At 60.3% G+C, this 57,464-nt stretch carries 54 protein-coding genes (2 of these 54 cut by a window edge); 15 read left to right on the top strand and 39 right to left on the bottom strand.

From position 1 onward, the window contains the following. The 3 genes in view from BMY91_RS08280 to BMY91_RS08290 are tightly spaced (each overlapping or abutting the next) and all read left to right on the top strand, a layout consistent with a single transcriptional unit that may run on beyond the window. Positions 1–168 carry the 3' portion of an MFS transporter gene (locus BMY91_RS08280; RefSeq protein WP_090820808.1) on the top strand. It extends 1,188 nt beyond the left edge of the window, so the window shows 168 of its 1,356 coding nt (coding positions 1,189–1,356); its start codon lies off the left edge, out of view; it ends in the stop codon at positions 166–168. Continuing rightward, on the top strand, positions 161–1,159 hold the full coding sequence (locus tag BMY91_RS08285; RefSeq protein ID WP_090820810.1) for a zinc-binding alcohol dehydrogenase family protein: 999 nt from the start codon (positions 161–163) through the stop codon (positions 1,157–1,159). Before BMY91_RS08280 ends, BMY91_RS08285 begins: the two co-directional genes overlap by 8 nt. Continuing rightward, positions 1,152–1,805 (top strand): 3-keto-alpha-glucoside-1,2-lyase-like domain-containing protein, encoded by a 654-nt coding sequence (locus BMY91_RS08290; RefSeq protein ID WP_090820812.1) that lies wholly within the window; start codon positions 1,152–1,154, stop codon positions 1,803–1,805. The genes BMY91_RS08285 and BMY91_RS08290 overlap by 8 nt, the downstream gene beginning before the upstream one ends. On the opposite strand, the gene BMY91_RS08295 is transcribed toward BMY91_RS08290, so the two are convergent. The 12 genes from BMY91_RS08295 to BMY91_RS08350 form a co-directional block, all read right to left on the bottom strand. Beyond that, positions 1,802–2,788: an Lrp/AsnC family transcriptional regulator gene (locus BMY91_RS08295; protein ID WP_177179874.1), complete on the bottom strand. Its 987-nt coding sequence runs from the start codon at positions 2,786–2,788 to the stop codon at positions 1,802–1,804. The two genes, BMY91_RS08290 and BMY91_RS08295, sit on opposite strands and share 4 nt — an antisense overlap. A gap of 90 nt (positions 2,789–2,878) precedes the next feature. After that, entirely contained in the window at positions 2,879–4,069 is a 1,191-nt protein-coding gene (locus BMY91_RS08300; protein WP_256212692.1) for an amidohydrolase, read from the bottom strand. A gap of 87 nt (positions 4,070–4,156) precedes the next feature. Beyond that, complete coding sequence (locus BMY91_RS08305) at positions 4,157–4,906, bottom strand: hypothetical protein (RefSeq protein ID WP_090820818.1); 750 nt, start codon at positions 4,904–4,906, stop codon at positions 4,157–4,159. A 22-nt stretch (positions 4,907–4,928) separates the two neighbouring features. After that, on the bottom strand, positions 4,929–5,663 hold the full coding sequence (locus BMY91_RS08310; RefSeq protein ID WP_024820697.1) for a DUF5058 family protein: 735 nt from the start codon (positions 5,661–5,663) through the stop codon (positions 4,929–4,931). 253 nt (positions 5,664–5,916) lie between these two features. Continuing rightward, positions 5,917–6,498 (bottom strand): adenylate kinase, encoded by a 582-nt coding sequence (locus BMY91_RS08315; RefSeq protein WP_090820820.1) that lies wholly within the window; start codon positions 6,496–6,498, stop codon positions 5,917–5,919. Positions 6,499–6,520: 22 nt separating this feature from the next. Next, complete coding sequence (locus tag BMY91_RS08320; protein WP_090820822.1) at positions 6,521–7,297, bottom strand: maleylpyruvate isomerase family mycothiol-dependent enzyme; 777 nt, start codon at positions 7,295–7,297, stop codon at positions 6,521–6,523. Continuing rightward, a complete protein-coding gene (locus tag BMY91_RS08325) occupies positions 7,297–8,121 on the bottom strand; it encodes a fumarylacetoacetate hydrolase family protein (RefSeq protein WP_090820824.1) in 825 nt (274 codons plus the stop codon). Before BMY91_RS08325 ends, BMY91_RS08320 begins: the two co-directional genes overlap by 1 nt. Then, positions 8,118–9,260, bottom strand: coding sequence for a cupin domain-containing protein (locus tag BMY91_RS08330; protein WP_090820826.1), 1,143 nt, complete (start codon positions 9,258–9,260; stop codon positions 8,118–8,120). Before BMY91_RS08330 ends, BMY91_RS08325 begins: the two co-directional genes overlap by 4 nt. Positions 9,261–9,271: 11 nt before the next feature. Continuing rightward, complete coding sequence (locus tag BMY91_RS08335; RefSeq protein WP_090820829.1) at positions 9,272–10,945, bottom strand: (2,3-dihydroxybenzoyl)adenylate synthase; 1,674 nt, start codon at positions 10,943–10,945, stop codon at positions 9,272–9,274. Next, positions 10,946–12,979 (bottom strand): acetate--CoA ligase family protein, encoded by a 2,034-nt coding sequence (locus tag BMY91_RS08340; RefSeq protein WP_090820831.1) that lies wholly within the window; start codon positions 12,977–12,979, stop codon positions 10,946–10,948. Further along, a complete protein-coding gene (locus BMY91_RS08345) occupies positions 12,972–14,546 on the bottom strand; it encodes an FAD-dependent monooxygenase (RefSeq protein WP_090820833.1) in 1,575 nt (524 codons plus the stop codon). Before BMY91_RS08345 ends, BMY91_RS08340 begins: the two co-directional genes overlap by 8 nt. Before the next feature lie 94 nt (positions 14,547–14,640). Beyond that, on the bottom strand, positions 14,641–15,489 hold the full coding sequence (locus BMY91_RS08350; protein ID WP_090820835.1) for a PaaX family transcriptional regulator: 849 nt from the start codon (positions 15,487–15,489) through the stop codon (positions 14,641–14,643). Between the two features lie 254 nt (positions 15,490–15,743). Between BMY91_RS08350 and BMY91_RS08355 the strand changes: the two genes are divergently transcribed. The 4 genes from BMY91_RS08355 (at position 15,744) to BMY91_RS08370 (ending at position 21,005) form a co-directional block, all read left to right on the top strand. After that, complete coding sequence (locus BMY91_RS08355; protein WP_090820837.1) at positions 15,744–17,099, top strand: MFS transporter; 1,356 nt, start codon at positions 15,744–15,746, stop codon at positions 17,097–17,099. 64 nt (positions 17,100–17,163) lie between these two features. Then, positions 17,164–18,342, top strand: a complete 1,179-nt coding sequence (locus BMY91_RS08360) for an MBL fold metallo-hydrolase (protein ID WP_090820839.1) — start codon at positions 17,164–17,166, stop codon at positions 18,340–18,342. An 80-nt stretch (positions 18,343–18,422) separates the two neighbouring features. Continuing rightward, a complete protein-coding gene (locus tag BMY91_RS08365) occupies positions 18,423–19,874 on the top strand; it encodes an aldehyde dehydrogenase (protein ID WP_090820841.1) in 1,452 nt (483 codons plus the stop codon). A 30-nt stretch (positions 19,875–19,904) separates the two neighbouring features. Continuing rightward, positions 19,905–21,005, top strand: a complete 1,101-nt coding sequence (locus BMY91_RS08370; RefSeq protein ID WP_090820843.1) for an NAD(P)-dependent alcohol dehydrogenase — start codon at positions 19,905–19,907, stop codon at positions 21,003–21,005. Between the two features lie 152 nt (positions 21,006–21,157). On the opposite strand, the gene BMY91_RS08375 is transcribed toward BMY91_RS08370, so the two are convergent. From BMY91_RS08375 to BMY91_RS08415, 9 genes are all read right to left on the bottom strand, one after another. After that, the gene (locus tag BMY91_RS08375) at positions 21,158–21,604 is read right to left on the bottom strand and encodes an NUDIX domain-containing protein (protein ID WP_090820845.1); all 447 of its coding nucleotides are present in this window, start codon (positions 21,602–21,604) and stop codon (positions 21,158–21,160) included. Beyond that, entirely contained in the window at positions 21,601–23,037 is a 1,437-nt protein-coding gene (locus BMY91_RS08380) for an MFS transporter (protein WP_090820847.1), read from the bottom strand. Before BMY91_RS08380 ends, BMY91_RS08375 begins: the two co-directional genes overlap by 4 nt. Before the next feature lie 107 nt (positions 23,038–23,144). Then, the gene (locus tag BMY91_RS08385) at positions 23,145–23,666 is read right to left on the bottom strand and encodes a flavin reductase family protein (RefSeq protein ID WP_090820849.1); all 522 of its coding nucleotides are present in this window, start codon (positions 23,664–23,666) and stop codon (positions 23,145–23,147) included. 9 nt (positions 23,667–23,675) lie between these two features. Further along, positions 23,676–25,319 carry an ABC transporter substrate-binding protein gene (locus tag BMY91_RS08390; protein ID WP_090820850.1) on the bottom strand — a complete coding sequence of 548 codons (1,644 nt, stop codon included), beginning with the start codon at positions 25,317–25,319 and terminating at the stop codon, positions 23,676–23,678. 51 nt (positions 25,320–25,370) lie between these two features. Further along, entirely contained in the window at positions 25,371–26,327 is a 957-nt protein-coding gene (locus BMY91_RS08395; RefSeq protein ID WP_090820852.1) for an oligopeptide/dipeptide ABC transporter ATP-binding protein, read from the bottom strand. Further along, entirely contained in the window at positions 26,324–27,142 is an 819-nt protein-coding gene (locus BMY91_RS08400; RefSeq protein ID WP_177179875.1) for an ABC transporter ATP-binding protein, read from the bottom strand. The genes BMY91_RS08395 and BMY91_RS08400 overlap by 4 nt, the downstream gene beginning before the upstream one ends. Beyond that, positions 27,139–28,002 (bottom strand): ABC transporter permease, encoded by an 864-nt coding sequence (locus tag BMY91_RS08405; protein WP_090820855.1) that lies wholly within the window; start codon positions 28,000–28,002, stop codon positions 27,139–27,141. The genes BMY91_RS08400 and BMY91_RS08405 overlap by 4 nt, the downstream gene beginning before the upstream one ends. Continuing rightward, the gene (locus tag BMY91_RS08410) at positions 27,999–29,093 is read right to left on the bottom strand and encodes an ABC transporter permease (RefSeq protein WP_090820857.1); all 1,095 of its coding nucleotides are present in this window, start codon (positions 29,091–29,093) and stop codon (positions 27,999–28,001) included. The genes BMY91_RS08405 and BMY91_RS08410 overlap by 4 nt, the downstream gene beginning before the upstream one ends. Then, positions 29,090–30,481: an NtaA/DmoA family FMN-dependent monooxygenase gene (locus tag BMY91_RS08415; protein WP_090820859.1), complete on the bottom strand. Its 1,392-nt coding sequence runs from the start codon at positions 30,479–30,481 to the stop codon at positions 29,090–29,092. Before BMY91_RS08415 ends, BMY91_RS08410 begins: the two co-directional genes overlap by 4 nt. A gap of 292 nt (positions 30,482–30,773) precedes the next feature. Here BMY91_RS08415 and BMY91_RS08420 point away from each other — a divergent pair, with 292 nt between their 5' ends. After that, positions 30,774–31,547 carry an IclR family transcriptional regulator gene (locus tag BMY91_RS08420; RefSeq protein WP_143054051.1) on the top strand — a complete coding sequence of 258 codons (774 nt, stop codon included), beginning with the start codon at positions 30,774–30,776 and terminating at the stop codon, positions 31,545–31,547. A 95-nt stretch (positions 31,548–31,642) separates the two neighbouring features. Here BMY91_RS08420 and BMY91_RS08425 read toward each other — a convergent pair whose 3' ends face one another. Further along, positions 31,643–32,284, bottom strand: a complete 642-nt coding sequence (locus BMY91_RS08425; RefSeq protein WP_090820862.1) for an NADPH-dependent F420 reductase — start codon at positions 32,282–32,284, stop codon at positions 31,643–31,645. Between the two features lie 159 nt (positions 32,285–32,443). Further along, positions 32,444–33,013: a TetR/AcrR family transcriptional regulator gene (locus tag BMY91_RS08430; RefSeq protein WP_090820863.1), complete on the bottom strand. Its 570-nt coding sequence runs from the start codon at positions 33,011–33,013 to the stop codon at positions 32,444–32,446. Between the two features lie 84 nt (positions 33,014–33,097). Between BMY91_RS08430 and BMY91_RS08435 the strand changes: the two genes are divergently transcribed. Together BMY91_RS08435 and BMY91_RS08440 are read left to right on the top strand one after the other, a co-directional pair. Further along, a complete protein-coding gene (locus BMY91_RS08435; protein ID WP_218143840.1) occupies positions 33,098–33,397 on the top strand; it encodes a putative antibiotic biosynthesis monooxygenase in 300 nt (99 codons plus the stop codon). Positions 33,398–33,440: 43 nt separating this feature from the next. Beyond that, a complete protein-coding gene (locus BMY91_RS08440; RefSeq protein ID WP_090820866.1) occupies positions 33,441–34,541 on the top strand; it encodes an NAD(P)-dependent alcohol dehydrogenase in 1,101 nt (366 codons plus the stop codon). 75 nt (positions 34,542–34,616) lie between these two features. On the opposite strand, the gene BMY91_RS08445 is transcribed toward BMY91_RS08440, so the two are convergent. The 4 genes from BMY91_RS08445 to BMY91_RS08460 all read right to left on the bottom strand — a co-directional run bounded on the left by BMY91_RS08445 (position 34,617) and on the right by BMY91_RS08460 (position 39,531). After that, complete coding sequence (locus tag BMY91_RS08445; RefSeq protein ID WP_256212650.1) at positions 34,617–35,291, bottom strand: alpha/beta hydrolase; 675 nt, start codon at positions 35,289–35,291, stop codon at positions 34,617–34,619. A gap of 88 nt (positions 35,292–35,379) precedes the next feature. Further along, positions 35,380–36,429: a 2,3-butanediol dehydrogenase gene (locus BMY91_RS08450; protein WP_090820869.1), complete on the bottom strand. Its 1,050-nt coding sequence runs from the start codon at positions 36,427–36,429 to the stop codon at positions 35,380–35,382. 25 nt (positions 36,430–36,454) lie between these two features. Continuing rightward, the gene (locus BMY91_RS08455; protein ID WP_090820871.1) at positions 36,455–37,825 is read right to left on the bottom strand and encodes an NAD-dependent succinate-semialdehyde dehydrogenase; all 1,371 of its coding nucleotides are present in this window, start codon (positions 37,823–37,825) and stop codon (positions 36,455–36,457) included. A gap of 71 nt (positions 37,826–37,896) precedes the next feature. Next, positions 37,897–39,531, bottom strand: a complete 1,635-nt coding sequence (locus BMY91_RS08460; protein WP_090820873.1) for a flavin-containing monooxygenase — start codon at positions 39,529–39,531, stop codon at positions 37,897–37,899. 194 nt (positions 39,532–39,725) lie between these two features. Between BMY91_RS08460 and BMY91_RS08465 the strand changes: the two genes are divergently transcribed. Further along, entirely contained in the window at positions 39,726–41,453 is a 1,728-nt protein-coding gene (locus BMY91_RS08465; RefSeq protein ID WP_090820875.1) for a helix-turn-helix domain-containing protein, read from the top strand. Between the two features lie 16 nt (positions 41,454–41,469). On the opposite strand, the gene BMY91_RS08470 is transcribed toward BMY91_RS08465, so the two are convergent. The 12 genes from BMY91_RS08470 to BMY91_RS08525 form a co-directional block, all read right to left on the bottom strand. Beyond that, positions 41,470–42,369, bottom strand: a complete 900-nt coding sequence (locus BMY91_RS08470; RefSeq protein ID WP_090820877.1) for a LysR family transcriptional regulator — start codon at positions 42,367–42,369, stop codon at positions 41,470–41,472. A gap of 77 nt (positions 42,370–42,446) precedes the next feature. After that, a complete protein-coding gene (locus BMY91_RS08475; protein ID WP_090820879.1) occupies positions 42,447–43,313 on the bottom strand; it encodes a 3-hydroxyacyl-CoA dehydrogenase family protein in 867 nt (288 codons plus the stop codon). Then, the gene (locus BMY91_RS08480; RefSeq protein ID WP_090820881.1) at positions 43,310–44,113 is read right to left on the bottom strand and encodes an enoyl-CoA hydratase/isomerase family protein; all 804 of its coding nucleotides are present in this window, start codon (positions 44,111–44,113) and stop codon (positions 43,310–43,312) included. Before BMY91_RS08480 ends, BMY91_RS08475 begins: the two co-directional genes overlap by 4 nt. Next, positions 44,113–45,339 carry an acetyl-CoA C-acyltransferase gene (locus BMY91_RS08485; RefSeq protein WP_090820883.1) on the bottom strand — a complete coding sequence of 409 codons (1,227 nt, stop codon included), beginning with the start codon at positions 45,337–45,339 and terminating at the stop codon, positions 44,113–44,115. Before BMY91_RS08485 ends, BMY91_RS08480 begins: the two co-directional genes overlap by 1 nt. A 46-nt stretch (positions 45,340–45,385) precedes the next feature. Then, the gene (locus tag BMY91_RS08490) at positions 45,386–46,603 is read right to left on the bottom strand and encodes an acyl-CoA dehydrogenase family protein (RefSeq protein ID WP_090820885.1); all 1,218 of its coding nucleotides are present in this window, start codon (positions 46,601–46,603) and stop codon (positions 45,386–45,388) included. A gap of 33 nt (positions 46,604–46,636) precedes the next feature. After that, positions 46,637–47,911, bottom strand: coding sequence for a CaiB/BaiF CoA transferase family protein (locus BMY91_RS08495; RefSeq protein WP_256212651.1), 1,275 nt, complete (start codon positions 47,909–47,911; stop codon positions 46,637–46,639). A gap of 177 nt (positions 47,912–48,088) precedes the next feature. Then, entirely contained in the window at positions 48,089–48,877 is a 789-nt protein-coding gene (locus tag BMY91_RS08500; RefSeq protein ID WP_090820887.1) for an SDR family oxidoreductase, read from the bottom strand. Between the two features lie 174 nt (positions 48,878–49,051). Then, entirely contained in the window at positions 49,052–49,657 is a 606-nt protein-coding gene (locus BMY91_RS08505; protein ID WP_175538676.1) for a cysteine hydrolase family protein, read from the bottom strand. A 52-nt stretch (positions 49,658–49,709) separates the two neighbouring features. After that, positions 49,710–50,522: an alpha/beta fold hydrolase gene (locus BMY91_RS08510; RefSeq protein ID WP_175538677.1), complete on the bottom strand. Its 813-nt coding sequence runs from the start codon at positions 50,520–50,522 to the stop codon at positions 49,710–49,712. Continuing rightward, positions 50,509–51,390, bottom strand: coding sequence for an NAD(P)-dependent oxidoreductase (locus tag BMY91_RS08515; RefSeq protein ID WP_090820893.1), 882 nt, complete (start codon positions 51,388–51,390; stop codon positions 50,509–50,511). The genes BMY91_RS08510 and BMY91_RS08515 overlap by 14 nt, the downstream gene beginning before the upstream one ends. A 45-nt stretch (positions 51,391–51,435) precedes the next feature. Then, positions 51,436–53,019, bottom strand: a complete 1,584-nt coding sequence (locus BMY91_RS08520) for an Nramp family divalent metal transporter (protein WP_143054052.1) — start codon at positions 53,017–53,019, stop codon at positions 51,436–51,438. A gap of 116 nt (positions 53,020–53,135) precedes the next feature. Continuing rightward, a complete protein-coding gene (locus tag BMY91_RS08525) occupies positions 53,136–54,047 on the bottom strand; it encodes a LysR family transcriptional regulator (protein ID WP_090820897.1) in 912 nt (303 codons plus the stop codon). A 169-nt stretch (positions 54,048–54,216) separates the two neighbouring features. Between BMY91_RS08525 and BMY91_RS08530 the strand changes: the two genes are divergently transcribed. The 4 genes in view from BMY91_RS08530 to BMY91_RS08545 are tightly spaced (at most 23 nt apart) and all read left to right on the top strand, a layout consistent with a single transcriptional unit that may run on beyond the window. Next, positions 54,217–55,236 carry a CoA transferase subunit A gene (locus BMY91_RS08530; RefSeq protein WP_256212653.1) on the top strand — a complete coding sequence of 340 codons (1,020 nt, stop codon included), beginning with the start codon at positions 54,217–54,219 and terminating at the stop codon, positions 55,234–55,236. Beyond that, complete coding sequence (locus BMY91_RS08535) at positions 55,233–56,012, top strand: CoA-transferase subunit beta (RefSeq protein WP_090820899.1); 780 nt, start codon at positions 55,233–55,235, stop codon at positions 56,010–56,012. The genes BMY91_RS08530 and BMY91_RS08535 overlap by 4 nt, the downstream gene beginning before the upstream one ends. A 23-nt stretch (positions 56,013–56,035) precedes the next feature. Next, positions 56,036–57,142 carry a mandelate racemase/muconate lactonizing enzyme family protein gene (locus BMY91_RS08540; protein WP_090820901.1) on the top strand — a complete coding sequence of 369 codons (1,107 nt, stop codon included), beginning with the start codon at positions 56,036–56,038 and terminating at the stop codon, positions 57,140–57,142. Next, positions 57,139–57,464, top strand: the 5' portion of a protein-coding gene (locus BMY91_RS08545; RefSeq protein WP_256212654.1) for a zinc-dependent alcohol dehydrogenase. The gene runs 745 nt beyond the window's last position; the window shows 326 of its 1,071 coding nt (coding positions 1–326); the start codon lies at positions 57,139–57,141; the stop codon falls past the right edge of the window. The genes BMY91_RS08540 and BMY91_RS08545 overlap by 4 nt, the downstream gene beginning before the upstream one ends.

Consider the following 57,464-nt stretch of genomic DNA (forward strand, 5'->3'; position numbering starts at 1 on the left):
CCGCTGATCCCCGGCGTCTTGATTGCCGTCGTCGCCCTTGCAGCGATCCCGGCGATCCGCCGCGGACCGGAAACCGCAGGGCGGCACCAAACGCCGTCGACGGCGGGTATGTCGCCCGTCGTGACCGACCACGAAACCGAACCAGAAGGAGCAAGCAACCATGCCTGAGTTGATGCGTGCAATCGTCCTCGACGGTCCCGGAGCACCCGATGCCCTCAAGATCCGGGACGTTCCGCGACCAGTCGCTACGCCGGGTTGGGTCCTGCTCAAGGTCCATGCCTTCGGCCTCAACCGCTCGGAGTTCCATTTCCGCAGAGGACTGGGCTCGTTCGGATCCTTCCCGCGCATTCCCGGGATCGAGGCCACCGGAGTGGTGGTTGAAGCCCCCGGTGGCGAGTTCGACGCCGGTACTCAGGCCGCCGCCCTGATGGGCGGCATGGGTAGGACGTTCGACGGCGGTTACGCCGAGTACGTTCTGGTGCCCGCTGCCAACGTGATTCCGTTTAAGAGCAGCCTCGACTGGGCAACGCTCGGCGCGGTGCCGGAAATGCTGCAAACCGCCAACGGATCCCTGGCGATTGGAGTGAACGCGCCCCCGGGAAGCAGCCTGCTTATCCGCGGTGGTACCTCATCCGTCGGTTTGGCGTTGGCAGTGCTGGCCAAGCGGCAGGGTATGACCGTGGTCTCGTCCACCAGGAGTCCCGCCAAGACCCATGCCCTGCTCGATGCGGGCGTTGACCACGTGGTGGTTGATTCAGGGGCGATTGCCGAGGACGTGCGGGCGATTTTCCCGGAAGGAGTCGGCGGTGCAGTCGAGTTGGTAGGAACACCCACATTGCAGGACACGTTGACGGCTACTGCCGTCCACGGAACCGTATGCTTCACTGGAATGCTCTCCGATGAATGGACTGTCAAGGACTTCTATCCCATCGACTTCATTCCCAACGGTGTCCGCCTTACGGCATATTCCGGCGAAGCGAGTGACCTGCCGGCACCTGTCCTGCAGGACTTCCTCGAGGCTGTCGAGGCCGGACAACTTACGGTCCCCATCGGCAAAACCTATGCCTTTGATCAGATTGTCCAAGCGCACCAGGATATGGAAGACGGCTCGGTAGCAGGAAAACTCGTGGTCACCGTGGAAGGAAACCTCAATGACTGACTCAGGCGTAGTAACGCTGCCTCTGGACGAGCTGCCCGAAGGTTCTTTGTTGAAGTCCGTCACCGCGCAGCCCATCGAGGTTGCGGGTCGGGCGGCACTTCGAGTCGAGCTAACAGAGGAAGCCGCCGGGGGCATTCCGGGAGTGGACTACATTGACCAACCCACGTTCGTTCTGCTTCCCGTGGAATTCGAGAACGGCGTGGTCGAAGTGGATGTGTTCGCCCGTTTAGCTGCCGGGGCTCCCGACTATGCTCGGGCTTTTGCCGGTATTGCTTACCGCATTTCAGAGGATGACCGCCGATTTGAGGCCGTTTATGCTCGGCCGCTCAACGGCGCGAAGCTCAACCCACCAGGTCCCCGAGCGAACCGCGGCCTGCAGTACTTCGCTTACCCCGAGTGGGACTTTGAGCGACTCCGCGAGGAGTATCCGGACGGTCGTTATGAAGCCAAGGCAGACATTGGCCCGGACGAATGGATCCGCTTGAGGCTCGAAGTGGAGGGCCGGAGTGTCCGGGTCAGCGTCAACGGCGTGCCGGTGCTTTCCGTGAAGGAGACCAAGGCAACGCCGGTTCGGGGGAGGGTGGGACTGTGGGTCGATATTGGAACCGAAGCGTTCTTCTCCAACGTGAGCGTCTCTGCGCTCTAGGCCACGGCTACGTCGGGCAATCCGTTGCGGTAACGGACTGTGCTTCGCTTAAAGACTTCCGCGAACATCGATGACCGGGCGGAAACGACGTCTTCGCGTCCGTGGAGTTCGTTCACCAGGATTCGCAGATCATCCATGGTGGCCGCTGCCACCTGGGCGTGAAGTTGGTCGCCGGATGCAGCGGCCCATCTGGTTACGGAAAGACCGGCCAGATACTCGCCCAGTTCCTGCGTCTTTCCTCCAGCGCAGCTGATCGTCAGAAGCGATTCGAGGGGGAATCCGAACAGGTTCAGGTCAAGGACAGCCCTGATGAACAGCGCACCGGAACCGGTCATGGTGTCCAGGCGTCTGCTGACGGTGGCTTTGGAAACACCCAGTTCCGAAGCAATCTCGTCCACAGTGGCCCGCCCGTTGTTCTGGAGATGTCGCGCAATCATGTGGTTGGTCTCATCGAGGGGACCATGATGGCCCAGGGGCCGCGCCAACCGGCCATCTTCATCGGTGTGCAGGGCGTTGTATTGGTCCCTGTCCAAGACGTCGGGCCTCCAGCCGGATGGTGTCCTGAAGTAGTCAAACAGCGGCGTCATGGTGAACGACTGGACACCATCGACGTCGGCGAGACGGTCATAAAGCAGCTCGGCCAAACCGTCGGTGGGAAGAAACACTTCGGCCACGCCTTCGTTCGACCCGGCCAAGCCGCTGACCCAGGCGGATTCTTCAAGGTCGGCAAGCCAGGAACAGGCACTGCTCAGATATCTGGGAGTGACGTTTAAGCGGAGCAGGAAGGCGGATTTGGTGCTGACGGCCATGGGATTGACGAAGGCATTGATGCGAACAACACCGGACTCCAGCAACTTGTTACCCCGGCGGGCAACCGTCCGTTCCTGCTGGCCCAAGACCTCGGCGATCAGCCTCCATGGTGCCCGACCGTTGCGGACGAGCGCGGCTAATATTTGCCGGTCCAGTGTGTCCAGCTGTTCCAATTCGGTTCCTTTCGCCGGCGCCCACCCGTGGTAAGTCAAACAGATGCCGCCTGGGAGAGGGGTGGCGCGCTCGTGGGCCACCCCTCTTCATCAGTCCCGGCCCAGATAGGCTAGCACTCCGGAGAGTGCAGCCCCGGTTCCGCCGATGACGGCAGTGTGGGCATCGGGTGCGAAAAACGGCGAGTGGTTCCCGGCCGGTGAGGTTCCATCGGCGAAGAGTTCGGGCTCGTAGGCGCCGAATGCCCAATACACCCCTGGAACGCCTATGGCGTCACTGAGCCATCCTGCGTCCTCGGATCCCATGCCCAAGGGAGCTTCCGTTATGGCGTCGGGGCCAAAGTCCGCGGCGAACGCGTCCATAACTCGCAGTGCAGCTTGAGGATCGTTGTAACAGCGTGGAAAGCTGTTCAGTTCCGTTACGGTGGGTGCGGGCATGGCCGAAGCGGCAGCCTCCGCAGCGATGATCCGGCGAATGGCCGTGAGCACAGTGTCCCTGGTCGCCTCATCCGGGGTTCGCACATTGATAGTAAATTCCGCAGATTCGGGAATGATGTTTTCTTTGAGACCGGCATGGAACGTTCCGACAGTCACCACTGCGGGGGTCGAGGGCGCCAGCTCCCGGGAAACGATGGTTTGGAGACGGAGGACCATGGCGGCGGCTGCCACTATGGGGTCGAGCGATTCCTGCGGCTGCGAACCGTGGGCTTGCTTGCCGTGGACTGTGACTTTCCACGAGTCTGCCAGGCTTGCCATGTGGCCGCCGCGGATCAGGATCTTCCCCCGTTCAAGGGCCAGTACGTGCTGCGCGAGGACGGCTTCGGGCTTTGGTGCCCGTTCCCACAAACCATCGTCAACCATGGCCTTTGCTCCGTAGGCTGTTTCTTCCCCTGGCTGGAATATGAGAACCAACGAGCCGGACCAGAGGTCCCTCCGTTCAGTGAGGAGTGCTGCCAGCGCCAACGCGGCCGTGATGTGAGTGTCGTGGCCGCAACCGTGCATCACGGGAACAGTGGCGCCATCGGGCAGCCTCCCGGTGTCGATGCTCGCGTAGTCCAATTGAGTCTGTTCGGCTATGGGCAAGCCATCTGTGTCGGCCCGAAAACCGACGACAGGTCCGTCGCCATTTTCAAGGATGCCGACGACTCCCGTGACGCCGCAACGAAAGTTTTCTATCCCGAGTCCCGTGAGATGCGATTCAATGTACGACGCTGTCTCGAATTCCTGCCCTGAAAGTTCGGGATGGGCGTGCAGGTGCTTGTAGACCTCGACGTACTCGTTGATAAACGATTCGGGAACCTCTGTTGTGGCGGTTAGTTGGACCTTGGTGGTAGTGGACAATTCCGTGTTTCCTTTCAGCGGGTGTGTGGCTCAGCGGGTGGGTGTGGCAGGATCGCCTGACACCACAGGATCAGCGACACGTTGCGGCGTTTTAGCGCGAGCAAACCAGGCGATGGCTATGGTGCTGACCACCGCGAGTGCCGTGGCGTAGTGTGTCAGGGCTGGGGCCAGCGGCACCACGACGAAGACAATGACTGCAGCAACAATGACCGCCACGATGGTGGTGCGGCGGCTTTTCATGGCTAGGACGCTCTGCAGCACCACCGCTCCGAAGACTGCGGGAAGAATGTAGACGCGGGCGGTGGCAATAAGTGGGGCGGGCAGGGTGCCCAGCAACCACGTACCCAGGACGCCGACAAAGAGAACCAACGTGGTGATGTGGACCAGCACCGCTCCGATGATGGCACTGCCCGCAATGAGCTCGGCCCGGCGCGTCCCGGGCCTTTCGGCCAGATTGGCTTGAGCCACAACGGCTGCCGGGAGGAGCTTGTTGGCGATGTTGCCGATGAGGAACGCCTGGTACATGGCTGACCGGCCGAGAATCGGGAAGTACGAGATCGGCTCAATGATCGCGATCACTCCGAACGTCGCGAGGACGGCAGCCACTGCGGTCAGCAGTTCAGTAGTGGAGATTCCCATGCCGGAACCAAAGGCAGCGTAGAGTGCTGCGCCGAGGGAGATGAGTAGCCCGAGTCCCAAGGTGATTGGTCCCCAGATAGAGGTAGTGCGGTCGAACGTGGCAAATCCTGCGGACTTGTCAGTAGATGTTGTCGTAGACATCAGGTTGCTCCTTACAAGGGTTTCAGGATGCGGTCATAAAGAAGGCAGCCGCGAGGGCCACGATGATGGCAAGCCCGAGCCCCCACTCGCGCAGCCACGGAAGCCGCAGCTTGCGTGCCAGCAGCAGGAAGACACCCATTGCTGCAGCTGAAACCGCGATGGTGACCATATGGACTGGCGATTTAACCACCTCTGTGAATGCCAGTGTGAAGAAGGCGCCCAAAAGAGCCGCTGTTGGCACCACGGTCATGACGGCTGGGTTGACCTTCCGCAGCGAGGCGTCGCCCTTACTCAGGATGGGAGTGAGGACCAAGGCTGAGAGCATCCATGCCAACCCGCCGATCGTCATGGCTGCGAAGGCCAGAGCGAAGATTTTCTGTGTGTACGTGGGGCCGCCCAGCTGTGCGCCCTGTGTGCCGGCGGATATTCCGGCTGCGGCGACGTCAAAGGCCGCCGACCCCACCAGACCTACGCGGGTGAGCACGGCAGGCGTCCCGAACAGCGGGAGCAACGAAATGGCAATGAGCGCTACAGCAAGCGAGGGTCCTATGGCTGCTACGGCACCGGTTCGGACTGAAACCGTGACTTGCTCAGGAGTGAGATCCGCAGCTGGGGCTGCCTTGCGGATCGCCTTGTAATAGATGATCGATTGAAGGACTACGACGGCGAAAACTCCGGCGGCGCACACCCAGAACACCGGGTGCTGAATGAGGGGGGTGATGTCTGTGGAACTGGGATCGATAGCTGCAACAACCATGTTTTCTCCCTTGAAGGAATGACAGCGTCCGCCATTGGACGTCTGAAAGGCTAGATTGGTTTGACTATAGTGACTGCTTGTTTCATTTTTACAGCACCAAGTGTCGTTAAGTACATACTTCTCACGTTTCTGTTGTGTATCCGCTGTGGGGCCGCAGTGTTAATTGACCGGAGGCACGGTTAAATGCGAAGAGCCCCCTCTGTTGCTTGAGGGGGCTCATCGGTGGCGCGGACAGTCACGCGGTTCAGGAAAGCTAGGTAGCTGGTGTTGGTCTTAAGCTCAGGGCAATTGCCGTCAGGACACGGTCGCTCACTTCATCGATACCGCCGATGCCATCAACCTGCGTGAGGATGCCACGCTCGGCGTACTTGGCCACAACCGCCTCGGTCTGCTCGTGGTAAAGGTCAAGACGGTGACGGATCACAGTCTCGTCGTCGTCGGAGCGGCCGGTTACCTTGGCACGTCCCAGAAGACGGGTTACCAGTTCTTCGTCGTCAGCAGTCAGCTGGAGCACGACGTCGAGCTCCTGCTCGCCCTCAGCGAGGATCTGGTCAAGGTAATCCACCTGCGCGGTGGTGCGCGGGTAGCCATCCAGGAGGAAGCCATTCTCTGCGTCGCTCTGGCTCAAGCGATCGCGAACCATATTGTTCGTAACGCTGTCCGGAACGAAGTCGCCAGCGTCCATGTATTTCTTGGCTTCGATGCCCAAGGGGGTTTCGCCCTTGACGTTGGCACGGAAGATGTCGCCGGTGGAGATGGCGACTACGCCGAGGCGCTCGGAAATCCTCTCAGCCTGGGTACCCTTGCCCGACCCGGGAGGTCCAATGATCAGCATTTTCGTCTTATGTGCTCGTCTCTTAGATCCATTTGGGTGGGGGCGGGACTTCGTTTCGTGAGGCACCGTCAAGTCCTTGGCCGGTTGCTGTGACGCTGTTGGTGCCGCGGCCGGTGGCCCACTCGACGACGGCGGGAAGGGGGCCGGTGATGATCGTCGGGTCCGGGGCGCTGGCGTCGCCGAACGTCAGGTCGGTGCTGTTCCCGGCAGTGTCGGTGACGTTGATGAGGAGCCCTGCGTCGGTGCCGCGGGTTTTCCACGCGCCGGTGATGTCTTTGAGTAGCCGTTCGAGGACCGGGGCAGGGACGTCGGAAAAGATAGCGCCGTTGTTCAGGTCCACGGCGTGGACCCAGACTTCGCGGGTGCGCATCCAGACGGTTTCCGAGGCTGGGACGGTGCGGCCTTGGGCGGTGCGGACTTCGTTGGACCAGTTCGCATCGGGTAGATCGCGCCATTCGACGGAAAGGTGCACGGCGGAGTGGTCGAACAGGTTGCGCAGCGCAATCGGCGACAGGGTCGCGCCGAAGTTGATTTCGTGGTTTCGCGCTTCGGGGGACGGATACATGGGCGTCTCTACTCCCGTGGCCGCCCATTCCACCAAACGTGCAATCGCGCGGGCGTTGTAGCCCACATGTGCCACAACGTGGCGGCGGGTCCAGTCCGGAAGGAGGGTGCCGCCGTCGAGCTCTGCGTCGGTGAGCTCGTTGAGTTTCCGGGCGAAGAACGCGGTGCCCCGCCGGGCCTGCAGGAGGTCTTCCTGCAGGCCCGGATCGGTGGCGAGGTCATGACGGGCTGCCATCAGGCTTCCTTGACCACGCGGTTGTTCAACTGGCCCAGGCCCTCGATGGTGGTGACCAGGAGCTGGCCTTCCTGCAGGTACCTTCTGGGGTCCTGGGCGTGGCCCACACCGCCGGGAGTGCCGGTGGCGATCACATCCCCGGGGTTGAGCGTGATGATGGTGGAGATGTAGGAGACCAGGAACTCGGGGGTGAACACGAGGTCGCCGGTCGGGGTGGACTGCTGGACCTCTCCGTCCACGGCCGAGGTCATGAGCGGGCCGGCAGTGAATTCGTCCTTGGTGACCAGGGCAGGACCGAACGGGGTGGAGTTCTCCCAGGTCTTGCCTTGGAGCCATTGGATGGTGCGGAACTGGTAGTCGCGCATGGAGACGTCGTTCAGGACCGCGTACCCGGCGATGTGCTCCGCGGCGTCGGCCTCGGTGATCCGGCGGCCTTTCTTGCCGATGATCACGGCGAGTTCGGCTTCCCAGTCCACGGTGTCCGATTCCTGCGGCAAGGCGAGGTCATCGTTCGGGCCGATCAGGGATTCCTGGTACTTGGCGAACAAGGTGGGGTACTCCGGGATCTCCCGGCCCATCTCCTTGATGTGGTTGCGGTAGTTGTGGCCGACGCAGATGATCTTCCCGGGTGCGGGCACGACGGCGGCGAGGTCGGCGTCGTCGGCCGCGTGCGTTGCGCCGTTGGCCGCCTTGGCCTTTTGTTCCCAGGCAGGGTCGGCCAGCAGCGCGCCGACATCGGCGAACCCGGGGATTTCGGTGAGGGTGTCGCCGTCCTGGCGTACAGCTTTGGTTCCTTCAGCGGTGCGGAGGGTGAGGAGTCTCATGCGTTCTTGCGTCCTTCGGTGTAGCTGCGGTTGAAGTTCAGTCGTTCAAAAATGGGGGCATCGCTGAAGCGGAAAAGATCAAACTCTGTTGGTGTAACAGCGTTCGCGTCCGCGGTCAGGGACCATTCCTGCCAGGACGGGACCACGAACAGGTCGCCCTTGGCCAGGGCCTTGGTCTCGCCATTCAACACCACGGTGCCGGTGCCTTCGAAGACCTGCCAGACACTGGAACCAACCTCGCGGAGCGGTTCGGTGGCGGCTCCGGCCCGGAGGCGGTGGAACTCGGCCCGGATGGTGGGCATGACGTCCCCGCCCGTGGTGGGGTTCGAGTACCGGATGGCGGCGTGGCCCTGGGACACGGTGGCCGGGTGGCCCTCGTCTTCCAAGAGGAGTTGCTCCCGGAGGGCGGCGTCGGTGTGTTCCCAGCGGTACGCGGCGATGGGGGAGTTGGTGGTGTCATCGAGACCGGAGAGGGGCCTCAGGCCCGGGTGGGCCCAGAGCCGTTCGGAACGGGAAATGTCCGGGGTGGCTTCGTCGGTGACACGTTCGGTGCCGAATTCGAAGAACCCGGCATCTGCGTAGTGCACAAAGGGGATGTCGAGTCCGTCGATCCACGCCATGGGCTGGTCGGTGTCGTTGTGGTGGCCGTGGAAGTTCCAGCCCGGGGTGAGCAGGAAATCACCGCGGCGCATCGCCACAGGGTCCCCGTTCACCACCGTCCAGACGCCCTCACCCTCCACGACGAAACGGAAGGCGTTCTGGGAATGGCGGTGTTCCGGGGCGACCTCGTGCGGGCCGAGGTACTGGATCGCGGCCCACAACGTCGGGGTTGCGTAGGGCGTGCCGGCCAGGCCAGGATTCGCCAGGGCAATGGCCCGGCGCTCTCCACCACGGCCTACCGGAACCAGATCCCCGGCACGGGCAGCCAGCGGATACAAGTCGTTCCAGCGCCACACATGCGCCACAGCCTTCGGTGTGGGCACCATCGGCATCAGATCGCCGATCTCGGTCCACAACGGCACCATGTTCCCGGCAGCGAAGTCCTTATACAACTGCTCCAACTGGGCAGCTTCCTCCGCAGTGGGCTCCGGCACAACATGCGCGGCGGCCACAGATTCATGAGTTGGGTTCTCGATCATTGCTTTCCTCTCTACTTTGAGTGGGCGCTGGCAGAAGCCAGCCGTTCGGCGATATCGGCGCGCAGTTCCTTCTTGTTGATCTTGCCCACCTTGGTTGCCGGCAGCTCATCAACTACCACCAGGTGTTCCGGAATCTTGAAGGCTGCAACACCGGTATCGCGTAGAAGCGTCTGGATCTGCCCCAGTGTCACTTCCGCTCCCGGCTTCACGGTGATGTAGAGGCACAGCTTTTCACCGAGTACTTCATCAGGCATCGCGATAGCGGCGGCCATAGTGACGTCCTCAATGCGGTACACCAGGCTTTCGATCTCCTCGGCGGAAATCTTTTCGCCGCCACGGTTGATCATGTCCTTATCACGGCCTTGGACAATCAAGTTCCCGTCCGGTCGCCGTTCCACGATGTCGCCACTGGCGTACCAGCCGTCGGGAGTAAATGCCCGGGCATTGGCTTCGGGTGCACGGTAGTAACCTCGGGGAGTGTAGGGGCCTCGGGTAAGGATGGAACCGGGAACCCCGTCGGGAAGGTCGTTGCCGGCCTCGTCCACGATCCTGACCTCGTCGGCTTCAGAGACAGGGCGTCCCTGCGTCGTGCAGATTGCGTCCTCGGGGTCGTCCAAGCGGGTGACATTGATGAGCCCCTCAGCCATGCCAAAGACTTGCTGCAGCGTGGCACCCAACACTGGCTTCACCTTCCGGGCGATTTCATCCGGCAACCGCGAGCCCCCTACTTGGATGACCTCCAGGCTCGCCAATTGGTTGCCACCGGTTTCCTCCTGATGCTCAATCCAGCGCTGGGCTACAGCCGGAACTGCCGCGGAGAGCGTGACGCCCTCCCGTTCGATCGCTGCGAAGGCCTTCCGCGGCTCAGGGCTGGGGAGCATCACCACGCGGCCTCCGGCGAACAGGATTCCCAGGATGCCCGGGCAGGCGAGCGGGAAATTGTGGCTGGCCGGAAGCGTGCCCAAGTAGACAGTGTCTTCGGAGACATTGGTTGGAACGGAGGTGGCCTTGATGTTGTAGGCGTAGTCGTTGTGGGTGCGGGTGATGAGCTTGGGGAGCCCAGTGGTGCCGCCGGAGAGAAGGAACAGGGCCGGCGCGTCCGGGGACGGCGCTGAAGCATCCAGTCGTGTACGGGCGCCGGCCGGGTCCGCGCCCGGTGCGAGAATCTCTTCCAGCCGCGCATTCAGAGGGTTTGCCGCGCCTGAAACAAGCACGATGTCCAGCGACGGAACGGAAGATGCGAGTCCCTCCGCTAGGGCCTGGTGATCAAAGTCCTTGATGACGTCGGGCACAGCGATGGCCCGGGACTCCGAAAGCTCCGTGAGGAAGGACAGCTCGTACTTCCTGTGCGCGGGGAGGGCCATGACTGGAACAATTCCAGCCCTGAAGCAAGCAAGCGTCAGGACGGTGAACTGCCAGCCGTTGGGCAGCTGGACCATCATGCGGTCGTCTGCCTTGAGTCCCAGGTGGAGGAGTCGCTCAGCGGCAGCATCCATGCGGTCGGCAAGTTCCGAATACGTGATCCGGACATCACCGTCCACCAAGGCGATCTTTTCCGGAAGGCGATCTGCGGTCTCATGGATGTAGCTGCCCAAACTCCGGTCTTCCCAGTAACCCTTACGACGGAACTCCGCAGCAAGGTCTGCAGGCCAGGCGACGGTGCCTTCGCTGGTGTGGCTGGTCATTTAAATGTCCTCCTCGACATTGATAACTACTGCGTCCAGCGCTATGAGACCGCTATGGGTCAGGCGCAGGGGATTGATTTCGATTTCGGCGATCGCCTGGTTGGAAACCAGCGCGTCGCCTAGCCTGACCAACAGTTCTGCCAGCGCCGATGTGTCCAGCATCGGCCCCGAACGGAAGCCGTACAAGAGTTCGCGGGCCAAGAGTTCAGCGGGCATGCCCTCCGCAGCCCGCTTGGCCAGCGGGGCGGAGCGTATGGCGATGTCCGCGAACACCTCAGCCGCGGTTCCGCCGAGTCCCAGAACAACGATCGGTCCGAAAACCGGATCGCGTCGAACGCCCACAACGAGGTCCACACCCGAGGGGGCCATGGCCTCCACAAGGTACTCGCGGGCTCCAGCGGCCTCAAGCTTTTCCAAGGCATGGTCCATGTCATCCGCGGACTTGATCCCCAGATGCACACCGCCGATTTCGGTCTTGTGAAGCACTGCGGCATCCAGCAACTTGACGGCCACAGGTCCTCCAAGGACCTTCAGCGCTTGCTGAGCGGCCGCACGCGTGGTGCACACCCGCCGATCCGGCGTGGCAATACCAAAGGCATCCAGAAGTTCCTTGGAGCGGTTTTCGTCCCATGGGCCCTGGACGTCAGGCCATTGAAGCGAGCTTGCGGGAGCCTCTGCGCGCTGGAATTGTCCACGGGAGTCGTTCACCAAGGCGGATATGCCGTGGGCAAGCGACGTAGGCCCGGTGATCAGGGGAAGCTCATGCTGCTGGGCGGACTTGCGGGTACGTTCCAGGTCCCCGTCCGGTCCGTCGACGCCGATCACGAACGGCATGGTCCGTGCAGCCCCGGAGTTGGCCACAGCCAGGGGGAGATCGGCTACTGGTTCAGTCAGGCCGTAAACGGCAACGACGTCGATTGCCGGGTCTTGAGCCACGGCGGCAACGATTTTCTCGTACCCGGGTCCGGGACGTCCGGTGTCCACCGGATTGGCCTGGAAGGTAAGCGGTGGAAGCAGCCCGCCGATAGTGTCCTGGCTGCTTTGCGACAGACGGGGCAGCGTTACGCCGGCAGTGTGCAGGGCATCAGCTATCAGCAGACCGGGGCCTGCTTGTCCCGTAATGAGCCCTACGCCGGGGTCCGGCATAGGCGAAAGCCGCTGGCCCGCCAAGGCTGTAACGGCAGCAACCAACTGGTTCTCATCCTCGACAATGACTGCACCGGCCTGCTTAAGGACTGAACGTGTGGTGCGCCAGGAGGTGGCCAAAGCACCTGTATGGGACTGGGCGAACTCCGAAACGTCGTTCCGGCCCACCACCAGTGCGACAACCGGCTTGACCGCGCTCAGGCGAGACACGGCATCTATCAGGGCAGGACCGTCCGAGACTGTTTCCAAGTGCAGGGCAACTGCCTTGGTCTGATCGTCGGTCAAGAGGTAGTCCAGAACGTCGGGCGCCGTGATATCCGTGCCGGCACCTATCCCGGCAGCCAGGCTGACGCCCGCCCCGGAACGCTGGAGATGGAATGCCAGCACGTGGTTGACCCCACCGCTGGCCGCAACCACGGCAACTGAACCCGGCTCCAGTTCAGCGACGCCGGGGACGAAGCTGGCCCGAAGGTTGCGGTGTGGGACAAAGAAACCTGATGTATTAGGCCCAAGCAGCCGGATGCCGGTTTCCCGGACAGCGGCCTCAACTTGCAGGGCGAATTCGACGCCGGGACCGCCGGCTTCTGCGAATCCACCGGCGCAGACCAAGGCGGCAGTGGCGCCGCTGGCGGCGCTGTCACGCAGGGCCTGTGCCGTGGCGGAGGCCGGAACGCAGAGAACTGCGAGATCCGGACCGCCCGGGATCGCTGCCGCGGCGTCGGCGATGGTGGTGTGCATGCCATTCTCACCCCGGCTGTTCACGAGTTCCACAGGAGCCGGGTAGGTGGACAGCGACTGCGCCATGACGGCGCCGAGCTTTTCCGGGCTGGACGAGGCGCCGACGACGATGATGCCCCGCGGTGCGAAAAGAGAGGAGAGACTATGCATTGGAAGCTCCCTCCGCGACAGCAGCTACAGCGTCAGCACGTCCGGAGAGGACCAGAGTCAGATTGGATGCCGGACCCCGGTCGTCCACGATCACGGTGGTCAGGCCGCGGCCAAGCCGGGCTTCTTCCGAGAGCAGGATGCGGGTGAACGGGTTGCCGCCGTGGATCACCACGGCAGCAGCATCGGCCGGCAGTTTCTCGAAAATTGCGGCCAGTCCTTCTTCATGGTCGGGCGCGGTGAGCAGGAGGCCGGTGTTGGCATTCGTTTTTGCCGGGTCCGTGACCAAGGTGAGGTTGTCGTCGTCGTGCTTCAGGGCGAACTCGCCGTTCTGTTCGGTGAGCGCCAAAAGACGGCCATTGAAGCGCATGGAACCTGCCGTGAGAGGCGTTTCCAAGGGCGTATTCCCGTGACGATCAAGCCAGTCCTGTTCCGCTGATTCCACCAATCCCGGGTCGCGTTGACGGATCTTGTCGATGTCGATGCTGCGGGAGAAGAAGTGGAACGTGAACTGCGTGGGTTCAAAGGAGTTGTAGTAGCGCGAAAAGTGTTCCCACCAGCTCAGGCCGCCGCGGGCCTGGTTCTGGATCTTGGCCACCTGCGGCTGGCGTTCGGCTTCATAGTTGGTGAAGGCCAGCTCAAGGTCATCCTGGTGTGCCGCCACTTCACGAACCAGCGTGATGGCATCTTCCATGGCCATCTTGGTGCCGGAACCAACAGAGAAGTGCGCGGTGTGGACTGCATCGCCCAACAACACGACGTTGTCTTTGTGCCAGGTGCGCGTGCGGCGGGTGCGGAAATTGGCCCAGCGGGAGTTGTTCGCTACCAGCGGCTCACCTGCAATGTCCTCGGCGAAGAGCTTTTCCAGGAAACGCTGGGTCTTCAGGTCTGAAGGGCCCGGAGGCTGGCTGGCATCGAACTCATCCAAACCTGCCTTGCGCCAGGTTTCTTCATCCGTTTCCACGATGAACGTGCTCAGATCGTCGCTGATCGGGTAGGCATGGACGGCGAAATTGCCGAACTCACTTTGGCGATGAACGAAGGTCAGGCCGCTGAATTTGTACGTGGTTCCGAACCAAATGAACTTGGCTGTGGCTGTTTCAGCTGAGTGGCCGAGGCTTTCGCCGAGCTGTTCGCGGGTGGAAGAGTTCGCGCCGTCGGCGCCGACAATCAGATCAAAGTCGGACAACTGCTGGAGATCCGGGACGTACTGCCCAAAACGTGTATCGACGCCGACTTCGGCTGCCCGCTCCTGCATGAGCTTGAGGAGGGTTTTTCGGTAGATGGCGGCCATGCCATTGCCGGCGAAGGACTTCTGCTCGCCCTTGAGCCAGACTTCGATGTCTTCCCAATGGGTGCCATAGTCTCGCAGGCCATCGCGGACTACGGGGTCAGCGTCGTTGATGCGGTTCAGGGTGGCGTCGGAAAACACCACGCCGAACCCGAAAGCGTCAGTTGCCTGGTTGCGTTCGAACAGTACTACCTCAGCGTCGGGGACGGTCTGCTTGAACAAGGTTGAAAAGAACAGTCCGCCAGGACCGCCGCCAATGCAGGCTACGCGAAGTGCCATCGATGCCACCTTCTAAAAATTGGAATTCAGTGAGAGAGGTCTCACCACCAATTATGTAACCAATCTAAGCGGAGCGTCAAGCTTTTGTTACATATCAGCGAATGCCGACTTCTGCCGCAACCTCGCGGCCGGGGCCGATCTCGTGGCCGAGAGTGCTGGAGACGAAGTCCGTGGCGGCTGGACCCAACTGTCGGTGCACGGCCCCGAACAGGCGGTACGCCTCGCCGCTGGGCCAATTCTCGGGCTGGAGGTCGCGTGGGAGGTAGGGATCCCGGAAGAGGAAGCGTCGGTAGTCGCCGATGATGCGCATTCGCTCCAAGAGGGCCGTTTTGCCGTCCTTTGCGGCGTTGACCGCTTGATTGTCCAACGTGCAGTAGGACTGAATGAAGTGTTCGTAGTCTTTGCCGAGTTGGTCCAGGTCCCAGCAGCGGGTAGCCAGGTCCCTGTCCTCTTGGATGTTCCCTGTGCCGCACCAGAGGGCGTCGACTTTGGCCAAAGGATTTTCGATCCCGATTTGGCGGACTTCGGCCATGAGGTCATGGGGGCTCATCCAGGTTGATGGTGAGAGCTGGCCGAACCCGTGCCATGCGAGTTGCTTCCGGAGCTGCTCGCGAACTGCTCGTTCGGATTCCGGAACCTGGTAGATGGCCATGGTCCATCTGCCCTCCCACGCCTCGTCCCTGCGTCGGAAGATCCGCTCCCGGCCGTCGTCGAGTATCTCCAGCATGTGGGGCGTGAGTGAGTAGACCGTCTCGCGGCCGACGCGCCGGGTGGTGAACCACCCCTCCTTCCGGAGCCGGGACAGGTTGACGCGCACCGTGGCTGCTTCAATATCGAATACTGCCAGTAATGCAGTGATGTCTGCGAGCTTCACTTCACTGCCGGCATAACGTAGGTAATCCCCGAAAAGATCCAGGATCACCGCTCTGGGTTTCCACTGCACGGGACTCTCCAAATCTGTGGGCCGCGCCAATGGTGGCCGGCCTAAGTGATGTGCAACAAGTATAGGTACGAGCAACACTTGGGCGTTACGCGTCCGGTCAAGATGAGATCCGGGTCGATGCTTGAAGAAACATGCAACAGTTCTCTTGACGCGCAACGAGTTAATGTTACATTTGTTTGTGGGTCAGGTCACAGTAGACCGCCATCCCATCCCTGGAACCACCACAATGTCGTGTACTTCACCTGGAGCTCCAAATGGCTTTTCAATCGCCAGCCTCAACAACGGTTACCCCCCGCAAATCCGCGGGCGTCGTCATTTTTCTCTGCTTCCTCGCCATCGTTTTTGATGGTTATGATCTGGTCGTTTACGGTGCGATCGTTCCGAAACTCCTGGCCTACGAGCCGTGGGGTCTTACTGCAGTGCAAACAGGTGCCATCGGCAGCTATGCGCTGGCAGGTATGTTTATCGGCGCCATCCTGATCGGCTATCTCACGGATATTGTCGGTCGCCGGAAGGTCATGATGGTCTCCATCGCTTCCTTCTCCCTCTTGATGCTCCTGACCGCGTGGGCTCCAACTCCCGAACTGTTTGGCCTCTTCCGCTTCCTGGCCGGCCTCGGCCTCGGTGGTGTGATTCCGACGGCTATCGCCTTGACAGTGGAGTTTTCAAAGTCGAACAGGCGCAACTTCAACAACGCACTGATGTTCTCTGGATACGCCGTGGGTGGCATCCTAGCTGCCCTGCTTTCCCTCGCCTTCCTGTCCACTTTGGGATTCCAGGGCATGCTTGCACTGGGCGGAATCCCGCTGGTTGCCGTAGTTCCATTGCTCTTCAAGCTCCTGCCGGAATCACCCGCCTTCCTCGCCGCGAAGGGGCGCCGGAGTGAGGCCGAAATGATCATCGCCGACTATGGCCTGGAACAACTGCCGCCGGAGCGTGCAGATGGCGACACACCGGCTAAGGGCAGGTTCCGTACGCTGCTGACGGGCCGGCTGCTCGGAGCCATGATCCTCTTCTGCGTTGCCGGCATCTGCGGACAGACGTTGGTCTACGGCCTGAATACGTGGCTTCCCCAACTGATGGTCATCGCCAACTACTCGCTGGCCTCATCGTTGTCCTTCCTCCTGACCGTTAACATCGGGGCCGTGGTGGGCGTTCTCGTGTCTTCCCGCCTGGCTGACAAATTCGGGCCGCGGAACGTCACTGCGATTTCGTTTGCTTGTTCCGGCGTTGCGCTTGTCCTTATGGGCACCGGCATCATGCCGCTCGTCGTCATGTATTTCCTGGTGGGAGTGGTGGGCTTCGGCTCTGTTGGTGCGCAGATCCTCGTCAACGGATTTGTGGCTACCTATTTCTCCGGCGCCACCCGGGCCACCGCTTTGGGCATCACCTTGGGAATCGGGCGCATTGGCGCTGTCCTCGCCATCTCCGGTGGCGGCGTCCTGGTGGCAGCCTCACTGGGGAACTTCATCAACTTCTCCATTTGGGCCATCGCCGCTGCCATAGGTGTGGTGGCCGTGCTGGCCGTGCCAAGGAGTTCTCCGCATGGGTCCGACGCGAAAGCAGGCGGAACTGCTGCGACAGTATCCGACAACCCTGTTGCGCATTGAGACGACAGTGCCCGGCCGTCAAGAGCATCCGTGCCCGAGACCTCATACTAAGGACTGACGTGTTATGTGCGACGTGATCTCGCAATTTTCCGGAGTTTCAAGAAGATCGCTGCTTGGACTAGCTGGAGTCGCTGGGGGAGCGGCCCTGGTCTCAAGCATGACGGCACCGGCTGTTGCGGCCGGGGATTATATGAAGGATCTGGGCAACGCCCGTGACTATCACACCAGACTTGCACTTCTAGGTACTGCTGCTGGAAGGACCTTTTGGGGTGGGACGGAGCGACAAGGAATTTCTTCCGCGCTGGCAGTGGGTGATGCCGTATATCTGATTGATTGCGGAGACGGTTGGGCCCGACGTTACCTTCAAGCAGGCTTGGGTACCCAGAAGGAATTTTCCGGCCTGGAGGGACTAGAGGGCGTGTTCATTACCCACATGCACTCAGACCATCTGATTGACTACCCGTCACTCCTAATCTTCGGCTCGACTGATGGTCTTGCCGTGCGCAAGAAGCCTGTCCAAGTGTTTGGCCCCGGAAGCAGGGGGAAGCTCGTGCCACTATCACCGAGCGCTACGGACACTCCGCCGGTAATAAATCCCGAGAACCCGACCCCCGGGATCTCCGATATGACTGAGTATGTCTACCAGGCATACGCGGCTGACTTAAATGACAACATGAGGGACAGCCTCAAGCCGGACCCGCATACATTGATCAACGTGTCTGAGGTCGTGGTTCCGCCTGGGCTGGTCGTAAACCCCGACGTCGATCCGGCGCCGCCAATGGAGCCTTTGCATGTATACGAAGACGAGAATGTCCGCGTGACGGCGACACTTGTCAAGCACCCCCCGGTTTACCCCGCGCTTGCCTACCGCTTTGACACGGCCGAAGGATCCGTCGTCTTCTCTGGCGACACTGCCTACTCGGACAATCTCATACGCCTGGCCCAAGGCGCGGACATATTGGTGCACGAAGTCATTGACCCCCGATGGGTGGAGAGTCTGTTCCCTTCACCGCCTACACCTGCCCAGGAGGCGAAGATCCATCACCTGATCAACTCTCACACAAGCATTGAGGAAGTTGGCGTCGTTGCCGAGAACGCTGGAGTAAAAACTCTAGTGCTCTCGCACCTAGCGCCGGCGGACAACCCCAAAAACCGCTGGTTGGAGGCAGGACGTTCTTTCTCAGGGAGGCTCGTTGTCGGTGACGACCTGATGCAAATCGGCATCGGGAAGCGACGCAGGTAACACCAACGCCGGCGCCCGGCAGATCGCTTCGGCAGCGCTACGACACAGCAATTCAACCAACGGATAAATAAGGAGATACCTTGCAAACGCAACTCATCATTGACAACGAGCCCCGCAACGGACGCGAAGGAAAGACGTTTGAACGGCGGCACCCGGTGACTGGGGCGTTGGTGACGGAAAGCGCTGCTGCGGGCGTAGACGATGCGCTGGATGCCGTGGAATCGGCGTCGAAAGCATTCACTTCCTGGTCCACCACTGGACCCAGCGAACGGCGTGCGGTCATGTTGAAAGCCGCCGAAATCATGGAGCGTCGCGGGCCCGAGTTTATCGAGACCATGATGTCCGAAGTTGGCGCCGCTGGTCTTTGGGCTGGTTTCAACGTCTTCCTGACAGCCCAGCTTTTCCGTGAGGCAGCAGGCCTTGCCAGCCAGATCCAGGGCGAAACCCTCCCCACCGATAAGCCCGGAACCCTCTCCATGACCGTCCGTCAGCCCGCAGGCGTGGTACTCAGCATGGCACCGTGGAATGGAGCAGGTGTCCTCGCCGCGCGCGCCATCGCCTACCCGATCGTCTGTGGAAACTCGGTAGTATTCCGGGCCTCGGAGACCAGCCCGAAGACCCACGCCATCATTGCCGAGGTCCTGCATGAAGCGGGGCTTCCGGCCGGTGTCCTGAACTTCCTGACCAGCACCGCGGAAGACTCGGATCGTGTGGTGGAAGCAATCATCGCGCATCCGGCAGTCCGGCGAATCAACTTCACCGGATCCACCACGGTGGGGCGCATCATCGCTGAGAAGGCTGCCCGCTACCTGAAGCCGGTTCTGCTGGAACTCGGCGGCAAGGCTCCGTTCGTGGTCCTTGATGACGCCGATATTGATGGCGCAGTCAATGCTGCCGTTTTTGGGTCTTTCCTGTACCAAGGCCAGATCTGTATGTCCACCGAGCGTTTCGTGGTGGATGAGAAGATTGCCGATGAGTTCGTCGGAAAGTTCGCTGCTCGGGCAGCTCAGTTGGGCGCCGGAGATCCGCTCACCGACGAGACCTGCATCGTTGGCCCCATGATTCGGGAAGAATCCGGTACCCGCATCAACGGACTCATTGACGACGCACTGGCAAAGGGTGCTGAACTCGTAGTGGGGGAGCGCGCCAACGGCGCCTCCATGCCCGCCACTATTGTGGACAAGGTCAGCCCGGAGATGTCCATCTACGACCAGGAAACCTTCGGTCCCATCACTACGGTAGTCCGCGTCTCCGGCGTCGAAGAAGCTGTCCAGGTTGCCAACGACACCGAGTACGGGCTGGCAGCGGCAGTCTTCGGCAAGGACAGCACCCGGGCCCTGCAGGTTGCCATGCAAATTCAGGCAGGTCACGTGCATGTCAACGGTGCAACAGTGCAGAACGAGGCCCAAGCTCCTTACGGCGGCATGAAGAACAGTGGCTACGGCCGATTCGATGGACGGGCAGTCATCAACGAATTCACAGAACTCAAATGGATCACGGTGGAGCAGTCCGACCAGCAGTACCCCTTCTAAAGCCAGCCCCGACGTAGAGAAAGACAGACCATGCAGGTAACCGCAGCAGTGGCCAGAGAGCCGCACCAGCCGCTCAGTATTGAGGACCTCGAACTCGACGAACTCCGACCTAACGAAGTCCTGGTCAAAATGGTGGCATCAGGTGTGTGTCACACGGATGCGATTGTCCGCGACCAGGTGTACCCCACTCCGTTACCCGCTGTCCTCGGGCATGAGGGTGCCGGAGTTGTTGAGCGGATCGGCAGTTCAGTAACCACCGTTCAGCCCGGCGACCACGTACTGCTCGCAGCTGCCTATTGCGGCAAATGCGATCGCTGCCGGTCTGGAGAGATGGCATACTGCGAAAACCTTTTCGCGGCGGATTTCGGTGGACGTCGACCTGACGGCACCACAGCGCTCAGCAAGGATGGAGAAGTAATCTCCTCACACTTCTTCGGCCAGTCCTCCTTCGCCACGTACGCCAACGTCGTGGAGGAGAGCGTGGTCAGGGTTGGGGCTGATGTCCCGCTGGAGATTGTTGCTCCGCTGGGCTGCGGCATCCAGACGGGCGCCGGCGCAGTTCTGAATGAACTTAAGCCCCGGCTGAACAGTACGCTGGTGGTCATCGGGACCGGCGCCGTCGGTTCCGGTGCCATCATGGCCGGATCCGTTGCAGGCTGTGCTCGGATCATTGCTGTGGACATCCACACGTCCCGCCTCGATCTCGCCAAGGAACTTGGCGCGACGGATGTCATCAACACCACTGAGCAGGACCTGACTGAGGAGATCCTTCGCCTCACTGACGGGCGTGGGGCTGACTACGTCGTGGACACAACGGCGCGTCCGGAATTGCTTCGCCAAGCGGCGGATGCCATCGCGCTGCGCGGAACCCTCGCACTGGTAGGTGCTGCCAAGCCCGGAACGGAAGTCACGTTCGAGATCGGCCTTTCGTTGGTCAAGGGGTGGACTTTCAAGACCATCATTCAGGGAAGCTCCGTGCCGCAGGTCTTCATCCCAAAGCTCATTGAGTTGTGGAAGGAAGGCAGGTTCCCCATGGACAAGCTGATGCAGAACTACACCTTGGACCAGATCAACCAGGGGTTCGAGGACTCCGCCAAGGGGCACGTGATCAAGCCGGTCATTGTGTTCTAGGGGAACCTGAACCATCCGGGGCGGTGAACCACAAGTTCGCCGCCCCGGTGACAGGATTTTCATTGCCAGGGGTAATACAGATAGAAGCGGACGACGGCGGGTGGACACCCGCCGTCGTCCGCTCTGCTCGCAAGGCCCTGCCCGTCATGGGTTCAGATGACGTATCCGTTGGCTTGGAGGATGGCGTCCAACCAGGGGACCCGGTTGGTGAAGCGTTTGGTTTTGCTTGGCGAAGTCCATCGGTAGGTGTCGTGTTCCCAGTCGATCCTTAGGCGGCGATTTTTTGTATGGGCTACGTAGGTGTGGATTCTCCAGGCTTGGTTTCGTGCATCATTGATGACTAAGTCGGGTCCCTTGCGCAGGCTGTGAAGGTCTTCGGTGCGGAGACCTGTTTCTTCGAAAAGTTCGTCGATGACTTGTCGGTGTGCTGGTGTGTTTTCTTCTACATACCCAGTGATGCAGTGCCATAAGCCTTGATCGTGGCTGAGGAGATGACTTCGTTTGAACAGCGCTATTTTTCCCCGCCATTCCAGGACGACGGCCACCACGGTCCTTGACAGTGGAATGGCAGGACACACTTCCATGGAATGTTGGCTCACTCAGAATCCTCGGGGGCACGGCGCATCAGTGCGAAGGAGATGATGGCCGCGAGCGCCATGAAACCTGATGCCCATTGAAAGGCGAGCACATAGCCGGCAACGGCTGCAGCGGAACTAGCCTGACCCTGGGCAGCAGTTGCGGCGGCACCCGCCGCAAGGGAACTGAGAAGGGCGGTTCCTACAGCCCCTCCCACTTGCTGCGAAGTATTGACTACGGCCGATGCGATACCAAGGTCTTTTGGTTGCACGCCATCAGTGGCGAGCACTATGGAGCAGGTAAAGGCAGTGCCCGTGCCAAGCCCGATCAAGAGGCTCGCAGGGAGCACGACTGTTGGGTAGGTGTTATCGGTCGTAATCCCGGTTAGCCACAGTAGGCCCGCGCCGCTGACTAAATAGCCCGTTCCCATGAGCATTTGCGTAGGGATCCTGCGCATGAGCCTGGGGCCGGCAAAGCTGGAACCGATGATCAGGCAGAGCACTACCGGGAGGAAAGCTATACCGCACCACAGGGGTGTGAAGCCAAGAATTGACTGCAGATAATAGGACAGAAGTAGGAACTGGGTGAAGAGAACGGCTGACGCCAAGGCTCCGCTGAGATATGCAGAACCGCGGTTGCGGTTCAGGAGCACGTGCAGGGGAAGCAGTGGAGAGCCGGCGCGGCTTTCTATGATGGCGAACGTTGTTAGCAGGGCGAGAGCGGCAACGATTGAGCTGATAGTGGAAACGTGTCCCCAGCCCATGGTTTCGGCTCTGCTGAATCCAAACACGAGGCTTGCCAGGCCGGCTGAGACCATCAGGAGTCCGGAGATATCCAGCCGATCCGCTTGGGCTTGAGCACGGGGTTCTTTTATGTAAATGATCCTGCCGGCGAGTGCCGCTGCGGCGAAGAATGCGTTCACCAATAGGGTCCACCGCCATGATGTGAATTCTGTGAGGGTGCCCCCGAGGAGCATGCCGATGCCACCCCCGGCGCCGGCCACCGCGCTGAATACGCCAACAGCTCTGGCCCGTTCACGCCCCTTGGCGAAGGTGAGCGAAAGTAGGGTCAGGGCCGCCGGGGCGAGAATTGCTGCGCAGGCACCCTGTGTAACACGTGCCGCAATGAGGAACTCAATGGTGGGGGCAAGTCCTCCGAGCACCGAAGCCGCCCCGAACCCCAGCAGTCCTATGGTGAATGCGCGTCCATGCCCCCAGCAGTCCGAAAGGCGTCCGCCCAGGAGTAGCAAGGCACCAAATGTGAGGCTATATGAGGTGATGACCCATTGACGGCCGTCGTCGCTGAACCCGAGGTCCTGTTGGGCCTGCGGCAGGGAGACGTTCATGATCGAAGCATCGAAAACTACCATCAGCTGGGCAAGGGAAATAACGACCAGCGCTATCCAGTGACGCTTAGTGGCGGGATCGGTGGTGAGTGTTCCTGATATTTCGGTCATGTGGCGTCTCCGGGAGGATGTGACTGCGTTTTCTGGACCTAGTGGTGTGGATAAGGGTGTGTCTCCCGACTGCGATGACGCTGAGCAGTCGGGAGACACACACTGAATTAGTCCGTGGTCTGCAGGTGCCGGTACTGCCCCTTGAAGAACAAGAGCGGTTCGGCTTGACCCGCGTCAGCGCTGATGAGTTCGTTGACAGCCCCGACAACTATGAAGTGGTCGCCAGCTTCGTACTCAGCGTGAATGGTGCAATCGATCCAGATCAGGCTGTCTGCCAAGATCGGATTTCCGCTTGATGTCGGTTCCCAAGTGATACCAGCCCACTTGTCCGTTCCTGAGCGGGCAAATTGATTTGCGATCGAGTGCTGGTGGTGGGCCAGCACGTTGACGGCGAATTTCCCGGTACTGCGGATCCGAGGGTAAGTGGTTGAGGTCTTCATGACACTGAATGAAATCAGCGGCGGTTCGACTGAGACGCTGTAGAAGGATTGGCAGGTGAAACCCAGGGGCTCGCCATCGTCGTCACCTGTGACAATGGTCAGCCCCGATGCGTAGTGTCCCAAGGTGTCACGGAAGCGGCGTGCGTCGATGCTGGATGCGTGTTGGGCGAGCTGTGAAGAAGTGTTCATCGTTAGTACCTACTTACTGGGGATGAGGGTGCTGTAACGCACACCGATTTCGGGTTGGAAGGTGATGCCGGTGATGCCTGGGACGCTGACGATGGACCGGCCGATGGTTGCGATGGGAAGGAACGAGGCGTCGTCGGCGGCGATCTCCTGGATAGTGCGGTATGCCTGATCGCGTTCCGCCCCGGGAGCCTGCGCCGCCCAGGTTTTTTGCAGTTCGTCTACCTGGGGGACAGCGAAATGAGGGAAATTCAGGACGCCTTTAGAATCTGCCCACAGATTTGTGGGTGCCTTGGGATCCTCCAAATAGACAGAAATGTTGAACAGAATCATGTCTGCGGCAGGTGTTGCTGCCTGACCCGATCCCCTGGCGAGGATTGATGACAACACCGTGCTCGTTGTCTGGGATTCAAGGGTGACGTTAATGCCGATTTTTCCAAGGGCATCCTTGATAAGCAGGGCTGCGGATTCATAGGTTCCTGACTCGTTGCTGTATTGCAGAGAGATCGACACCTTTGGATTTCCAGCCTTGTCCATGAGTTGTTGTGCCTTCTGGGCATCGCCGTACTTTTCCCACGCCGGTGCATAACCCGAGGCATGAGGACTGACAAAGGAGAGCGACCGCTGTGCGTCGCCGAAGTACACCTGCTCTACGATTTTGTCGTAAGGAAGAGCGTGCGCAATTGCTTGGCGTACCAAGGGATCGGCAAGTGGACCGGTATCTGATGCCAACTGCAGCTCAAGATAGTTCTGTGTCTGCGCATGCACTGCGCGGAACCCGGAGTTACGGAGGGAGTTCACATCCTTTGGGGTCAGTCCGTATAGACCAATGTTTACCGTGTTGCCCTTGAGCAGGGAGGCGACATTGGCGTCATTGACTACGTTGATCCGAACTGTGGAGAAAGCAGGTGGCCCGCTCCAAACATCGGGAACTGATTTTAACGTCAGATTTTGTCCTGGGGTTCGGCTCTCGATGAAGTAGGGTCCGGTGCCGGCGACGTTTTTGGCAAGCCAATCACCACCATCCGGGTCGGTGGGCGTGGCGTGGCCCAGCGCCACCGACGAATCGATGATGCCGTACGTTGCAAACCGCAGGGCAGCGATGGAAGCCGGAGAGGCAGGAACCGGATTCCCTTGGGCATCTGTGTAGTGCAAGGCAACGGTGGACGTATTTACGATTTCGATTTGATCGGCAGAGTAGATGCCACTGCCGTTCAATTCAGGCCCGCCAGTTGCGCCAAGGTTTCGTTCAAGGGAGAACTTAACGTCAGCGGAGGTCAAGGGGTTTCCGCTCGGGTAGAACTTCACGGTGTCGCGAAGATCGAACGTGACCGTTGACCCGCTGACAGTCCAGCTTTCGGCTAGCCCCGGAGTAATTCCGATACCTTGAGCGACCTTGGAGCCGTCCTCTCCGTCCGTGTATTCGTAGCCGACGAGAGTCTGGTAAACGTTCATCGAAACTTCGTTGTTCTGATCCGTTGCCGACCAGGCTGGATCGAGCGTCGTGGCGTCGTTTGGCCATGCGACAGACAACGAATCAGGAGCCGATGCCGTAGGCGTCGACGTCTGGGGGGTGCATGCGGTAAGTGTGATCGCTACTGCTCCGGCCGCAAGCGCGGCCATGCCTGTGAGGGCCTTGACACGTAAATTGGGCATGGGGTTCCTCGGGTGGGTGTGTTGGGGGCTTTGTTTTTGGGGGTGGGCGCGTCAGGGGTTGATGACGTGGCAGGCGGCGCGGTGGCCGGAAGCAACGGTCAGCAGCATCGGCGTTGCCTCAGTACAGGAGGCTTGAGACATGGGGCAGCGACCGGCCAGGACGCAGCCTTTGCGGTCTCCGATCAATTTCGGAGTTTCCCCCGTTAACCGGACCTCCCTGACAGGTTGCGTGAGGGCAGCTACGGGTGAGGCGTCCCGCAATGCCTTGGTGTAAGGGTGGCGGGGGTCTTTGAGGACGGCATCTGCGGGACCTTCTTCCACAACCCGCCCCAGATACATCACCATGACCCGGTCCGCCATATACTGAACCGCTTCAAGGTCGTGGCTGATGAGTAAATAGGCCATTCCAGTGCGGTTTTGCAGGTCGCTGAGGAGGTCGAGGATTTGGCGCCGCGTCGAGACGTCCAACGAGGCTGTGGGCTCATCCAGGATGATGACTTTCGGCTCGACGGCAATTGCACGTGCAATTCCAATCCTTTGCCGTTGTCCGCCACTCAGTGCCCGCGGAAGCCTGTGTGCTATTGACTCAGGCAATTCGACGAGCCGTAGCAGGTCGGCTACGCGTTCCCGTCGCTCGGCGGCGTTCAAGCGGGTGTGCAGCCGCAAGGGCTCATCAAGTATGGCGCCGATCTTCATTCGTGGGTTGAGGGAGGCATGCGGATCCTGAAAGACCATTTGGATGTCTGCGTATGCTTCGCGAGCCGAACGGCGTGGGGCTGCCGGCCCAATATCGTTGCCCGCAACCACGATGCGCCCCGTATCCGGATCAGTCATGCGGACTATGCACCGTGCGAGAGTGGACTTGCCTGAACCGCTCTCGCCCACCACTGCCAGAGTCTCTCCCGGTCTTACGGAGAAGGATATGGAGTCGACGGCGATGATCTCCCCATGATCTACGGGAAAGGTTTTGCGCAGGCTGTCTACTGCCAAGCTGGGCGCCGTCATCATCGCGTCCGTTCCTCTCCGAGCCTGCTGGCAGCGATGAGCCGCGCCGAGTACTCGTGTTGTGGGTTTTCGAAGAATTCCTTGGTAGTTGTCTGTTCGAGGACACGCCCCGAATGCATGACCACCACATTGGAAGCAATTTTCGCTACTACGCCGAGATCATGGGTGATGAGATACGTCGTAAGGTTCTCTTCAGCGGTGAGTTTCGCAACAAGGTCGATGATTTCGCTCTGGATTGTCACGTCCAGGCCGGTTGTGGGCTCATCAAGGATCAAGCACGATGGCCGACGCACCAAGGCCAAAGCCAGTGCTACCCTTTGGGCCATTCCTCCTGATATCTGATGTGCATACTGACGCATGCGTTGCTCGGGTTCGGTGACTTGTACTGATTTTAAGGACGCAACTGCAAGTCGGCGGGCCTCTGCCCGGCCTATTTTCACGCCCAGCCGGGCAGCGTCCTCAAGCTGGCGGCCAATTGTCATGACAGGGTTTAGAGATGCCTTTGCATCTTGGAAGACCGTGCCCAGCAGCTGTCCTCGCACGGATTGCATTTGTTTGTCGGTCCAGGCGGAGATATCTTTGCCGTCCACCACAATCCGGCCAGCGGTGCGCTTGAATCCGTGGGAGTTCAGTCCAAGCACGCTCAGGGCCGTCAATGACTTTCCACTGCCGGTTTCGCCTACGAGGGCGGTGACCCCGGCCCGCGGTACAACGAAGGATACGTCATGAAGGACCGGGACTTCGGAGCCGTCACGGGTGCGGAACACTCCGCTGAGGCCTTCTATGAGAATGTGTGGGGATTTTGCCGCTGACTTCACGATTTGTGCTCCCTGTCGGTCAGGCCATCGCCCACTAGATAGAAGGCACAGGCGAGGATGATGATGGCAACCCCCGGGAAGAGCGAGATCCACCATGAATCGATGTCGTTTCGGCCAGCGGCAATCATGGAGCCCCACTCGGGACTGCCAGGCTCGATCCCTACGCCGATAAATCCAAGGCTCGAGATAATGATGGCCACCCACGCTGCGTTAACCGCTGCGAAGGAAATGAGGGGGCTAAGAGTGTTCGGGACAAGATGACGGAGGAGCACCCCTGCCCCGGAATGGCCCACCATGCGGGCCGCATCTGCATATTCCATAGTCTTCTGGCTGAGCACTTCGGCCCGGGCCAACCGGAGGTATCCGGGGATACCGACGATCATGATCACGATCACAACGTTTGTTATTCCAGGCCCGGTGGTAACGACAATGAGCATCGCGAGCAATAGAGGCGGAAAAGCCTGGAGTATCTCCACCAGGCGCATCACAATTGTGTCGAAGATGCCACCCACGAAACCGGTCACGGCGCCAATCAGGCCGCCGGCGAGGAAAGCAAGCCCCACGCTGACCAGAGTGACGCCAAAGTCTGTCGCGGTTGCGGCCAACGTCTTGGAGAAGATGTCGGCGCCGACGGCGTCGGTGCCAAACCAATGCTGGGAGTCAGGTGGGGAAAAGGGGACGCCCACGCCTGTGGCTTGAGGATCGAAGGGGGTCCAGACCTGTCCGATCAGTGCGACAAGGACCAGTGCGCCCATGAGCAGCAGACCAAGAGTCAGCGGAATATTGACACTGGTGAATTTGATGCGTTGGGATCTACGACTGGGGGCGGCTAACGTTACCGGACGATCTAAGTGGTTCATGAGGTTCGGATCCTCGGGTCAGCGAGGCGGTAAGCGACATCTACCGCCGTGTAAATGAGCACGTAAAGGATGGCTGAATAGAGCACGAAGCCCTGCAAAGCCGGAAAGTCCGATTGCTGGATGGCGTTGAGGGCGTATTGGCCCACGCCAGGCCAGCCGAAGACGCTCTCAACAAGCACAGCACCCGCGAAGGCGAAGGCCACAGCGTTGGCGATCATGGTGATAACTGGAAGTACGGCATTTCTGAGGGCATAGCGGAAATGGACCACGGAGTTTGGGAAGCCAAGCGCCCTGGCATTTCGCACGTACTGGCTTTCCAGCGCCCCAACCATGGCGGTTCGGGTAACGCGGGTGATAGGGGAGAACACCCCGAACATCAGAGTCACTACTGGCAGGACCAGGTGCGTGATGGCAACACCCGCTGTTGACCATTGGCCGGAGAAAGCAGCATCGAGGACATACCAGCCAGTCAAAGCTGGTGGTGGGGCGACACCAAAGGGCAAGCGGCCGATGGGTCCCGGCAGGATTCCCAGACTCACGAAGAAGAGTGACAGCAGCACGAGGCCAAGCCAGAACTGTGGCATGGCCAGTGCGGCGACCGTCAATGCCCTGATGCTGTGATCCAGGAAGCGGTCACGGTGTACTGCCGCCACCACACCCAGCAGGATTCCCACGATGATGCCGATCACCAGGGCCGACGTCCCGAGCTCCAATGTTGCGGGCAACCGCGATGCCAGGTCGTCGGCGACGGGCCGTCCCGTCATGAACGATGTGCCCAAGTCCCCTTTTAGCAGGGACTGCAGAAAGCGCAAATACTGATCCCAAAGTGACTGGTCAAGCCCCAAGTCATGTTCGATTGCGGCGCGTATCTCAGGGGTGGCATCCGCTGGAACGAGGAGAGTCGTGGGAGAGGGGGAAACTATGCGGGATAGGAAGAATGTCACCGTGACAACGCCCCAGATGACGAAGACGGCTCCCGCGGATCGGATGGCTATTGCCCGGACGAGGCGCCCCTTGGAGCCTCGCCGGGGCTGTGCTGGGGGAGGATCCACAGCCAGCGTGGGAAGAGCGAGGGAAGTTGCGGTACTCATGGCGCGGTTGACACGGGAGTCTTTTGCCCGGCCCTGAACGAGGCGCCGCGGTGGTCGTCACGCAAATGTCTCTGGCCAAGACCAAAAAGCCGTTCCCGAAGGGTTTCTTCCTCGTACTCTTCGCGGAACAGGCCCCGTTCACGCAGCCTTGGCAGCAGGTGCTCGAAGATGTCGTCGTGCGTACCTGGACTGAGATGGGACTCAATCATGAACCCGTCGATGCCGGTCTCTGCGACGTAGTCCGTCATCTGTTCCACTACCTCGTCAGGAGTGCCCGCCAGGATCAAGCCACGAAGGCCTCGTGTGCGGAATTCCGCGAGGATCTCGCGCACTGTGGCGGCAGGGTGGTCTTGTGTGGCTTGGTATCGGTCAATATTGGACTGCCCAACCTCGCTGGTCATTCCTTCCAAGGTGGAATCCGGATCCAGGTCAAGGAGATTGATGCCGGTATTGAACGCGAATCTGACTGCTCCAGCCACATCCGATGAGTATTCGGCGAGTTCTGCTGCCTTGAGGCGTGCCTGGTCTGGATCAGGGTCGGTGAGCAGCGTGACGCCGACAAGAATCTTGATCGAGTCACGGTCTCGGCCGGCTGCCTCCGCCCTGTCACGGATGTCCTTGACGTTGGCGGCAACGGCCGGAGCGGTGGTGCCTTGGAGGAAGACGCACTCGGCGTTGCGTGCTGCGAACTCCTTGCCACGTTCAGATGTGCCTGCCTGAAAAAGCACTGGGGTGCGCTGGGGGGTCGGCTCCACAGTAAACATGCCATGGCAGGAAAAGTAGGGTCCGACGTACTCCACGGGGTGGACCATGGAAGCATCGGCATAGACCCTTGCTTCCTTGTCCGCTTTTACGGCTCCGTCTTGCCATGCACCTTCCCACAGAGTGAGGCTTAGGTCGACGTAATCGTCGGCTACGGCGTAACGGTCCGAGTGCTTGGTTAGATCGAGTCCGAAGAGGGCAGAGGCTGTGTCAGCAGAGGACCCAGTCACGATGTTCCAGCCCACCCTGCCGTTGGAAAAATGATCCAGGGTAGCGAAACGGCGGGCATTGGAGTACGGCAGGTCATAGGTCGTTGCGCTCGTCAGCACCAGCCCTATGCGCTCTGTCGCCGCCGCCAGAGCAGACACCAGCACCAGCGGATCCGACCGGGAGAGGTCGGCGTCTTCAATGGCTGCCTGCGGTACCACTCCGTTGAGGGACGGGTAGCCGAAGGAGTCGGCAAGGAAGATGAAGTCCAATTTTGCCGCCTCGGCACGCTGAGCGAGCGAAGTCCAGTAGGTCAGGGATCGGTAATTGACGGTGGTGTTGTCGGGGTGGCGCCAGCTGTTTCCGGAGGTGCCGTTCGGTGTCACTGTTTGGAACAACCCGAGGATGAGTGGTTTCACGCTAGTCCTTTCTTAGGTCACCGCGTTGGTAGTACCTAACAGTGAGGGGGCTCCAGCAACGGTGTCAACGTTTTGCAGAAATATTTTCTGCAAAACAGATTTTTCTGCCAGGAGGAAAAGTTTTCTGTGCAAAAGGGTGGAAAACCTGGTGAAGCTCCCGTAGGCTCGACCGAACGGCTACAACGTATCTACTCCTCCGTCGCAGTCGCTGGAGAGGTAGAGGTGGCCCCTGGACGCCGTGAGCCTGGTGAAAGCGGTGTTCAGTCGAGAAGAACAACAAGGAGGCTTTCTGGTGTCTGTTGAAGCGATACAGCCAAAGGCTGCTCGCTATCCCATCGAGTCAGTTGCCAATGCGGGCAGGCTCCTTGGTCTGTTCAAAGAGAGGCGCGAGCTCCGGCTCTCCGACGTAGCGGAAGCCCTCGCGGTCTCTCCGTCCACGGCCCACCGACTGCTGACCACCCTTGAGGTGAGTCATATGGTGGTGCAGAACTCAAACACCCGGTGTTATGAACCGGGTCCTGAGTTGATGGCCATTGCGCATTCACTCCTGCCCACGGAAACACGCTGGAGCTTTGCGCGACCGTACTTGGAGCAGTTGAGTGAACGGGTGGGTGAAACGGTCAGCCTGGCCATCCTTCAGGGACCGGTGGTCGTTTTTGTGGAGTCCATCGAGTCCGCTGCTGCGGTGCGGGTGGGCTCGCGTCTTGGCGCTGTCATGCCTGCGCACTGCACTTCTGTGGGGAAGCTCCTGCTCGCCCAGCTTCCCGAGGACAAACTGCTGGAAACGTATCCTTCAGAAGAACTGGTTCAGGCGAACGCCAAGAGCATCGCAACCAGGGACGAACTTCAGGTTCACCTGCGAAAGACGGCCAAGCGTGGCTATGCCACAAACTTTGGTGAGGGTGAACCCGGTATCAGTGGGGTGGCTGTCCTGGTTGAATCCAAGTCGCGGCCAAGCTATGCCTTGGCGGTAGCAGCGCCGAGCGAAAGGCTGGCCCAAGGGCGTGTGAAGGAATTGGTTAGTGAACTCCAGGCTACGGCCAGCGCATTGTCTGACTTGAGCTGAGGTCCTTGCCGGGCACTTAGGTACTTCCTTACAAACAAGAGCGGACGACGGCGGGTGCTTACCCGCCGTCGTCCGCTTCTGTTTTGCGCTGAGCGCTACTGGGTGACCAGCAGTCCGGTGTCCCAGTTGAAGTCCTCAAACTCCGGATTGGCCTGCATGGTCATCAGCACGAACTGGAAGCCCTCGAGCTCACGAGCCCGCTTCAGGGGGCCGACCACCAAGGGGCGCATGCCGGCGGCGCTGACGAAGGTGCTGACGGCGGTGGTGGCTTCTGCGTTATCCCCTGCGATGAAGACGTCCAGCGGCTTGCCACCGGACTCGCCGGCAATCAGGGTGCCGGCAAAGGTCGTGTTGAAGGCCTTGACGACGCTGGCGCCCACGGGAGCGAGCTCAGCGATTTCCTCTGCAGCTGACGTGCCGGGTTCGACAACGAGGGAATCGAAGGTTTCGAAGTTCACCGGATTGGTGATGTCGATGATCGTCTTGCCGGCCAGCATGTCGCCATAGGCAGTGACGATCGACTTGGCTGCCTCGAAGGGAACGGCAAGAACGACGATTGCTCCTTGCGGGGCAGTGGCGGTAGTGCCAGCGGCGACGCCTGCACCCAGATCAGCAGCGAGTTCCTGGGCCTTGAGGACATCTTGTCCGAGGATCTCGACCGTGAGGCCGCCTGCGAGGGCGCGGGTGGCGATTCCCCGTGCCATGTTGCCGTTTCCGATGATGGTGAGGTTGGTCATGGGAGTCTTCTTTCCGAGTATGCGGGCGAGTAAATTTTTCATGGGATTTTGCTCTGTTTCGAATCATTGGTTGAAGCTACAACTAAATATAGACGAGAATGGTTGAAGCGTCAAGTAGTTTCTTTTGAGGGGTGCCTCAAGTCTGGGGTTGAGGTCCAGCTAAGGCGTGTCGCCAGCCATGAGTTCGGTGTGCCTCACGATGGTCCGGCGCCTGCGTTCCAGATCAAGCTGCCCGGTAATTACCTCGTGGATGTTGGGGCTGGAAACCCAGGCGTGGCACAGGGTCACTATCGAAAGGAGGAGATCCTCCGCCTGGGTAACAGTCGCGCCGGGGAGTGCGGCTTGTATTTCTGTAACTTTGTTTGCTGCCTGCAGGGCGCGCACCCTGGCGCCTGCGGGAGAGTTCCGCTCCAGCCCCTCCCAGGACGTCAAGCGGGCCAGGCTTGGGTGATTGACGGCAAAGTCGAAATATCGACCAGCGAAATCCGCGACGGCGATCGGGCCCTGGCCGTTGATCGGCAGGTCCTCCAACGCCGTTGTCAGTTCGTGGGTGAGGGCCGCTTCGAAGAGTTTGGCCTTGTTGCCGAAGTAGAAGTAGATGCGTTCAGGGTTGGTTCCGGACTTTTTTGAGATCTCTTGCACGCGCCCACCGGAGAATCCCCGCTCTGAGAATTCCGAGATGGCGGCGTTCAGTAGCTTCGCCTTAGTTGCCTCTGTGTCCCAAGCCATGCGCCCATTCTAACTCCAAACGTTTGTTTGCAGTTGCGACCGTGTGGGTCTAGCATCAATTCCAAGTGAAAGTTTGGAGATTACATGGAGCACGATGGCAAAGCGTTGGCAGCGGACGAGACGGATGCCCACCACCACCGCACGCCGGGGCTGGCTTCAGTCCATGTCCGGGCAATCATTACGTGGCTGGCAATATTTCCGCTTGCAGCGCTGGGCATGAGTGCGCTCGGTGACCTGGCTCCTGCTTGGCCACCGGTTTTACGGGCTTTCGTTTTGACCCTTGTGGTGGTCCCCACAGCGGTCTACTTTGCTGTACCCCGGCTCTTGTCCTTCCATGCCCGCATGACCCGGGCTGCGAGGCGCCGCAGGGGCAGCCGCGTCTAATAATCCGCCGGGAGCATCCCGGCCATCACCATAGGAGAGTGCAGTGCAGATAACTGCAGCCGTAGCCCGTGAGCATGACAAGCCCTTCACCATTGAACAGCTTGAGCTGGACGGCCTCCGGCACAATGAAGTCAGGGTGCGCTTGGTTGCCACCGGAATATGCCACACGGACGTGCTGGTTCGTGACGGGGTCTACCCCACGCCCCTCCCGGCAGTCCTCGGGCATGAGGGGGCTGGTGTAGTCGAAGCTGTGGGTGACTCCGTTGTGTCCGTCGTTCCCGGGGACCATGTGGTCCTGGCTGCTGCGTACTGCGGACACTGCAAACGCTGCCGCAACGGGCAAATGGCTTACTGCGAAAATCTGATGGTCGCCGACTTTGGTGGGCGGCGGATGGACGGCCAGACGTCACTGAGTAAGGATGGCGAGGTCATCTCGTCTCACTTCTTCGGCCAGTCATCCTTTGCGACGTACGCGAACGTGGTTGAGGAATCGATCGTCCGGGTTGATAAAGACATCCCCTTGGAGCACTTGGGGCCGCTGGGCTGCGGCATCAACACTGGAGCGGGGACAGTGCTCAATGAGCTCCAACCCGACATTGGATCCTCGCTGCTGGTCTTTGGTACCGGGGCTGTAGGATGCGCGGCCGTCATGGCGGCCAAGGTGGCCGACTGCGCCACGATCGTTGCCGTGGACATCCATGATTCGCGGCTGGAGCTGGCCCGCGAGCTTGGTGCCACGCATGTGATCAATTCACTCACGGAAAACGTAGCGGATCGTCTGCGGGAGATTACTGCCGATCAAGGTGTCGACTATGTGGTGGACACTACGGGAATTCCGGCATTGCTTCGCCAGGCTGCCGATGCTCTGGGCGTCCGCGGGACTGTGGCGCTGGTGGGTGCTGCCAAGCCCGGCACTGAAGTCAGTTTCGAAATTGGAGCGTCTCTGGTGAAGGGGTGGACATTCAAGACTGTTGTGCAGGGCAGCTCTGTCCCGCAGGTATTTATCCCGCGGCTGATTCAGCTGTGGAAGGAAGGACGCTTCCCCTTTGAAAGGCTCGTTGGCGACTATTCGCTGGAGGACATCAACCAAGGGTTTGCCGACTCCAAGAGTGGTAAGACCATCAAGCCAGTGATCGTCTTCTGAACTGCCGGTTCTGAGCTGGGCGAAAAAGACCCGGCCGGTTTTCACCGGCCGGGTCATCTCATGTGCGCCGCGACACTATGCTGTTCCGGCAGCAGTGACGTCCTGGATCCAATCACTGAGTTCGGCGACGGTCTCGGCCGTGATCTGGTGTCCACCGGGGTCCCGGCGTGAATGGGTGTTTGCTGCGGACTCTGTCAGCAGATAGTTCCAGGTGCGGCCTAGCAGCTCTGCCGGGATAACGCCGTCGCGATCGCCTTGGGCCACGAAGACGGGGAGCCCGGACAGCCGTTCCGGCGTCACTGGCACGCCGGCGTCGAAGGGTAGCGTTCCGTAAAGAATGGCTGCCCCGGCGAATCGCTGGGGTTCTGCGAGGATGAGTCCGCCAGCGAAAGCGGCACCGCCGCTGAAACCGATGACGAGAACGGGACGGTCTTCGGGTGCAATCTCTTCAAGCCAACGGTGGAACCATTCCATACCCGCCGCAAGGGACCCTGCAATGGGCCGGCCGATGCCCCGGTTGGCAAACCAAGCGTAGCCCCCGCCTTCGCCGATGGGCGCCCGGAGCGCTACATACGCGGGCCCCTCGGGCAGGTGCCCTGCCAAGCCAAGAATTTCGCGCTCATTCGAGCCTCTGCCGTGGAGCAGCACCACCAGCGGTGCGGATGGATCGGTTGAGCCCGCTGAGGCAGTGACGTGTGGGCTGGTCATGGATTCGGCGGCCGGTGCTGGCGGGACGTCTTGCGTGTTCATGAGCTCTCCTGATGATCCTGATGCAAAAAGGGTGTTTGTTGAATCTTCAACAAACACCCTTTTGCCAGTATTCCCTCTCCAGCGCCGATCAGCTGCTGGGGTCCACCAGGAGCTTCATTTTCTGTCCGGCTTTGAGTTGCTCAAAGCCATCTTCAACGACGCGGCTCAGCGGCACGTCCTCCACCCAACCGGTGGTGTCGTAATGCCCCTTTGCCATGAGGTCGATGACCGCCTTGTAGTCATCCTTGGTGTAGCAAATGGTTCCCTGGATCCGTCGTTCACGCAGTACCAACTGGATCAAGGGAGTAGGTAGGGGCTTGTCGTAAATCGCGACGCTCACCAAAGGGCGGCGTTCGCCCAGGCATGCGAGGGCCGACTCCACCGCTGGCGTTACTCCAGCTGCGTCGAAGGCGGCATCAACGCCGTCACCTTTGGTTCTCTCGTCAATGAGGCCGGGAATGTCCACCGAGGTGGGATCCAGCGTGCGTGCCCCAAGGGCCTCGATGGACTTGCGGCGGGTCTCTGACGGCTCCACGACGTCGATCTCGGTCAGTCCCATTCCTCGAAGAGCGAACCAAAGCCCGATGCCGATGGGGCCGGCACCATAGATCAGAGCCCGGCTTTGATCATTGACTTCGCCCATCACTGCTGCGTGATACGCCACCGAGAGCGGTTCCACCAGAGCGCCCATCTCCAGGGAAATGCTGTCAGGCAGATGATGGATCTGGTTACGGGGTACCACCGTGTACTCGGCCATTCCGCCATCGGCCATCAATCCATGGAAGCCGATGACGTTGCACAGGTTGTAATGGCCGGTCCGGCAGGGACGGCATTTGCCACAGCGGTAGATCGGTTCGATTGTCACACGGTCACCCTCCCGCACATCTGTCACGCCGGCACCCACTTCGGTGATCACGCCGGAGAATTCATGGCCCAAGGTGAGTGGCAAGCATTTATGGGTCAGGGGATGGGGCTCAGTGGGTGGAATGAAGATGGGACCGTCGTAGTACTCGTGGAGATCCGTACCGCAAATGCCATTGCGGCTCACTTTGACTTTCACTTCGCCCGGCCCTGGTGACGGCTCGGCGACGTCTTCTATGGCAACCTTGTTCTTCCCGTAATACACGGCGGCACGCATGTGTGCTCCTTTTCGTGATTGGTGACTAGATAATGCGGACGAGTTTCTTGTTCGCGAACTCGTTGAGTCCGAACTTGCCAAGCTCGCGTCCAATGCCGGACGTCTTGACGCCGCCGAATGGGAGATCCGGTGCACTCTTGATGGTGGTGTTGATGCCCACCATGCCCACTTCAAGGCGGTTGGCCGCATCGGCTGCCAATTCCTGGTCCTCGGTGAATACCGCGCTTCCAAGCCCGAAGGGGGAGTCGTTGGCCAAGTCGATGGCTTCGTCAACTGATGCCACCCGGTACAGGACAGCAACGGGACCGAACAACTCTTCGCGGTAAGCACGCATATCCGGTGTCACACCCGACAGGACAGTAGCGGGGTAGTAGGCGCCGGGGCCGTCAGGGACAACGCCGCCTTGGTGGACCGTTGCCCCCTTCGCAATGGCGTCGTCCACTTGCTCAGCCAGCTCCGTGCGTGCTTGATAGGAGGACATGGGTCCGAGGCGCGTATCGATGCTCATGGGGTCGCCGGCCTGCCATTCGGCTGCTTTTTCAAGGAAGGCAGCAACAAACGGTTCCCATACGGACTCTTCCACAATGAGTCGTTTGGACGAGGTGCAAGCCTGCCCGGCGTTACCGAAACGTCCGGAGGCCGCCGCGCTCGCGGCCTTCTTGATGTCAGCTGCGGCCAGTACAAGTAATGGATCGGAACCTCCTAGCTCCAGCACGCATTTCTTCATGTACTGGCCCGCCAGGGCGCCGATTGCGCTTCCTGCTTTCTCGGACCCGGTCAGCGACACCCCTTGGAGCAAGGGGCTGGCAATGACATCGGCGATCTGCGCCGATGTGGCAAAGAGATTCTGGTAGAGACCGTCCGGGGCGCCTGCTGCTGTAATGAGGTCGGCAATACTTAACGCCTGTTGCGGGCAGTTGCTGGCGTGCTTGAGCAAGATGGTGTTTCCCAGGAGAAGGTTTGGCGCCACAAATCGCGCAACCTGGTAGTACGGAAAATTCCACGGCATAACACCAAGGAGGGGCCCTATCGAAGCCGTGCGCACCAGTGCGCGGCCCGCTCCGGCGATGGTGAGCTCCTCATCCGCGAGTAACTCCTCACCATTGCGGGCGTAGTACTCATAGATGGAAACGGACAATTCCACTTCGGCTTTGGCCTGTGAAATTGGCTTGCCCATCTCAAGCGTCATCAGTTTTGCCAGCTCCACGGAATGCTGCCTGTGCAGATCAGCGATCCGCTGAAGCAGCGAGCGCCGTTCGGTCAGGTCCTGGGACTGCCAACGCCGGTAAGCTGTGGCGGAGCGAGCCAAGGCATCAGCCACATCCGCGTCCGTCATGGTGTCGAATTCCTGCACCACCTGACCGCTCGTGGGATCCACTGTTGCATATTTCTTCATGGTGAAACCTTCGTGTGATGAGGGATGCGCCCGGGGCGGGGGAGCCGCCCCGGGCGCTGTGTCCAAGGTGGTCAGGCCGCTGGCTCCAGAGCTTCCGCGGCGGTCAAGAAGCTCGGGTAGTCGCTTGAGGCTTCATCGGCGAGGATGGACCGGTACTGCTTCAGGCCGCCCAGGTAGAACATGACTGTCCGCTTCTTGCCCGGGATATTGGCACCGAAGATCCAGGAAGCTGCCTTGGGGAAGAGCGTTTGATCGGCTATATCAGCGCAGACGTCCGTCCAGTCAGTTTCCGTACCGGGCTTGACGTCGAGCCAGCCGATGTTGGAGCTGGTGATGTGGCTGATGGTCTGCCCAATCCACTCCACCTGCGTCTCGATCGACGGCGGCAAGTTGGTGAAGGGTCCGTTGGGGCCCAGAATCATATACATGTTGGGGAAACCGCTAGTGGCCATGCCGAGGTAGCTGGTGGGCCCATCGGCCCAGTGCTCCTTCAGGCTTTCCCCGTCACGGCCCCGGATGTTCACCCGGACATAGTTACCGTCAACAGCGTCAAAACCCGTCGCGCAGATCAGGACGTCGATCTCGTGGAGTGTTCCATCAGCAGTGACGATTCCTTCCTCCGTAACATGTGAGATCGGATTCTCCTTGACATTGACCAGCGAGACATTGGGCCGGTTGAACGTCTCGTAGAAGCCTGAGTCGCACAGAGGCCGCCGCGCGTAGAGATCCGTGGGGGTCAGGTGCCGGCGGGTTTCGGGGTCCTTGACGATTTCGGCGATCTTAGCGCGGATGAACTTGGCGGCTTCTTCGTTGGCCGCAGGATCCGTAGCGATGTCTGAGAAGGTTTCAAACATGAACCTGAATCCGCCGCCCTCCTCCCAAGCCCGCTGGTAGATCCGCTCACGTTCTTCGGGGGAGACGCTGAAGGTAGGTACACTGCTTTCCACGAAACCCATGGCTACGCTGGAGTTCCGTACCTGGTCCCAGTTGGCGTCGAAATTATCCTTGTGGTTTCGCAGTTCCTGTTCGCTCAGTTCACGATTGCCTGCGGGGACGCTGTACTGCGGCGTCCGCTGGAAAGAGATCAGGTGCGCGGCAACGGGAGCGGTGGCGGTTATCACCTGATTGCCCGTGGAACCGTTGCCGATCACGCCTACGCGCTTGCCGGTGAGGTCGAGGTCCTCGGGCCATGCTCCGGTGTGTACCAAGCGGCCTTTGAAGGAGTCCATTCCCTCAAACTTTGGCAGGTTGGTAGCTGAAAGGAGACCGAGTCCGGTGACCAGGAACTGAGATCGGTAGGTGATTCCGCGGTCGGTCTGAACTGTCCACGTGCCCGTGGACTCGTCAAACTCTGCTTCGGTCATGCCTGTTTCGAGTTGAATGTGCTCCCGGAGCGCATAGCGGTCCACTACGCCGTTAAGGTAGGCAAGAATTTCGCGCTGTGGAACGAACTTAGTCTTCCACGGAGTGTCCTTGTAAAGCTCCCGATCAAAGGAATACTGGTAGACAAAACTCTCTGAATCGGACAGGGCGCCCGGGTACTTGTTCCAGAACCAGGTCCCGCCGACGCCTCCTGCACGATCGATGGCCACAGCGTTGAGGCCTTGCTCGTTACGCAACTTGTGCAGCATGTAAATGCCGCCGAATCCTGCCCCGACGACCAATGCGTCGAGATCCTGGACTTTGGTGGGGACGACGTTGTCCATGATGTGTGCTCCTCCGACTAATAGGGCGGTGTGAGATAATTCACTTCGTAGTTACCAGTCTCTGGTGGCCGAAGACGTAGCCGGTGTTTCACTATGGAACACTTCCAATTAGCTCGAAATGGCGGTTTTGATACCCCAAACGCAATAATCCGAGACTTTCGAGCGAACTGACCAAACATCGCAAAGGTGCGCAGATGACAGATCCAGTGAGGGCAGCACGAGAGCAACTCATCCGTGTGGGACTCACAGGGAATTACCAGGCCAATGATGTCCCCGACCTCATTGTCAGGAGTTGGCGCCGTTCCATCAGCAGTGCCGCCGAAAGCGCTGCGCCGCAGCGCTTTCGGGAAGTGGATACAGACACACTGCTAGGCCGTGCGGCGGTTCCGGTCCTTGACCGCTGGCAGCATCAGTTGGCTGACACGGGTACTACCCTTTTCCTGAGTGACCGTGGCGGCAGCATTGTTGACAGGCGTGCCAGCGATAGCAGCGAGCGTCAGCGTTTGGACAACTTGCATGCAGCTGAAGGATTCGACTACTCCGAGGACTCCATTGGCACCAACGCTTTGGGGACGTCAATGGTGGAAAAGCGCCCGGTTTTCGTCAAGGGAAGCCAGCATTACAGCGACGCATTGGCCGCGAACGCATGTGCCGCGGCACCCATTTACACACCTGCCGGACTGGTGGTGGGGTCGATTGCCTTGGGCAGCCCGGTGGAGGCAGCGAACCCCATCATGCTTTCCCTTGCGCGGGAGATCAGTCAGCAGATCGCTGAGCGGTTACGTGCTTCGTCCAGACCTCAGGATCTGGCCTTGGCCATGTCCTTCATGAGATTCACCAGTTCGCAGCGGCCCACAGTTGTCTTGGATCACGAATCCGTACTAGCCAACACTCCAGGGCTGCCGTACGTCAGTGTTGCCTCCCACGTCATGCTCTGGGAGGTCCTTAACTCCCACGACTGGCAATCCAGTGCAACTCTCCGACGCGAGCTTGAGGGGACGCGCCTGGAAATCACTGCCCGGAGAGTCGCAGACGGGCACCGTGGTCACTTCGTCGTTCACTTCGCTGAAATTGAAACACCCAGCCCCCGCCAGGACTCGGCTCCTCAGTTGCAGGCTCTGCGCTTAGTTTCGAAGCCGGCCCTCAGGACGCCACGGGATGCGGTAGCCGTTGTTGTGGACGGACCTGTGGGGTCGGGAAGATCCACGGCTGTGGATGAGTTGCGGGCGGAATGGGGCAGGACATGCCCTCTGGAAACTTTTGTGCCGTCGGTTGAAGGCATACCGTGGAGCTCGGTTGAAAGCCTTCTGGAAGCCGGCAGTGACGTTTTGCTTCGGCGAATTGAGTCCTTGGCCGACGACGAATTGCTGTCGTTAAGGGAAGTGGTTTCGCGCCATGGAGCCAGACTCAGTGTTTCGCCGGCAGCGGGCGTCCTGTTCCTGACGACGCACGCCAGCGGGTCCTCCGCATCGATGTTATCCTACGTCGAAGAGTTGGGTGTGCAGAGAAAGACATCTGCGTTGAGCGACACTCCCGAACGAATTCCGGGGCTGGTCACTCGTATCCTCAATGACCTCGACCCGCATTCCAGACACAGCATCTCGCCGGCCGCCTTGCAGTCTCTGGTGCAATGGAACTGGCCCGGCAATGTCTCGGAACTCGTGCAGACGCTCACTGAATTGCTCGGTTCTGTCAGTGCTTCGCTGATCGAACGCAAGCATCTTCCCAAGCACTTGCAGCAGGCCCCTCCGAGGCGTCATCTGTCCCTGATCGAGTCAGCTGAACGGGATGCCATCATTCGAGCTATGGAAGCAGCCGGCGGGAACAAGTCGGAAGCGGCAGAATTGCTCGGAATAGGGCGGACCACGCTGTACCGCCGCCTCCGTCAACTGGGGCTCGATGCCGGCGAAGGATCCATCTAGGGCCTGGTCCCGCGGGCTAGGCGGCAGTCATGTCCTCAAGATTCGTGACTTCGGCCAGTACCGCCCCTAGGGCAGGATTTGGGTCCTGCCGCCGCCATGCCGCCCGAAGATCCACATCCGTGGTGGAATCTTCGAGCGGAACAAACACCACGTGGGGATCGGTGGCGTTCCCTGCCACGGAACCCAGGGTCAAATGACAACCGACCTCGGCGCTGACAAGAGCCAATGCAGTCTGGGTATCCGGTGCCACTTGAATAATGGTGGGTACGAAGCCGTTGTCGTGGGCAAGGCGGCGGAGCCTGTCCGGGAGCACGGCACCTTCGTATGCCGGCAAGGAGATGAAGCCTTCGGTCGCCAAGCGCGAAATGGATAGGCGCCGCGACCCGGCCAGGGGATGAGTGTCCGGAAGTGCAATCACCAGGGAATCCCGCATGACCACTTTGGACGCTATGTCGGCCGGAATGACATCCCAGCGCCCAAAAGCGATATCGGTCTCGCCTTGCACGAGCTTGGTCATCGCCGGTTGGGCAAAGTTCTGGCTTGAGAGCTCCAGTTGGATACCCGGCCGCTGTGAACGTACCAGCCGTGCCAACCGCGCAACAAGCGGGTGCGTGGATACACCTGCGAATGCGATGCGCACGAGGCCTGACTCGCCGTCGTCCGCGGATCGGACGGCGTCTTCGGCGCGGCGCAATGCCTCCAGTACCTCCGAGGCCGGTGCTATGAGCGCCTGGCCGCTGGCTGTCAGCTTCACGGATCGGGTGGTCCGGTCCAGCAGGCGGGTTCCGAGCTCCCGCTCCAATTGCTTGATGATCCGGCTCAGGGGAGGCTGCGCCATGTGCAGCCGCTCCGCGGCCCGACCAAAGTGAAGTTCTTCTGCGACCGCAAGAAAGGCGCGGAGCTGGCTGATTTCCACAGGGGATTTCCTTCCGATTATTGCATCGAAGGTATCACTGCGCCGGTTGGGTTAGGGAAGTGGGCAATAATATGACTCTAGGCGGTCCAATCGTAGAATCCAATCCCTGCCTTCCGGCCCAGCTGTCCAGCGGCGACTTTTTCCCGGAGAATCTTCGGCGGAGCGAACCTGGGCCCCAAAGTGGACTCCAAGTACTCCGCAATGCCAAGGCGCACGTCGAGACCAACAATGTCGGTGGTCCGCAGCGGGCCCACGGGATGTTTATAGCCAAGGACCATGGCGTTGTCGATGTCCTCAGCGCTTGCCACGCCTTCTTCCACCATGCGCATAGCCTCCAAGGCAATCGCGACACCCAGCCTGGACGATGCAAAGCCTGGTGCATCTTTGACCACTACGGCCGTCTTGTCCAAGCCGGCTACCCAAGCCCGGGCAGCGGCAACGGTGCCAGCCGCTGTTTTGTCACCAACCACCACCTCAATAAGAGTGGACGCAGGCACGGGGTTGAAAAAGTGAAGGCCAAGGAACGACTCTGGCCTGGCTAACGACTTTGCGAGTCCGCTCACCGAAAGTGACGACGTATTGGTTGCCAGGAAGGCCCCGCTGGACAGATGGCGTTCCACCTCGACTAATGCCGACGTCTTGAGTCCGGCATCCTCTGGCACGGCTTCGACCACGAGTCCACAGGAAGCAAAGGAAGTGTGGTCCGTGGTGGTAGTCAACCTGCCGAGAACTTCCTGCCGATCGCCGCTGAACGCACCACGTTGGAACGACGCGTCCACGGAAGCGGCCAATCGCTCGCTGGCAGTCCGAGCGGCGTCGGCGTCGCGTTCCACCACAGTGACTGTGGCGCCTTTGATGAGGAACGCATGCGCGATGCCTGCGCCCATGCGTCCGCCTCCCAAGACTCCTACATTGTTCGGAATCATTGAATCTGTGCCGGTCATGACTTCTTCCTGTCCAAAAACTGTTGCATGAGATCGAATTTTGCAGGGGATTCAAAAAGGATGCCCTGCGCGAGGGTATCGATCAGAGGATGGGCCTCCCTGGGGGCGTGGAACACTGACTTAGTCAGCCGCACTGCCAGGGCATCTTGACGCGCTATACGGTCTGCAAGCGCGTTGGCGGCCTGGGTGAGTTCTTCCGGCTCAACGATTTGGGTGATGAGTCCGGCATCGAGGCATTCTTCGCCGGTGAGGATGCGGCCGGCCAACAGGATCTCCTTGGCGAGAGGTTCTCCCACCAGTTCACGGAGCCGCCACGTGGCACCCGCGGCGGCCAGGATCCCCAGTCCGGTCTCCGGGTTGCCCATGCGGAGGCCCGCAGTGCCGATTCGAAAATCGGCGGCATAGGCCAGTTCGGCGCCGCCGCCCAAAGCGAAGCCGTCCAGGGCGGCAATGACTGGCATGGGAAGGACTGCAATGCGGTTGAAAAGTGAGGAGTTGATGCCGGCCAACGCGTCATCACGACGACGGGCGCGTAGTTGGGCGATGTCGGCACCCGAGGCGAATATTGCCTTCGTCCCGCTCGACGGATCGGCAGCGGTTCCTGACAAGATCAGCATCCTGGGGTTCGACTCAAGTTCAGCACATACCGCATGCAGTTCCTCGACCATTGCCGCATCGATGGCATTGCGCACTTCGGGGCGGTGGAGGCGAACATGCAAGCGATCGTCTCCCTGCTCCACGTTCAATGTGGTGAACCCTGAGGTGTTCTGGACCTCCGGGGTCGATGTGGAAGCCGTCATCACACTCCCTCCACCAGGAGTGCCGTTCCTTGGCCGACTCCGACGCACATGGTTGCCAGCCCCAGCTTGCGTTGCTCGCTCCCGAGCTCTCGTTCCATGCGTCCCAGGAGGGTGACCACCAAGCGGGAACCTGACGAACCGAGCGGATGACCCAACGCGATTGCACCGCCGTCGGAGTTGACCGTTTCCTCAGCGAGTTTGAGCTCGCGCATCACGGCGAGTGACTGCGATGCGAAGGCTTCGTTGAGTTCCACTGCACCGAGATCGCTCACTGACAGGCCGGTGCGGTCCAGGATCTTCCGGGTTGCCGGAACCGGCCCGATTCCCATGATCTCAGGCGCAACGCCGGCTGAACCGCCGTCGAGAATCCTCGCCCGGGGTGTCAAGCCGTACTTTTGGATGGCAGCTTCGGATGCAACGATGATCGCGGAGGCGCCGTCGTTGAGAGACGAGGCGTTGCCTGCCGTAACGACGGAACCGCCCTGTACTACTGGCCGCAGGCCCGAGAGTACGTCCATGGTGGTACCGGGGCGCGGACCCTCGTCCCTGCTGACCACTGTCTGGACGCCCTTCCTGCCGGTAATGGTGACGGGAATAATCTCGTCATCAAAACGGCCAGCCTCGATGGCGGCCAATGCGCGCGCGTGGGAACGCACGGCGAAAGAGTCGCAGTCATCGCGTGAGGTGCCAAAGACGCGGGCAACCTCCTCAGCCGTTTCCGGCATGGAAAAGGAAGTTTTACCTTCGCGGGATAATGGGCCGGAAACGAATGCCGGATTGACGAAGCGCCAACCAATGGAGGTGTCCACCACCACTCCTGGCTTGGCGAAGGCCTTATCAGGCTTTTCCATCACCCAGGGAGCCCGGCTCATGGACTCCACACCTCCGGCAACCACAATGTCAGCCGCCCCTGCTTTGACCATGTGGCTGGCCATGATGATCGCACTCAGTCCGGACGCACACAGCCGGTTGACGGTGATGCCTGGAACACTGTCCGGGAAGCCCGCCAACAGCCACGCCATGCGTGCAACGTTCCGGTTCTCTTCACCGGCTCCGTTGGCGTTGCCGAGGATCACTTCATCGACGACGGCCGGGTCCAGGCCGGCGCGTTCGACGACGGTCCGCACGGTGAGTGCGGCAAGGTCGTCCGGACGGGCAGCGGACAAGGCTCCGCCGTAGCGGCCCACAGGGGTGCGGGCGCCACCTATCAGAAAAGCCTCAGGCATGGTTGGTCCAATCTTTCGTCATTCGTGGAAGGGGTGAGGGTGGGGATCAGTTGAAGGCCGAAATGCCCGTGATGTCGCGTCCGACGATCAGGGCCTGCATCGAATCTGTTCCCTCGTAGGTGGAGACGACTTCCATGTCGGTCATGTGGCGGACTACGTGATTTTCCAAAAGCAGGCCGTTACCGCCCAGCAGATCCCGGGCTTCATTGCAGATCCATTTGCCCTTTTGGGACGTTGCCATCTTGACCATGGAAGCTTGGGCGTTCGTCAACTGCCCACGGTCGGCGAGTTCTGCCATACGCGTGCACAACAATTGCATGGTGGTCAGTTCGCTGAGCATGTTGGCGAGCCGGGACTGGACCAATTGGTATGACCCGATGGGCTTTCCGAACTGGTGCCGTGTTCGTGCGTAGTCGGCGGCTATTTCGAAGGCCGCCATGGCGTGGCCGACTGCTTCCCAGGCCGCGCCGCCGCGGGTCGCCTGCAGGACCCGGGAGACATCCTTGAAGGAGTGGCAGCCTTCCAGCCGGTTGGCTGCGGGCAGGCGCATCTGGCGTATCTCGATATCGGCTTGGAGTATGGCCCGTTTGCCGACTTTTCCGCTGATGACTGTGGGAAAGTATCCTGCCGGGTAATTGCCGTTGGCATCCTTCTCCACCACGAAAGCGTTGACATTGCCGTCCTCGGCGTTCCGGGCGAACAGCACGATGACATCGGCGCAGTGGCCGTTGCCAATCCAACGCTTGTGCCCGGTGATGACCCAGTGCTCGCCATCGCGGCGGGCTTCGGTCTCCAACGCGACAGAGTCCGATCCATGATCCGGTTCCGTGAGGGCGAAAGCCCCTGTCTTGGCGATCCTGGCCAGGGGAGGGAGCCACGTTTCCTTCTGTTCGTCGCTGCCCAGAATGTTGAGCGCGCCCATGCACAGGTTCGAGTGAATGCCAAGGAACGTGTTGAGGCTACCGTCGGCGCGAGCCATTTCACGGGCCACCATGCCTGCGGCTTTGCGGCTCATGCCCGGGCAGCCATAGCCCTCGATGATGGTTCCGATGATGTTCAGCTTGGCCAGCGGCTCCAGGAGTTCATCCGGAAACTCTGCTTTTTCCCAATATTCATTGATGACCGGAAGAACACGGTTCTCTGCGAAGTCACGGACCTTGTCCCGAACGGCGATCTCCTCAGCGGTCAGATCTGAATCCAGGAGGAAATAGTCGGAGGTTGCAGTGGTACGTTCGGATGTTCTGCGATCTGTGGTGGCGGTCATTTCTGCGCCTTTCTTGACGGACAGGCCAGCTGTTCAGCGGTCGTTGGGAATGTGGGCTGTGGTTTTCGGAGACGTCGCTGCAAGCCAGGACAGAACAGATTGCCTGTCCGCGTCGTGGGCTGGCGGAGCCAGGTCGTAGCTGACGGGAGTCTCTGAGAAAGTGATGGGATTGCGGACTGTAGGCATCGACCCAGGGCCGCGGCCGATGGTGACCACGGGGTCCAGCCCTATTCTTTCCGCGAAGTCGATGCCCTGCCGGACGTCATTAATGGGGGCACAGGGGAGGCCGCATTCGGTGAGGATGTCGAACCATTCTGTTGACGACTTCCGGGCGAGGGCCGCTTGGAGCATGGGCCTGAGTTCCTCCCGGTTCAGGCTTCGATCCGGAGCTACGGCGAACCGGGGGTCGTCGGCCGCGTGGGGAAGTCCCAATGCTTGGCATAACTTCCGGAACTGGGGATCATTGCCGATGGCAATAACGATCTCACCATCGCCCGTCATAAGTGGTTCGTACGGGTAGATGCTCGGGTGTTCATTTCCCAGCCTGGCGGGAACTGTCCCACTCAGGAGATATCCGGCAGTCTGATTGACCATTCCGGACAATGCCGATGCCATCAGGTTGACTTCAATCCGCTGACCGTTACCACTCTGATCGCGTTCGTGCAGGGCGGCGAGGATACCGATTGCTGCGTGGAGCCCGGTGATGACGTCAAAGACTGCCACGCCGGAGCGGTACGCCGGGCTGTCCGGTGATCCCGTCAGGCTCATCAAGCCGGACATCGCTTGCACCAAAAGGTCATAACCGGGGAGGGATGCGCCTCCGGCCGTCCCGAACCCCGTGATGGATGCATAGATCACGTTTGGATTGGTGGCGGCCACCGAGTGGTAGTCCAGCCCAAAGCGATCCAGGCCGCCTGGCTTGAAGTTTTCCACCACGACGTCGGCCCGGCAGGCAAGATCCAAGGCGATTTTCTGGTCCTCGGGATCCCGCAGATCCAAGGAGATGGAACCCTTATTGCGGTTGATGGAGAGGTAATACGTGGACTCTCCGTCCCGAACCGGTGGCTTCCAGGCGCGGGTTTCGTCGCCGTCGGGACTTTCAACCTTGACCACTGTGGCTCCCATGTCGGCCAGCAGCATAGTGCAGTAGGGACCGGCCAAAACCCTGCCGAAGTCGGCTATGAGGATTCCCGACAGCGGGCCGGTGCCTATGCGTCCGAACATGTCGGCGGGAAACGTCTGTTCTTGCGGGGCGTCGTCCAGGGCCGTCTTTGGCCCGGCAACGCCGGGGCTGGTGTGGATCGTCACGGCTCTCCTAGGGGATCGTTGTCGATACAACAACCATCCCAGCTGGATTACCATCAGTCCAATACTTATTCGCTTTCCTATTGATGCAGATGAGGTAATAATCAGAGATGGCCCAAGGAACAGCAGCACCCCAGGTTGTCCGGGGTGCTGCTTTCATCTTCTAGGGGGACTGTCCGGCTAGACGAGCACCATGCCGCCGTCGATCATGACAACCTGGCCAGTCATGTAGTCGGAGTCGGAGGAAGCCAGGTAGAGGGCCGTCCCGGTCACATCTTCCGGCGTACCGGGCCGTCCTGCGAGGATGGATCCCGAGAACTCCTCGAATGCCTGACCGGGTGCACTCGTGTCTCCCAGTTCCATAATGTCCAGGTCCAGCTTGCGCCAGAGCGGCGTGTCCACCACGCCGGGGGCGAAGGCGTTACAGGTGATGCCGTGTTCGGCCAGTCCCCTTGCTGCGGCCTGCACGAGGGAATTGACGGCGAATTTACTTGCACAATACGGCGCGAAGTTCGGGTAACCCTGGCGGCCGGCAATGGAGGACGTAAGGATCAACTTTCCGCCAGTTCCCTGCGCGATCATTTGCTTGGCGGCCTCCTGCTGGCAGATCAGGGACCCTAAACCATTGACATCCAGGGTGGTTCGCCAGTTCTCTTCCGTCACGTCGAGAAAATGCATGGGGCGAATGATGCCCGCGATGGCGAACATCACATCCAGGCCGCCAAATTCTTCGACTCCTGCCATGACAGCGGCAGCAACATCTTTGCGATCAACCACATTGCCTGAAGTTGCGATGGCCCTGCCTCCGTCCGCCACAATCTCCTGCGCAGCTTTTTCGGCCGCCTCGGCATTGAGATCGAAGATGGTCAGCAATGCGCCCTCGGCCGCCAGGCTACGGGCCACTGCCCTGCCCATGCCGCTGCCCGCACCAGTGATGAGGATTCTCTTGCCGTCTACTCGTCCTGCCATGGGTGACTCCTTTGTTCGTGCCTCATGGGATGGCTCCGACACTACTGAGCACCTTTGCCCACTGTCCAAGACCTATATCGGCGTCTATTGATGACTTGGAGGCATCAATAGGCCGAGGCGCGGCAAAAGGGACCGCCCGCCGGAAGTCCGGCGGGCGGTCCCTTCACGCGTTGGTCAGGACGTTTGCGTGATCTCTTCGGTGGTAGTGAACTCGGCAATGTTGGTCAGAGCATAGGAAAGCGCGGCCTGGTGCCATTCGGCGTTGATGCTGGACGTGGCGTCCTTCACCAGGACGGCCCGGAATCCGTGATCTGCCGCATCCCGGATGGTGTGCTCAACGGCCATGTTGGTCCAGACGCCCACCACAATGACGGTGTCGACGCCCGCATTCCGGAGGAGGACGTCCAGGCCGGTTCCGTTGAAGCCGCTCATGCGGTTGCGGGTCAGGACCGGTTCGTTGGGGAGGGCTTCCAGGCCTTCCAGTGCATCAGCGCCCCACGATCCAACCTTGAGCGACTCGGGTCCGATCATTCGGAAGATGGGAGCATTGGTTCCGCCGAAGTTGTGGCCCGGATAAAAGACGATCCGATTGTGGATCACCGGCAGGGATTGTTCCCGCGCCCAGCGAACAACGTTGCGGACATTGGCGACGAGATTCTGCTCTTTGGCGTGATCAGCGGCCCCAAAGGAGGCGAAGGCTCCGTTCTCATGGACGTTGTCATTCTGGAGGTCCACCAGAAGGAGCGCCGTCTTGGTCAGGTCGATAGAGGCTTCTGCCACAGAGATCTCCTTGATATGAATCGTGCTGCTCGTTAAGGTATTACTTGAAATATCAACTAACCGTAACACCATTCAGGAAAGCCAGCAGCTCGCGGTTGAAGGCCTCAGGTTCGTTCCAGTGCGGGCAGTGGCCGCTGTGTTCGAAGATGCTGAGGGATGATTTCGGCAAGGCATCCGAAAACATGCGCATTCCCTCCTCCGGAAACACAGGGGAGTGACGTCCGGTTGCCACCCAGGCCGGAACCCCTACGCCTGGAAGAACATCCCGCCAGTCTGCCGAGAAATGGTCCACCATCAATTGCCGCACGGCCCCTTCGGGGTACTCCGTGAGGGGGCCCGCTTCAGCCATGAGTTGCTGCACATGGGCGGGCATGGCGGGCTCACGTGACCAATCGCCCCACGGAACGCGGTAGTTGACGGCGTCCCAGAGGTTGCTCCACTCAACGGACCGGAGTCCACCATGCCATGAGTCGTCATTGACGATCTTTGGTGACTGGTCAATCGCCACGAAGGCTGCGACGCGGTCCGTTCCGTAGAGGCTGAAGTAGGCCAGGCTAACCGAGACTCCCATGGAGTGCGCCACCACCGCAACGTTCTGAAGGTCCAGGTGTTCCAGCAGTTCCCGAAGATCTGCGCCGAAGCGCGATATGCGCTGTCCGTGAGGCGGAGTCTCGGACCTTCCATGAAGACGCAGGTCGATCCCAATCACCCGGTATCCGGCGTCGAGAAGGGCGTCCCGCTGGAAGGCCCAGTGCGCCGCCTGGCAGGAAAAACCGTGCACCAACAGTACGGCGGGACCGGTGCCTTCGTCGTCGTAAGCGAGCCTCACGCCGTCGTTGGTGCGGAAGAAGTTAGCCACGTCCATAGGCGCCCTTACGGTAGACATCGATCACTGCAGAAGCGTCTTCCGAAGCCAGGCCCTGTTCCACCGCCTTCTCCAGGACTGCGACGGTAGCGTCGATCATCTCGCCCTTGTAGCCCGCTGCTGTTGCCGTTTCGCCCACCAACGCAGCGTCCTTGAGGAAAATGTCCACCCGAGCGGCGATGTCCCTGGTTTCGGTCAGCATCCGCGGGCCATAGTGGCTGAGCATCCACGATCCACCCGCGCCACCCTTGACTGCCTCGAACACCTTGGCGGCATCCAAGCCGAGCTTCTCTGCGAAGGCCAATGCTTCGGCAGCCACCACGAGTTGGCTGGTGGCGAGGAGCTGATTCACGATTTTGTACGCTTGGCCATCAGCCAGATTGGGTCCTGCGAGCACCACGTTGCCCATGCTTTCGAGTACGGGACGGATCTGCTCGATCGCTGAGGTGTCACCGCCGGAGAAGAGGGTCAGCGTGCCCGCAATCGCCCCAGGGATGCCACCCGTAACGGGGATATCAAGCAGCGTTGGTCCATCACTGGGCCGGTTGCTTGCGATCTTCTCCATGGCGGCCGGGCCGATGGTGGAAAGGAGTGCGACGACAGCCGTGGGTGCGGTGGTCTCGTACACGCCGCCCGGACCAAAGAGGACTGACTCGGCCTGCTGCGCCGTTGCCACCATGACCAAGACCACGTCCGCGGCCGGTGCCGCGCTCAATGAGTCGGACGTTTCCAGCTCATGCGAGCGTGCTTCGGCCAACCTCTCAGGCGAGGTGTCGACGACGGTGACGGTGCCTGCCGCCGCGGCGCGGACGGCCATCGGCAGGCCAATGGCGCCAGCGCCAACAAACGTGATCTTGGGGGTGCTCATGGTGGCAACCTTTCGGTGAGGGGTGGGGTGCTGCTTCGTGTTTGCCTACGCGGCAGCGATGGCTTGAATCTGGGTGATGGTGGTAAAGATGGCCACGGCGGCGTAGAAGACCACGGCGATACCAAGGGCAACCATGCGTGGCCGGCTGATGCGGACCACCTTGTGGAGCTTGCGGTTGACCTGGATGAGCAGGGCGCAGTACACCACCATGACGCCGCAGTTGAGTATTGCGGCCATGGCCAGCAGGGTAATCGGCTGGGTTACGCCGGCCCCCAGGATCACGATGCCTAGACCGACCATGGTCCACACGGAGACCGAGTAGATCTTGGCTTCGGTCCAGAACTTGTGTTCACGCAGGTAGCTGACTGCCAGGACATCTGCCACCACGCGGGCGACGATATCCACTACGGCCAGGTTGGCGAACATCAGAGCAACAGTGCCGATAAGCAGGTAGAAAGTCTGCAGGACACCGCCAAATTGCTCGCCAATCACACTTGCCTGAAATTGGATGAAGGAAAGGTCGCCCTTGCCCTCGTAGGTGCCCACGGGAATCAGCCGGTAAGCCAGGAGGGAGAAGATCACGATGGTGAACAACCCGATCACGAAGAACGACCAGAACTGCTCGGTCTTCGCGTTCTTCCACCAGATCTTCCAGTTGGCAGTGTTCTCCGGGGTCATCTTGAACTGGGTTCCCGTGCCGGAACCGGCTTCCTCATGACCAGTGATGGGGGAGACGATGCGCGGAGCGTGAGCTCCCATGCCCCAGCCTTTGTCCCTGATGTAGTTGCTGACAGTAAGGTTCAGGGCTCCACCGCCACCTGCGAACACCATCGCCGTGACCAGGAATGCTGCCGAGATGCCGTCGGGCATCCGGAATGCCCCCTGCACAGTGGCGGAGGGCAATGCGGCCCACGGCTCCCATCCGATGACGAAAAGGATGATGACGACGGCGAAGATGAGGATGGCGATCACCTTGAGGAACTCGAGGCGCTCGACGGTTTTGTAGACGATGGGGGAGAGCGTCAGTACCAGACCAATGAGTACGAGGCCCCCGATGGAGATCCATTGGACATTGCCCTGCCCGCCGGCGGTGAAGGTCACCATGGTGGCAGCGCTGCTCATCCAGCCCGGCCAGGCGAAAGGAATGACTGTCATGATGACGAACATGGGTGCCCATCCGCGCCATAGGCGGGTAAACCCAGTAACTGCGGTTTCGCCTGTGGCCAACGTGTAGCGGGCTACTTCGGTGTTGATGAAGTACTGGAGTCCCAATCCGACGGCGGCCGCCCACAGGAAGGTAAGGCCGACCTGACTGGTGATGTAGGGGTGGGAGATGTACTCGCCGGACCCGATGCCGACAGCGACCAGGATGACACCCGGGCCGAGCATCTTGCGGAGCGCGACGGGTTTGGGCAGTTCAGCCCATCGGAGGGCCGGGAGTCGGCCTGTCTTCTGGCGTCCGGCGGAACCGGAGGCTTCGTCGCCTTTCAACCCCTTGCCGGATGTGTGTGGATCATGCAATGTCATGGCCTCGAGCTCATTCTCGTTAGGTGTCCTTGTGCGCCTCTGCTGCGGGCCGACGTTGGCCGTAGCTGGCGATGACGGCAATCCCGGGCTGGTGCCGGTCAACTGCCACATTCGAATGTGATGCCGCTAACAGCGGCTCTCCATGAATGCTAAGGAGAAATTCCTATCTAGCACAAATACCAATCGCTCATGGTTTATATGGAAAATTAGATAAGACGTTATATTGCACTCGCCTCGCTGCCAGCCTCTGGCAGCACTTCGTCGAACACTTCCAAGACCCGTGCCAGGGCGGGGGAGCTATTGTCCTTTCGCCAGGCGATGGCTGCGTGGAGCCAGACGGGATCACCTGCTAGTGGGAGGTAGGCAACGCCGGTTGGCTGGACGTGCTGGACGGATGTCAGGGTTAGTGTGGCGCCGGCGCCAGCGGCAACCAGGGCGAGGATGGTGTACGAGTCCGGAGCTTCCTGAACGATTCTGGGCGTTATCCCCACGCGGGCGCAGGATTCGACAAGCGCTGCCCTGAGGGAGGAGCCCCCTTCTGCCGGAAAGCTGATGAACGGGACATCGGCCAACTGAGCCAAAGACACTTCCGCCTCGCCTGCAAGGGGGTGTGACGACGGCAGGGCGCAGATGAGGCGCTCGTGCTCGACAATGCGGAAATCCACCTCCGGATGGTTGATGGGAAGCCGGACGAAGCCGAGGTCCAACTGGCCGTTCACCACTTGGTCGAGTGCTGCATACGCATACGTTTGGCCTTGCAGGACAAAATCGATCCCGGGATAGCGGCGTCGAACCTCCTGCGCCAAGGGCGGAAGGATCTTACTGCTGGACGCTCCCGCAAACCCCAGCCGCACCCTCCCGAATTCACCGGCAGTGAGCGACTGTGCAGCAGCTTGTGCAAGTTCGACGTCGGCCAGCACCTTGCGGGCGGGGCCAAGTAGTCGTTCGCCGGCGTCGGTCAATGTCACCGATCTGGTGTTGCGGTTGAAAAGTTTGACCTTCAACTGCTTCTCCAGTTGTTGGATGCGATAGCTCAAGGGTGGCTGGGCGATTTGCAGTCTTTCTGCGGCGCGGCTGAAGTGCAGTTCCTCCGCTACCGCCACGAAAGCCTCGAGTTCCTTGAATTCCATGCGCGCGTCCTTCGTTTGACGGTGGTATGCGGGCGGCGGTGCATCCCGATTAACCATATATCTATGCATTGTATAAGAGGGGGCCTGATTAGTATTGGACGCAGCATAGTTGCTTTGGGAAGGTTGACGCAGCAGAACGTAACCTCTTGCGTATTAAAGGAGCTTCCCGGTGACCATTCAAGACTCGGCAACGCCGCCGAAAGCTGCTGCCAGGACCAAAGACAAAACGCTTTCAATGAAGGAAGCGATCAGCCGATACGTCCACGACGGAGACGTGGTGGCAATCGAAGGCTTTACCCATGCCATTCCCACCGCGGCAGGGCATGAAATTATCCGGCAGCGCAGGAAGAACCTGACACTTGTCCGCATGACAGCTGACATCGTGGTAGATCAGATGCTTGCCGGCGGATGCATCGCCACGCTGGTCTCCTCATTCGTAGGAAACTCATCGGCGGGCTCGCTGGGGGAAATTCGCCGCAGGATAGAACGGGCAGATCCGGAGCCCTTGGACTACCAGGAGTACAGCCACTACGGCATGATTTGCCGCTACCTGGCAGGAGCGCAGCGGTTGCCCTTCTATCCGCTGCGGTCATACTTCGGATCTGACCTCCCGAGAATCCAGCAGGGGATGCGTAAAGTAACCTCGCCATTTCCCGATGACGATGGTGCCTTCGAAGAAATCTATGTTGTACCGCCCATTAATCCCGATGTGGCAATCGTCCATGCCCAACGCGCCGACCGCTCTGGCAATGTCCAAATGTGGGGGTTGACCGGTATCCAGGCAGAGGCGGTCTTCTCAGCGAAGCGCGCGATCGTCGTGGTCGAAGAAGTGGTGGACGATGACGTCATCCGCGCAGATCCCAATCGCACGGTGATTCCCGCGTTGGCAGTTGACGCAGTGGTGGAATGCCCGGGGGCTACGCACCCGTCCTTTTCCCAGGGCTATTCCGACCGCGACAACGATTTTTACCGTGCGTGGTCAGGCATCAGTGGCGACAAGACGTTGTTGTCGGCCTGGATGGAGGAATGGATCTACGGGACCGCTGACCATACTGAATATTTGGCCAAACTGGGTTCGTCAACACTGAGCCGCCTCGGCGTCGGTCAAGCGCTAAGCGGGCGAATCAACTACGGAACAAGACTCGAACCGGCCCTGGATGCCGATCACCACGTTAAGGAATCGAAATGACGTCAGTAGCAGAAGGCGTAGGCGTCACGGCCACGGAGTTGCTCACTGTGGTGGCATCCCGGGAGTTGGCTGGCCGGCACACTGTTTTTGCCGGAATCGGGCTGCCTACGTTGGCCGTGTCCTTGGCCAGTATGACCACTGAACCCAACCTGGAAATCGTGTACGAATCCGGTGTCTGCGGTGCCCATCCGTCCCATCTGCCAGAAACGATTGCGGACTCGGTGCTCATTACAGGAGCTGAGGCGGTGCTGTCCATGTCCGTACTCTTTGGCTATGTACTCCAGGGCGGCCACATCGACGTCGGATTCCTGGGCGCTGCTCAGATTGATCGATGGGGAAACCTCAATTCCTCCGTCATTGGCCCGTGGGAGCAGCCCAAGGTGAGGCTGCCTGGGTCGGGTGGAGCCGTTGAAGTGGCCGCGAACTCCAAGGAAGTCTTTGTTGTTATGCGCCGCCATGACGCGCGCACGTTTGTTGAGAGTCTGGACTTTTGCACGTCTCCCGGGCCGGACCGTGCTCTGGCTGAAGGTGGACGGGTGCGCGGCGCCGGTGTGACCAAGGTGGTTACCGAGCTTGGCATCCTGACGCGATCCGGCGTTCATGATGAACTGAAGCTCTCGGCGGTGCATGAAGGTGTTTCCGTTGACCACGTTTTGGCCAATACCGGCTGGGATTTGAAGGTGGCGGAGGACTTCCAGGTTACTCCTCCACCAACTGCCGAAGAACTGCGCTTGTTGCGGACGGAAATTGACCCCCGCAGGGTTTACCTGCGCTGACTCCGAAGGAAGACAGTCTCATAATGAAGATTGAACGCATTGTAGCGATTCCCTACGAAATCCCCTACGTCAGGCCTTTGAAGTTTGCCAGCGGTGAAGTCACTACTGCGGATCATGTCTTGCTGCGGATCCACACGGACACCGGCATAGTGGGGGTGGCCGATATTCCGCCCAGGCCTTATACCTATGGGGAGACCCAAGCCTCTATTGTGTCCGTCATCAACGGAATCTTTGCGCCTGCACTGATCGGGATGGACCCGTTTAACCGTCAATCGGTCCAGCAGACCCTGCGCCGCACCGTCCATAACAACACTGCCAAGGGGGCAGTGGACATTGCGCTTTGGGACGTCATCGGACATGCCACGGGCGCTTCCGTGTGGAGCCTCCTTGGTGGGTACGCTCCCAGCATGCGGGTTAGTCACATGCTGGGCTTTAAGGAACCCGAACTCCTGTTGGAGGAAGCCCAACGTTTCGGTTCCGAGTATGGGGTTACCACCTTCAAGCTCAAGGTGGGGCGGCGTCCCATAGCACTGGATATCGAGGCCTGCCACGTCCTCCGTGAAGGTCTGGGGGAGGACGTACAGATCTACCTGGATGCCAACCGCGGCTGGACGGCCAATGAGGCAATCGAAGTCCTGCGGCGCACCGAAGGACTGGGCTTGGCCTTCTTGGAAGAACCCTGTGATGCCAAGGAAGCCATGGGCAGGCGACGGTTGGTGGAGCGATCAACCATTCCTATTTTTGGCGACGAAAGCGTACCGACTGCCGGCGATGCTTCGCGGGAACTGCTGTCAGGCGGGTGTGACGGCATTTGCATCAAGACAGCACGGACAGGATTTACGGAGTCCCAAGAGGTTCTGGGACTGTCCACGGGGCTCGGTGTTGATGTCTATATGGGCAACCAAATTGATACCCAAATCGGCACCATTGCCACCGTTGTGTTTGGCGCTGCCCATGAAGCTACCAGCCGTCGCGCGGGTGAGCTCTCCAACTTCCTGGATATGGCGGATGACCTCTTGGCTGAGCCCTTGGTGATTCGGGATGGCCGCATCGAAGTGCCGGAAGGCCCCGGCGTCGGAGCCGCGATCGATGAGGAAAAACTGGCCCACTACCGAGTTGATGGTGCATGATGCGTGCAATTCTCAAAGCGAAGCCAGAGCGCGGCGTCGAATACCGCACCGATTACCCGGAACCGACGGTCGATGCAGGTCAGGTCAAGATCCGCATAGCCGCAGCATCTGTGTGCGGCACGGACCGGGAACTCTATGAGTTCTCGCCTATGGCCAAAGCATTCAACCTCAACATCCCGGTGGTCTTGGGGCACGAATGTGCGGGAACGGTCATGGAGGTAGGGCCGGGTGTGGAAAGCCTTCGGGTTGGTGACACCGTGGCGCTCGAATCCCACGTGGCATGTTGGAACTGTTACCCGTGCAAGACAGGCGATGCCCATAA

Source organism: Arthrobacter sp. yr096, from assembly GCF_900108925.1.
GTDB lineage: Bacteria > Actinomycetota > Actinomycetes > Actinomycetales > Micrococcaceae > Arthrobacter.

Excerpts from the sequence above, each read along its gene's own strand:
- BMY91_RS08345 (WP_090820833.1), bottom strand. The coding sequence starts at position 14,546 with ATGGCACTTCGCGTAGCCTGCATTGGCGGCGGTCCTGGCGGACTGTTC.
- BMY91_RS08535 (WP_090820899.1), top strand. The coding sequence starts at position 55,233 with ATGACGTCAGTAGCAGAAGGCGTAGGCGTCACGGCCACGGAGTTGCTC.
- BMY91_RS08515 (WP_090820893.1), bottom strand. The coding sequence starts at position 51,390 with ATGAGCACCCCCAAGATCACGTTTGTTGGCGCTGGCGCCATTGGCCTG.
- BMY91_RS08380 (WP_090820847.1), bottom strand. The coding sequence starts at position 23,037 with ATGACCGAAATATCAGGAACACTCACCACCGATCCCGCCACTAAGCGT.
- BMY91_RS08425 (WP_090820862.1), bottom strand. The coding sequence starts at position 32,284 with ATGACCAACCTCACCATCATCGGAAACGGCAACATGGCACGGGGAATC.
- BMY91_RS08315 (WP_090820820.1), bottom strand. The coding sequence starts at position 6,498 with ATGCTGATCATTGGACCTCCCGGGTCGGGCAAGGGTACCCAGGCTGAG.
- BMY91_RS08395 (WP_090820852.1), bottom strand. The coding sequence starts at position 26,327 with ATGATGACGGCGCCCAGCTTGGCAGTAGACAGCCTGCGCAAAACCTTT.
- BMY91_RS08335 (WP_090820829.1), bottom strand. The coding sequence starts at position 10,945 with ATGACCAGCCACACCAGCGAAGGCACCGTCGCCTGGCCTGCAGACCTT.
- BMY91_RS08290 (WP_090820812.1), top strand. The coding sequence starts at position 1,152 with ATGACTGACTCAGGCGTAGTAACGCTGCCTCTGGACGAGCTGCCCGAA.
- BMY91_RS08455 (WP_090820871.1), bottom strand. The coding sequence starts at position 37,825 with ATGAAGAAATATGCAACAGTGGATCCCACGAGCGGTCAGGTGGTGCAG.
- BMY91_RS08480 (WP_090820881.1), bottom strand. The coding sequence starts at position 44,113 with ATGACGGCTTCCACATCGACCCCGGAGGTCCAGAACACCTCAGGGTTC.
- BMY91_RS08540 (WP_090820901.1), top strand. The coding sequence starts at position 56,036 with ATGAAGATTGAACGCATTGTAGCGATTCCCTACGAAATCCCCTACGTC.
- BMY91_RS08355 (WP_090820837.1), top strand. The coding sequence starts at position 15,744 with ATGGCTTTTCAATCGCCAGCCTCAACAACGGTTACCCCCCGCAAATCC.
- BMY91_RS08475 (WP_090820879.1), bottom strand. The coding sequence starts at position 43,313 with ATGACCGGCACAGATTCAATGATTCCGAACAATGTAGGAGTCTTGGGA.
- BMY91_RS08405 (WP_090820855.1), bottom strand. The coding sequence starts at position 28,002 with ATGAACCACTTAGATCGTCCGGTAACGTTAGCCGCCCCCAGTCGTAGA.
- BMY91_RS08370 (WP_090820843.1), top strand. The coding sequence starts at position 19,905 with ATGCAGGTAACCGCAGCAGTGGCCAGAGAGCCGCACCAGCCGCTCAGT.
- BMY91_RS08435 (WP_218143840.1), top strand. The coding sequence starts at position 33,098 with ATGGAGCACGATGGCAAAGCGTTGGCAGCGGACGAGACGGATGCCCAC.
- BMY91_RS08285 (WP_090820810.1), top strand. The coding sequence starts at position 161 with ATGCCTGAGTTGATGCGTGCAATCGTCCTCGACGGTCCCGGAGCACCC.
- BMY91_RS08330 (WP_090820826.1), bottom strand. The coding sequence starts at position 9,260 with ATGATCGAGAACCCAACTCATGAATCTGTGGCCGCCGCGCATGTTGTG.
- BMY91_RS08305 (WP_090820818.1), bottom strand. The coding sequence starts at position 4,906 with ATGTCTACGACAACATCTACTGACAAGTCCGCAGGATTTGCCACGTTC.
- BMY91_RS08525 (WP_090820897.1), bottom strand. The coding sequence starts at position 54,047 with ATGGAATTCAAGGAACTCGAGGCTTTCGTGGCGGTAGCGGAGGAACTG.
- BMY91_RS08310 (WP_024820697.1), bottom strand. The coding sequence starts at position 5,663 with ATGGTTGTTGCAGCTATCGATCCCAGTTCCACAGACATCACCCCCCTC.
- BMY91_RS08360 (WP_090820839.1), top strand. The coding sequence starts at position 17,164 with ATGTGCGACGTGATCTCGCAATTTTCCGGAGTTTCAAGAAGATCGCTG.
- BMY91_RS08490 (WP_090820885.1), bottom strand. The coding sequence starts at position 46,603 with ATGACCGCCACCACAGATCGCAGAACATCCGAACGTACCACTGCAACC.
- BMY91_RS08390 (WP_090820850.1), bottom strand. The coding sequence starts at position 25,319 with ATGCCCAATTTACGTGTCAAGGCCCTCACAGGCATGGCCGCGCTTGCG.
- BMY91_RS08320 (WP_090820822.1), bottom strand. The coding sequence starts at position 7,297 with ATGGCAGCCCGTCATGACCTCGCCACCGATCCGGGCCTGCAGGAAGAC.
- BMY91_RS08450 (WP_090820869.1), bottom strand. The coding sequence starts at position 36,429 with ATGCGTGCCGCCGTGTATTACGGGAAGAACAAGGTTGCCATAGAAGAC.
- BMY91_RS08485 (WP_090820883.1), bottom strand. The coding sequence starts at position 45,339 with ATGCCTGAGGCTTTTCTGATAGGTGGCGCCCGCACCCCTGTGGGCCGC.
- BMY91_RS08340 (WP_090820831.1), bottom strand. The coding sequence starts at position 12,979 with ATGCATAGTCTCTCCTCTCTTTTCGCACCGCGGGGCATCATCGTCGTC.
- BMY91_RS08385 (WP_090820849.1), bottom strand. The coding sequence starts at position 23,666 with ATGAACACTTCTTCACAGCTCGCCCAACACGCATCCAGCATCGACGCA.
- BMY91_RS08410 (WP_090820857.1), bottom strand. The coding sequence starts at position 29,093 with ATGAGTACCGCAACTTCCCTCGCTCTTCCCACGCTGGCTGTGGATCCT.
- BMY91_RS08510 (WP_175538677.1), bottom strand. The coding sequence starts at position 50,522 with ATGGACGTGGCTAACTTCTTCCGCACCAACGACGGCGTGAGGCTCGCT.
- BMY91_RS08445 (WP_256212650.1), bottom strand. The coding sequence starts at position 35,291 with ATGAACACGCAAGACGTCCCGCCAGCACCGGCCGCCGAATCCATGACC.
- BMY91_RS08460 (WP_090820873.1), bottom strand. The coding sequence starts at position 39,531 with ATGGACAACGTCGTCCCCACCAAAGTCCAGGATCTCGACGCATTGGTC.
- BMY91_RS08325 (WP_090820824.1), bottom strand. The coding sequence starts at position 8,121 with ATGAGACTCCTCACCCTCCGCACCGCTGAAGGAACCAAAGCTGTACGC.
- BMY91_RS08500 (WP_090820887.1), bottom strand. The coding sequence starts at position 48,877 with ATGGCAGGACGAGTAGACGGCAAGAGAATCCTCATCACTGGTGCGGGC.
- BMY91_RS08430 (WP_090820863.1), bottom strand. The coding sequence starts at position 33,013 with ATGGCTTGGGACACAGAGGCAACTAAGGCGAAGCTACTGAACGCCGCC.
- BMY91_RS08465 (WP_090820875.1), top strand. The coding sequence starts at position 39,726 with ATGACAGATCCAGTGAGGGCAGCACGAGAGCAACTCATCCGTGTGGGA.